Consider the following 57,671-nt stretch of genomic DNA (forward strand, 5'->3'; position numbering starts at 1 on the left):
CTAAAACAAATGGTCCGGCAAGAGGGTTTCTAAACAGGGTTTGCATTAATAATCCAGATACGCCCAATCCAGAACCAACCAATATTGCTGTTATAGCTTTAGGTAGTCTAAAATCCTGTATTATAATCTGCCAAGTTTTATTCTCTGCAGAACCGTACAAACCACTTACAATTTCATTTATGGGTATACGTATTGAACCTAAGCTTATATTAAGTAAAAAGCAAACTAACAAGGCTGCAGTTAGTAAAGCAAGTTGCTTATTATAGGACTTATTGCTTCTCAATTAATCAAGTTGTTTAAAGAAATACGGTTCGTAGTCTGGTAACAAGTTAGGGTGACAAATTTTTATTAAGTCCTGTAGTACTAAATCCGGCCTTGCCGTACCTAATTCATAGTATAATACACCACCTGTTGCACCAGTTGTATTGGAGAAAGTATAAACCCTCTTAGTTTGGAAAGCCTTAAATTTAGTATAAAGTGAATTTGCTTCCTCCAACTGCGCAAAACTTGAAAAATAGGAAGGGCTCAGCCATATATCAGCGTCCTTGGCTTGTTCGAAAACAGCTTCAAAACTTAAAGCCAAACTGCCATCACCAACAGTATCGCCCCATAAATAATTAACGTTAGCATCCTTTAGAAATTGACCTTCTGGGCTAGATCCGTTTGGTAAATACCACACATCTTTGTGCATAGCACCGCTTAATACTGATGGTAAGTCACCAGCTTGTGTCGCGAGTATTTTGGCTTCGTTATATCGTTTCTCAATTTGGTTGAAGATTGAGTCAGCTTCTCTTTCTTTCTTAAATAAAACGCCAAATAGTTTTATCCATTCGGCTTTGGCAAGGGCAGAGGATTCAACCCAGTCACCATTATAAATTACAGGAATCCCAGCTTTTTTTATGGTTTCAAATGTTTTATTAACGCCAGCAACTCCAAAACCAATCACTATATCAGGATCGATTTCTAAAAGAACTTCTGTATTTATTCCTTCGTTTTTACCCAATTCTCTTATTTCCCCGTTGTCAATTCGCATTCTCACTTTTTCAGAAGAAATATAGTCAGTACCTGGGAACCCAACCAGGGCATTCTCTACACTAAGTAATTCCAATGCAGGTATGTGGGTTGTTGAGGTTACCACTAGTTTTTCGATGTTCGTGTCAATAACAGCATCAAAAGTGTTTAAGTTAAAATCTATTTTTGCTTTATCATCAATGATACAATAACTATATTCCTTTTCGGCATTTGGCCATGGCGTTTTTATGGATATTATTTTGTAACCATCATAATAATTTGCACTAAAACCGCTGGCATATTTTAATTTTATTTCCTTACTGACTTTTGGGAATTTAACTGCAACATCATTATTGCATGATATTATGCAAACTAAAGATATCAGTAAGAAAATAGGTTTGATGTGTAACTTAAGTGGCATTGAATTACTTGTGCATTTTTTAAGTTTGAAAAAATTATAATCTAACAACCATGAGAGATGATTCAAATTTAACACTATATATTGTTGCAGGTGTAATCATTCTTCATTTTTTGATAGGATTTATATATCTCATTTATAAATTGAACAAAAAAAAGTAATACCCAATTCTTCCAATGGGTTAAAAATGCTATTTTCGCCATGAAATCTGGTTCGGCTTTAATTTTAAAGTCGATTAAAAGGGAATCTGGTGAAAATCCGGAACTGTTCCCGCAACTGTAAGCTACAAAGCTTGTTATTATACTTCATTGTCACTGGAATTATTTTCTGGGAAGACCAATAACAAGACGCAAGTCAGGAGACCTGCCAATTTCAGCATCGAAGCCAAACTTTCGGGATAAAAGTTTACTCGATATTCGAGTTTTTTACTTATAGACTTGTTAGTGACATAACTAATAGTTATTGGTCAAGTTCTGAATTAAAGTATTCGATATCGCTGTATGTTCTCTCGAACAATAAAATCTATAATGAACAAAACAAAGATGTTTTGTAGTGCGCTCTTTATTATGGGTATGCTATCAATTGGATCTGCACAAATTGAGCAAGATTCAATTAAAGTTGAACAGCTGAATGAAGTAGTTCTATCAGACACACGTTTTCCTATTCGGCGTGAAAATTCTGGTAAGGTAATTACAAAAATCACATCAAAAGATTTAGACAAGTTACAAGGACAATCTATTGCAGAAATTATTGGTAGAACGGTAGGAGTAGAAGTAAATGGTGTACGAAGTAATGCTGGACAAAACCTTCTTTATTTTGTCCGTGGTGGGCGTAATCGTCAGGTGCTTATTATGATTGATGGCGTACAGGTAACAGATCCCTCGCAAATTGCTAATGACTATGATTTACGCTTATTAAACGCTGATCAGGTTGAGTCGATTGAAATTCTTAAAGGCGCATCAAGTACCTTGTACGGTACAGGTGCAGCGAGCGCTGTAATTAATATTAAATTGAAAGAAGCTTCAAAAAAGGCATTTAATTTGAATTTAAGAAGCATAATAGGAACGAATCAATCTTCAGATGAAAATAACTATGCTTTAGAGGACTTCAGAAATAGTATTTCAATTAATGGGACAATAGGTAAGTTTAATTATTTAGCAAGCTTTGGACAGCAATTCACGGATGGATTATCTGCAATTCAAGGCGGTCAAGAATCAGATGCATTTAATAGTTACAACGCAAACGTAAAACTTGGTTATAGGTTTAGCAATAAATTTAAGATTAACACTTATGTTAGTTTAGATAATTACAAAGCTGATTTTGATGAGGGTTTTGCTTTGATGGATGCAGATAATGTAGCTATTTCAAAACAACACAGAATAGGATTGTCACCCGAACTTAAATACAAAAATGGAAGCTTTACAGTTAATGCAGCATATAATCAGGTAGAACGCCAATTTGAATCTAGTTTTCCTTCGCGTTTTAATGCACAAAGTGTCATTGTAGACGCTTTTAATCGTTATAACATTACTGATAAGTTTTATGCTGTTTTAGGACTTAATTATCAGGATAATAAGATGGAAAGTTTTTCTATACCCTATGGACAAAGTGAATTAAGTCAATCAATCGATCCTGAATTAGCCCAATTTACCATTACTGATCCTTATGTTAATGCCGTTTATATTTCTGATTTTGGATTAAACATCAATGCAGGTTTACGCTTAAATAACCACAGTGAATACGGGAGTCATCTGGTATATAGCGTGAATCCTTCTTATGCATTCGATTTAGACTTTGGTTATATTAAAGGGTTAGCAAGTTACAGTACGGCTTTTATTACACCATCTTTATTTCAACTATTTGAACCAAGTTTTGGAAATGCGTCATTAGAGCCAGAAGAAAACCAAACAATAGAATTTGGAACGGAAGTCGCAATAAATGACAAAGCTATTTTTAGCCTTGTATATTTTAGTAGGAATGAAAATAATTTTATCGATTTTGTAGATACAGGTGGTTTTGTATTTAGATATCAAAACATTGAAGAGTCCTTTACAGCGAGTGGTTTGGAATTTGTGGCGCAAGCCTCGTTGACTAAAAACCTAGATTTAAACTTAAATGTAACTTATACATCATTAAATGAAGATTTAAGTTTGAGAATACCAGAAATAAAACTTAATACTAGGTTAGACTATACTTTAGATGAAAAAACCCAATTAAGTCTGGCTTATCAGTATAATGATGATAGGGAGGATGCCGTATTTAACAACACAACTTTTGAAACTGAGTCAGTTAATTTAGATGCGTTTGGTTTGTTAGATTTCTATGTAAGTCATAAAATTTTAGACAATAGAATGACTCTTTTCGCGAACATCTCTAATATTTTCAATGTTTATTATCAAGAATTATTTGGTTTTACAACTAGAGGGCGTAATTTAAATTTGGGTATTAATGTAAATCTTTAATAAAAAAGCCACTTTTTGAAGTGGCTTTTTTATTATTCTATATACATCTCCTGTTCTAATGGGTGTATTAATTTACTCATATCTACTTCACGAGGTGTCTCATAGGACAAACTGAACTGTTCTAAACTTCGGCCCATGGTTCCTGTAATTTGGAATATAGCTTCCGCTAGAAGCGGTTCATCAGTATTACCCAATACACCTAAATTACCAGGAAATTCTGATACCAAGAAGTCAGGAGCTATACCATTTGAAGGCACTAATTGGTCATTCACATTTGACGAATTAGCAACTAATGGTTGAATTGCAAAGGTATGGTTGGGATTAATCCCTTCAGTAGAAAATAAGGTTGGAGAATCATAAACCGTTACTGAAGCTTGTGTTTTGCCTGCCGTATTTTCACCTATAACAACTACATCTATATAAGGTCTTAAACTATTGATTAATAGCTCGCTTGCAGAGGCAGTTCTTCTATTAGTTGTTAACACATAAACCTTAGATAGATTTAAATTGTTTAATAACCCACCTCCCTCAAATGCGTTGGTGAATAAATAATCTCTATTAAGACTAGAGAGATTGTCGTTATACTTTAGTTGAGAATAAACGGCACCATTAAATTGTCCAGTTATCATACTACCCAAATAAGTAGCGGTTTGTACGGATCCACCACCATTGTAGCGTAAATCAATAACTAATTCGTCGATATTTGCATTTTGCAACGTACCAAAGGCATCATTTAACTCTTCATTGAAGTTGCTATTGAAACCGTTATAAACAAGATAACCAATAGTTGTATTATCAACTTCAAGTATTTCTGTTAAGTGCACTGGATTTTCAACATAATTTACCTTGGTTAATGTTGTGCTAGAGCCATTAGGTATAATTGTATCGTCAGCTGCCTCAGCAGTACCATTATCATCATAGTCTGCAAAGTTTAAGGTATAAGAGGTTTGTCCTAATAAGGTATTTATGTTGTTGGTATTTAAATCTTGTCCATCAATAGACCTAAAAATCATGCCGCGTCGTAACCCCTCGCTATCGGCAGTACTATTATTTAAAACCAAGGTGATAGCCCCAAATACTTCAGTGGAACTTCCTGGCACAAAATAAAGATTGAATTCTAAACCGTTGGTAATTGTATTTCCTTGAAGCAAATTCTGCAGATCGAAGTAGTTAGCAAACAGTCTACTAAACTTATCGACATTTACAGGATCAAATAATAACGAAAAGAAAATATCGTCGGGCGATTCAAAATCGTTTAGATAGTCTACATACTCTTCATCGGAGGCAAATCTATCATCTGCTAAATCGGGTATTTCGGACTTGTAAAGGTATGTGGCATTCATACCTTTCCAAATAAAATCTGTTATTTCAGACGCATTAATTGCATTATCATCTAAGTCTTCAAAGCAAGCTGTGACCGTGAATAATGCAAAACAGCCCAACAGTAGGATTTTAATTTTTTTAATCACAATACGTTTACTCAACAGGTAATTGTGAAAATTCATTGAATTTTTCATCATTTTTCTTTTAGGGGTAGCAAAATTTTACTTCTGTTTGTAAAACTATAAATTTACTCACATTATTATTAAAAAAAAAACTTTGTAACAAAATGTAATGTCTATCGTCGTAAATATGAAGACGCAAAAGTTAAGTCTTTACAACCAATCAAATTAGTAATGAAACAAGCAGATTTTGTGAGTTTAGTCATGCCTTTTAAAGACAAAGTATTTCGTTTGGCAAAACGATTACTGGTGTCTAAAGAAGAAGCAGAAGATGCTACACAAGAGATTTTGCTGAAACTGTGGGGAAATAAGGAAAAGATTGGTGAGTATAAGAATGTAGAGGCTTTTTCTATGACAATGACAAAGAATTTTTGTTTGGATAGATTGAAATCCAAACAAGCGCAAAATTTAAAGATAGTTCACAGTAACTATACTGACAAAGGGTCCTCTTTACAAAAACAGGTTGAAGCAAAAGACAGTATAAATTGGGTGTCTAGGATAATGGAAGAGTTACCAGAACAACAAAAAATAATAGTGCAATTAAGAGACATAGAGCAATATGATTTTGCAGAAATTTCGAAGATGTTAGATATGAATGAAACAGCCATAAGAGTCGCTTTATCTCGAGCACGAAAAACAATACGAGAAAGATTAACTAATACACATAGTTATGGTATTAAATAATATAGATAAACTCATAGAAAAGTATAACAACGCGGAAACATCCCTAAAGGAAGAAGCACAATTAAGAGCTTATTTTAATAGTGATGATGTAGCACCACATTTGGAGCATTACAAGCCGTTGTTCCAGTACTTTTCTCAAGCACAAAAAGAGCAATACACTAAAGACGTTCCATTAAAACCTAAGAACAGAACAGTATTTTATCAGTGGATTTCTGTCGCAGCAATTGCAATTTTAATGCTAGGGATCTTTATTCCAAATTGGTTTGGAGGACCAAAAACGCTTGCAGATTATTCGCAAGAAGAACAAGAAATGTATCTGGAGGCTAAGGAAGCTTTGGCAATGCTTTCAGAAAATTTCAATCAAGGGACATCAAGTTTGAACGCACTAAACTTGGCATCCGAAAACTTTAATGTAGGCTTGAAAAAAGCTAGCCACATCACAGAGTTAAACGAAACAACAAATAAATTATTAAAGAATTAAAATTAAAAAACAAGAAATCATGAAAAAAGTTGTAGTAATAGTAGTAGCTATGATGTTTACATCAATCACCGCTTTTAGTCAAAGCGTATTTGATAAGTTTGAAGACTTAGAAGGTGTAACATCTGTTATCTTAAATCAGAAAATGTTTAAAATGTTAGCAACAATGGGTGTAGATATCGATGATCCTGAAACCAAAGAATATGCAGAAATGGCAAATAACATTACCGGGTTTAAGGTATTTACCACTGGAGACGAGAAAATTTCTGCGGATATGAAAACCACAGTAGATAGATATTTAAAATCTGCGGATCTCGAGGAATTAATGCGCATTAAAGATGGAGAACAAACGGTTAAGTTTTATGTCAAAGAGGGTAAAGATGATAATCATGTAAAAGAATTGTTAATGTTTATCACGGGTCTTAAAGAAATGACTAAAGATTCTAATATTGAAATTAACGGTGAGAAGCGTGAGTTTGAAACTGTAGTAATGACCTTAACTGGAGATATAGATTTACGACAAGTGTCAAAAATCACTAATCAAATGGATATTCCTGGTGGTGAGCAGTTAAAGAAAGCTGAAAAGAAAAACTAAATTATAATGACGCAATCAATCAAAAAATTAGTAGTAATGTTGCTTTTGGTTACAGCTTTTACAGGTTGTAACCAAGGGCCCACTTTACAAACGTATTACGTAGACAATGAATTGCAGCCTGGCTTTTCCTCATTTGATGTACCTGCAAGTGTAATAAACGTTGAGAAAGTTGAAATGACAGATGCCCAACAAGTAGCATACAACTCTGTAGATAAGCTTAATGTTTTAACCTTTGTGTTGAATGAAACCAATTCAGATGCATATAAAATTGAACTTGAAAAGGTTAATTCGATTCTCAAAAACCCGAAGTATGAAGAGTTGATGAGAGGATCAACAGCAGAGGGCAGATTTATTGTAAAATTTCTTGGAGAGTCTGAAGCGAGTATTGACGAATTGATACTTTTTGGAAGCGCAAGCGATAAAGGATTTGCAATTGCAAGAATCTTGGGTGATAATATGAATGCTGGGCAGCTTATGCAATTGGGTGATGTACTCCAAAAAGCAAATATAGAAGACTCCCAACTAGATGGGCTAACAGATTTTTTTAAATAAACTGACAAATATTTAAAATGTTATTTGGAATCGTCTTGAAATTTATTTTCAAGGCGATTTTTTCTATTTCTCAAGGCAAAATAAAGTGCTACAACAAGAAGTGCAATGGTGCCAGATATAAGTAAAAATTTTATGATTAAATAGTCAAGGACATCAAAAAGACCTGCAATAAAAAAGCCAATTGTAATTAAGGATACAAATATTAAAACTATCGTATTCTTATCTGTCGGAAACCAATTCATTATATTCCTGTGTAATTGCTTGGTGATATTGCCTTTAATTCCTCTTTAATGGATTTAGAAACATCTAGGGCATCAATGAAACCAGAAATAGATTCTTGTGTTATAGCTTCATTCGTTCTGGTCAATCCTTTCAAAGCTTCATAAGGATTAGGGTAGTTCTCTCGTCTTAATATGGTCTGAATTGCCTCTGCAACAACGGCCCAATTACTCTCAAGATCCTGTTCAAACTTGGTGCTATTTAGAAGTAGCTTATCAAGCCCTTTCAATGTAGATTTAAAACCAATTAATGTATGTCCAAACGGAACACCGACATTACGTAAAACAGTGCTATCTGTTAAGTCACGTTGTAATCTTGAGATTGGCAGTTTTGAAGATAGATGTTCAAAAATGGCATTTGCAATACCTAAATTACCCTCACTATTTTCAAAATCAATCGGATTTACTTTGTGTGGCATAGCAGAACTGCCAACTTCCCCCTTTTTGATTTTTTGTTTAAAGTAGTCCATAGAAACATAGGTCCAGATATCTCTGTCTAAATCTATTATAATGGTATTAATACGTTTTAAAGCATCAAAAAGAGCAGCCATATGGTCGTAGTGTTCAATCTGGGTAGTAGGGAAGGAATGCTGTAAACCCAACTTTTCTTGGACAAACTTAGTACCAAAAGCTTTCCAATTTATATCTGGATACGCAACCTTGTGCGCATTAAAATTACCAGTAGCGCCGCCAAATTTTGCCGCACTTGGGACATCATTAAGCAGATTGAATTGCTCTTTTAATCTAACGACAAATACCATTAGTTCTTTACCCAAACGTGTTGGGGAGGCTGGTTGGCCATGCGTTCTGGCTAACATTGGTACATTTTTCCATTCATCTGCAAGACTTTCAATTTTTTCAAGTAGTTTAAAGTATTCAGGAACATACACCTCATTCATGGCATCTTTGATGCTCAATGGAATAGCTGTGTTATTAATATCTTGAGAGGTTAATCCAAAATGGATAAATTCTTTAAAATCAGATAATCCTAAATTATCAAACTTCTCTTTTATAAAATATTCGACAGCCTTAACATCATGATTGGTGACCTTCTCAATTTCTTTAATGGCAGAAGCATCCAATGGTGTAAAACTCTTGTATATAGCACGTAAATCCTCAAAAATATCAGGTGAAATGGATTTTAGTTGAGGTAGTGGAACTTCGCAAAGTGCAATAAAGTATTCTATTTCTACTAAAACTCTATATTTTATTAGTGCTTCTTCAGAAAAATATTTACCAAGATTATCTACTTTAGATCTGTATCTTCCGTCAATTGGTGAAATTGCATTAAGCGATGTAATAGCCATTAGTTAGATTTAAAGCCTCAAAGATAAGGAAGTAAGTTAGAAGATTAAATAGACTTCATCGGATTTTGGACTTACATCTTGGAACGTTTACACCGAAATCTTGCAATATATATTTTGCTCTCGCTTTAAATGCTGCACTCTCTGAACTGTAATTTCTTTGTAAATTAAGTTTCAACTCGTTCTGGATCCAATCGAATTCGGTGCCCAATAAATACAGCGAACTCATACTATATGCTTTAACAGCTACTTTTTGATCAGTTATTAACCAATCAAAACAAATTTCAACCAGTGCTGCACGGTTGGATATGCTTAGGGCTTCAGTAATTACAGGTGCTTTTTTCTTGTAAAATAATTGAATAAGAATTTCAACTATTTTGGCACACGGCCTTATTGCCGAATCGAAACGTAGTCTTGATAGATTTGAAATAAAAAAGCCTATATGAGGAAGTATAAGGGCAATATTTTGCTTGCACACAAACTCCAAAATCCAAGCTGCTCTTATTGAGATCTTATTATTAACCGTAAACAAAATTTCAAGAAGTGGTTGAAGCAATTTGGGATTTTCCAGTATTAAATTTGCATACTTTGTTCTAGATTCGCGTGTAGCATTAACGTAATTTAATTCTCTATAAAGTTGGTCTTTTGTCAAACCGTTTCTTAATTTTGGCTCTTCTAAATTAGTTAAAAAATCATGATAAAAACACTTCTCAAAAAATTAGGATTAGCTATTTTTCTTGTATTTGTGGTTGCCCAGTTATTTGGTCCACAAAAAAATGATGGAGATATTGCTTCAATTGAACCATTTTTGGCGGATACCAACCCACCTGAGGACGTAAAAATGATTCTAAAAACAGCTTGTTTTGATTGTCATAGTGATTACACACGCTACCCATGGTATAATACCATCACTCCTGTAAACTATTGGTTAGCAGACCATATAAGACATGGGAAAGGAGATTTTAATGTGTCTAAATGGAATGAATACTCAGACAAGAAAAAAGATCATAAGCTTGAGGAACTAGCTGAAGAGGTAGAGGAAAAGCATATGCCATTACCGAGTTATACTTGGACACATAGGGATGCCGATTTATCACAAGAACAAATCAATGCTATAGTAGAATGGGTAAAAGTTGCAAGAATTAAGTATGCGTTTCAAAAAGAAGCACAGTGACCAATAAACTTCTTATAATTGGTTTTGTTTGGCCAGAACCAAAAAGTTCTGCTGCGGGAAGCAGAATGTTACAATTAATTGAACATTTTAAGGATCTGAATTACGAAATCACATTTTGTTCTATTGCTAATAGAACAAGTAAGAGTTTCAATTTAGAGACTCTCGGAATTGCAATAAACCAAATTGAGCTAAATAATTCGTCATTTGATGTTTTTATCAAAAGATTAAATCCAGATGTAGTTCTTTTTGACCGCTTCATGACTGAGGAACAATTTGGTTGGCGTGTTTTAGACCAATGCCCTAATGCAATAAGAATTTTGGACACTGAGGATCTTCATGGTTTACGAAAGGGCAGAGGCTTAGCTATAAAAGCTAACGAAGATTTTGATTTAAGACATCTATTCAATGATTTTACAAAACGTGAAATAGCTAGTATTTATAAATGTGATTTAAGTTTGATAATTTCAACTTTTGAAATGGAAATCCTAACGGAACGTTTTAAAATAGATCCAAGCATCCTTTATTATATTCCATTTTTAGTAAATCAGGTTGATGATCAACAAAAAGCCAGATTACCTGAATATGAAGACCGGCTAAACTTTTTAATCATTGGTAATTTTTTACACCAACCCAATTTAGATAGTGTACGACACTTAAAAACCACAATTTGGCCACTCATCAGGAAACAATTACCAGACACCCAATTGCATGTTTATGGTGCCTATGACTCTGCTAAAGTCACTCAAATGCATAGTGAAAAAGAAGGTTTTTTAATAAAGGGATTTGCTGATGATGTCCATGGAGTTATGCAGAAGATAAGAGTTAGCTTGGCACCATTACGTTATGGCGCTGGTTTAAAGGGTAAGGTGTTTGATGCTTTTAAGAATGGTACGCCTTGTATGATGTCTACAATAGCATCTGAAGGTATATTAGAAACTGATGAAGCTCCTTTATTAATTGATGACGACCCAAATCTATTTGCTAAAAAGGCAATAGACCTCTATATGAATTCGAAATTATGGTACAAGGCTCAACAATTGGGTTTTGATACCCTTAAGTCCAAATTTACGAGGGAAGATTTTGAACAAGGATTCTTAGAAAAATTGAATGCTATTAGAACTGGGCTAAAACAACACCGAGAAAAAAATTTTATTGGACAAATGCTTTTACATCAATCCATGCAGAGTACCAAATATATGAGCAAATGGATTGAGGAAAAGAATAAATGATTCTAGTCTTTTGAAAAAAGGATACTCAATTGTTTTCCAAGTATACCAGAAATCCCTGCTGCTAAACCACCTACAATTCCCGTTACGACAATCAGCATGGTCGTATTCCCGTTTAAATCGAGTAAGGTGGCAACCTTTTTGGCCAAGATAAAATCATTATTTGAGGCAAGGCTGTAACTATAAATTGCCCATAAAATAAATATGGCAATAAAGGGTATAAAAAAGACTGCAAAGCGTTTTAAAGGTATTAAAAGCCCTGTTAATGCCGATGCAATCATAACCGAATACCAATTCATAAACAATGATAGAACGTATGCAAGTACTATGGTGGCAATGAAGTTAATTAGAGTTTTATTCATTGTTCGTTGGTATTAAGGTTTGTGTACCAATAATTTGATCATTGGCTTGATTATTTTGTAAAAAATTAAGCTCATGATATTTACCACTAGCCCAATCGTCAATAAAATTATCATAGTACTTGCTTCCAGGATTGCCTGATTGGCCACCAGGATAAATGCCTAACGCTGTCGGAGGAGAAGACATTTCGACTATCATTCGCCATGAAGGGCCATGATTTTCAGAAGTGGCATTTACAATATTACGGTCTCCACCAATTGGAATGTTAAACCTGGAAAATGCAGGTAAGCCCTGTAACAAGTGACCAGCATAGGTAGCTTTATAACTTTTCCAAACGTAATCGCCATTATCTTTCTTCCATTCATTTAATGCAACTACAGCTTCTTTAAAACTAATTTGAAATAAATCCTGAGCCGTTTCTTTTTCTGGTGTATCTACTATATCCATAAATTCATTATTACCACCATTAGTTAACAAATAAATGGTTTGGTAGGCAAACGGTGTTTTCATAACAGAATCTTCAACTTCAAATTCATCCCAAGTAAGATTATAGACAGCTTTCCACCACTCACGCCAAATACTTGGTCCTATTTCATCAATATCATTATTAAATTTCCACGCCTTAGCTTGGTTATAAACTTTCATTTCCGCATCATTAAAACCAGAAGTATCAAGACTACTTAACATATGTGGCATAAGTTCTGAAGCCTTAAGATTATAATTGTTATTGTGTAAATCTTGTATGTCTTTAATACTGAATTTCTCTTTGGATTCGAAAAAATCGTTAATTACCCTATTTCGGTAGGTTTCGTACCTGTCGTTAAAAACAAAATAAGGATAGTTCTCATCCACGGGATGCTGATTTGCTGAACTTACATAACCTCGTTTAGGATTTTTTGTATGTGCATTAAACTCTTGTGGAATGAACCCTTGCCAATCGTTTTCAGGTATGCTACCATCCATTACAAATTTACCTTGACCTTCCCATTTGTTAGGTAGTTTTCCTTGTATCCAAAGCGCAATATCACCCTCTACAGATGCAAATACAAAATTCTGGGCTGGTGCGTTCCAATAACTAAGTGCATTGGCATAACCGTCGTAATTTTTTGCTTTGTTAAGCTCAATAAACGTACGTTGGTTGTTGCCTCCCATATGACCAATCCATTTCATGGCATAACCAGCAAGTTCCATGTCTGATTTAAAGTTTTTATCATAAACCACTGGACCATGGTGCGTATAAAGTACAGTATCTTTATAACTATCTTTTCCCTTTATTTTGATATCTTCAATGCGCATGGAAACAGCTCTCCAATTTCCATCGTATTTATATTTGGTCCTATCATCATTAAATTCAATCTTATACCAATCAATCACATCCCTTGTTGCATTGGTTTCTCCCCAAGCAATATGCTCATTAAATCCAGAAATAACGCCTAAGGCACCTGGTATGGTTGCGCCAAATGCATTTTGATTTGGAGTGCTAAGCTGCATCACATACCAAATGGAAGGTAGGTTTAGTCCTAAATGAGGATCATTAGCTAAAATTGGGTTTCCTGTTGCTGATTTTTCTGCAGAAATAGCCCAGTTGTTACTACCATTATCAGGATTTGGCTGATCAATAATTTCTGTAATTGTATCTAAAGCTATTTTTTGAGTTTCAGGAAGTGGGGTTTGTGGAACATCAATAAAACTCCAATCCGTATCTTTTGGGATTACAGGGTCGGTAATATCAAAAAAATCCGGGAAAAGCATATCAAATCTATCCTTTCCAAATAATCGTAAGGCATTGGTATATTGCATGTCGGAGTCTGCACCAGCCAACATTTTTGTCATGTACATTAATAAAAGTGCTGTTTTTTCTACAGTCCATGATTCTGGCTCGTAGTCTAATAACTTGTATTCTACAGGGTAAGTTGCTGGTGTAAGTTCGTTTATGTAGTTATTGACGCCTTTCGCATAAGCATCAACTAATTTATAGGTTTCTGGATTCTGTTTCATGACAGCAACGGCTTGTTCCGCACCGTAACCCATACCTCTTCGACGTTCTTGTCTATCGTAATTTAAAGCACTTTCACCAACAATTTCAGATAATCGACCAGCGGCAACATAAGTCTGAAACTCCATTTGCCACAGTCTGTGTTTAGCAGTTAAATAACCTTGGGTTAGATAAAGATCTTCTTCGTTCTGTGCAAACACATGCGGAATTAATAAATTGTCGTAGTGGACTGAGACTTCTTCTTTGAGTCCCTCAATGTTTACCTCTCCATTTACAGATTCATCGATTTCATTTTGCCAAATTCCAGTATAAGGATTTAAAAATTTACCAATTGGAGGGATTGTACCAAACTTTGTATTTAAGGCATAAAAAATTCCTATAGTAAAGACCAAGGAAATAATAATTTTGAGGTGTTTCATTAGCTAAAAGTAATAACAGTCAGAAAGATACCAAATAAATATTATTCAATGGTAATTGAATCTATTATCAACTTAAACTGTTCCGCTTTCTTATTTGCAATCAAAAACGCGATTTCTTGCATTTGTTTACCATTAAAATTTGGGATATCTAATTGATAACCTCTAAACGATGGATACATAATGCTGAAAGGTATTTCGATAGTTTGCCATTCTCCGGAAGTATTAAATTCAGAAATATAAGAATAACGATTGTAGCGTTTATCTTTAACCCTAAACTGATAGGCTTTGCCATCACCTCTTAATTTAATCACAAACTTTGACTGATTTGCAGATTGTATTGTATTAAAATTATATCTTAAGGATGAAAATCCACCATTGTTTTCAAGAGAAACTTCACCAGAAAACACTCCATGACCTTCTTTATTAAGTCGAAAGTCGCCTGCTGATCTTCCGCCCATTACAACATCATCGACAATGTTCCAACTTGTGAGATCACAATTTAAATTGAAATCAAAGACTGTAATTTGTTGCATAAATATTGCACTAATTAATAAGAAAAATCCTCTCATAGCAATCCTTTTTATAAAGATACACTGACGATACAGATAAAGGTTTTATTTTTTGAAAACTTTATAAATTGGTTTGAGGAAGCCAAAACATTTTCTGTAAAAGTGAATGGACTTATAATATGTGATTTTGAAGAGTTTTTCCTGATATTGTGAAACTTTTAGAGGCTTAATTCTTTTTTCAGGCATTAATTTGATATAACCAAATCCGCCCCACATTTCCCTGTACAATCCATCGTGATTAAAGGCTCCAGTGACATAATCTAATTCTACGTTGTGGACATAAGGATTTTTGCTGTAGTCATATGATAAAATGCCTTTTCTGCAGTTTGGGTTGAAGCTATCATGTAGGAAAATTGTAATAGGGAGGTATGGAATTATTTTTAATACATTGGTTATATCTGCTAGTACTCCTTTGGTAGTATGGTCACCATCAATTAAGATAAACTCAACTTTTTCTTTGGAAGCATTTATTTTTTCAATGAGTTTTGGCACTACCTTTTTTGAATCACCAATTAAAAAATCCACGTTTTTAAGTTCTTTGCAACGTGCATCTCTATATTCTGGTGTTATATCTATGGCATAGACCTTCTTGGAATAATGACTAAGGACCTGTAAACTACCTCCATTAAAAGTTCCAATCTCAATTGAAATTTCGGGATTTATTTCTTTTACTAATTGAATTAGAGTAGATTTTTCTGCCCTAGTCATTGACCAAGGAATGGGAAATTTATTTACAAAGAGATTGTCCATTAACTAACGAAGGACTAATTTTTTGACAATTTCTTTACCTAAAGATTCATTAAGCATTGTGATAATTTTTTCAGTACCATAACTAAGTTCTTCCCTGAGGACACTAGAGCTTAGTTGTACATAAAGTGTGTCTCGTTTTAGCTCTATAGCGGTAGTATAATTGTTTACACCATTTCCCATTAAATTAACCCATGCCTCGCGCACATTGACTTTATCCAATCCTGATTGTAAATTGTTTGACTTAACAAACTCTTTTAAGATGTCCTGAATAGGTTGGTTATCGTTATTACGCTTTGCCATAAGCATAAGATTTTATTATTCTAGATTTAGGTTTATAGGACTATATCGTTTGTATAAATATACAACCTTCTCTTCATTCACTACTTTTAGTCGTTCTTTGTTTGCTTCTAATACTACTTCTTCCCAAATCGAATATGGCGTTGAATATTGTAAAATCAATTTGTTGTTTTCAATTCTTGCAACAATCGCTTCTGCGTCGTCAGAAGTATAATAGGTATCATTAAGGCCTGGTTTCATTTTTTTCCTGAATCCCTTAAGGCTATCATTAATCTTTAAGTAATCAATAGTTTCATTTATACGATACTCGCGTTTTGTGCCATCAGGCAAAACTACTTCTTCAATTTCCCAATACCCATTTATGTGTTCTAAATAGTTTTCTGGATTATTGGTGCAGGAAGACAATAAGATAAAAAGTAGTAACAGGAATCGTTTCATAACTTGAAGATTTTATAAGACTGATGTATCTGTTTAATTATTTTCTCAGTACGTTCGGCATGGGTATCGCTAATAAATATTTGTCCAAAGTGCTCATCGTCTACCAAATTAATAATTTGAGCAACACGGTTTTCATCAAGCTTGTCAAAAATATCATCTAACAATAAAATTGGAGAAACACCACTTTGTTGTTTGATGAAATCGAACTGCGCTAATTTAAGTGCGATTAAAAACGACTTTTGTTGCCCTTGGCTTCCAAATTTCTTTATAGGAAATCCATCAATTAAAAAGACAAGATCGTCTTTGTGAATACCTACACTGGTAAATTGTAAAGCTTTGTCTTTGCTTAGATTTTCAGAAAGAAGTTCATAAAGAGTTGTCTCAAACAAATCGCTCTTGTAGGTCAAATTAATTGATTCTTTGCCTAAGCTTATGGCATTGTACCGTTGTAAAAAAATGGGAATAAAGGTTTTTAAGAAGTCTGCTCTCTTTTTAAAAATCTCGGTTCCAAAAGTTGTAAGTTGCTCATTGTAAACCTCTAATGTATCTGCATTGAAAGTGTTATTTAGGGCAAAATATTTTAATAGTGCATTACGCTGCGCAAGGACTTTATTGTAAGAGATCAGTGCGGTTAAGTAGGCCTTATCACTTTGGGAAATCACACTATCTATAAACTTTCGTCGTGTCTCACTACCTTCAATAATCAAATCCCTATCTGCAGGTGAAATAATTACCAACGGAATAAAACCAATGTGCTCACTGAATTTCTCATAAGCCTTTCCATTACGTTTGATTACTTTTTTTTGTCCACGTTTAAGTGAAACTATTATTTTTTCGTTTCTTTGGTTTTTGGTAAAATTTCCTTCAACAACAAAAAACTCCTCACCATGTTTTATGTTTTGAAGTGCAATGGGGTTGAAATAGCTTTTTCCAAAGGCTAAATGATAGATAGCATCTAATGCATTTGTTTTACCAATACCGTTTGAGCCAACAAAGCAATTGATTTTAGTATCAAAATCGAAAACCTGACTTTCAAAGTTTTTATAGTTAACTAAGGATAGAGTGTTTAGATTCATATAAAACGAAACCTACGCTGATTTTTCTCGTATTTCGGGGATTTTTGAGATAAAAATTATTCAAAAATAACAAATAAATAGGCTTTTAAATCCCAATAAAAATTTTATTTTTGCGCACGCATAAAACCAGAATATATGGCAACGTACAAGAAAAGAGGCTATAAACCAAAAACCAAAAAAGAGAAGGTTGAAGTTGCAGAAGAAAACTCAACAACAGCTGAGGTATTTAAGTCTTTAGATGAAGGTGCATCAAAAACGGAAGAATGGGTTGTTAGAAACCAGAATTACATTTTTGGTGTTATTGGCGCCATTGCAGTGGTTGTATTAGGTTATTTAGGTTATAATCGATTCATTGCTGAACCAGCACAAAAAGAAGCAATGAACGAAATGTATCAAGCGAAAAAATATTTTGAAGATGCGGTTAATGGAATTGAATCGGATTCACTGTATAACATGGCTTTGAATGGAGGTGAAGGTAAGTATGGTATGCTCGATATTATTAGCGAATACAGTGGTACACCAGCAGCCAATTTAGCCAATTACTATGCTGGGATGGCTTATTTAAATTTGAAAGATTATCAAAATGCGATAACTTATTTAGGCGATTTCTCCAGTAATGATAAGATGTTGAGCCCAATAGCGAAAGGCGGTATTGGTGATGCCTTTGTTCAATTAGAACAATTGCCAGAAGGGCTTGAGTATTATGAAAAAGCAATAAATGCAAATACTAACAATTTTACCACACCATTATATTTGCTTAAGGCTGCAAGAGTGGCAATTGATCTAGAAGATTTTCGGAAGGCACAGGATTTTTTAAATAGAATTAAAACAGAGTTTCCTAGTTCTACAGAGGCATCGCAGGCAGATGTGTTAATTGGTAAAGTAGAAGCGAGTTTATAAAACATGGCTACGGCAAATCAAAATTTATCTAATTACGATAAATCTACAGTCCCAAACGCGAAAGAATTTCGGTTTGGGATTGTTGTTTCAGAATGGAATGCTAAGATAACCGAAGGATTATGGAAAGGAGCATTTGATGCGCTTGTAGACTGCGGTGCACAAAAAGAAAATATTGTAAGATGGAATGTTCCAGGTACATTTGAGCTCACTTATGGTGCATCAAGAATGTCCAAAAGTATATATGCAACATCTAGTATGCTAGACGCAATTATCGTGATTGGTTGTGTTATTCAGGGTGAAACCAAGCATTTTGACTTTGTTTGCGAAGGTGTTACCCATGGAATTAAAGATTTAAATCTAAAAGGAGATATCCCTGTAATTTTCTGCGTATTAACAGACAATAATTTACAACAGTCTATAGAACGCTCTGGTGGTAAGCATGGAAATAAAGGAACTGAAGCAGCAATTACTGCTATTAAAATGGCACAACTTAGAAAAGACACAAATTAGCAAGCCTTGTCTTTTCATTACATCCAAACTTGCGTTTTGTTTGATGATTTTAATATAAAATCTTTTAAGACTTTTCGATAACCACCTAATTTAAAAACATCTATGGCATCTTTTTTGTTGATAATTTTAAGGAATCATTAAGCAAAAATTCTTAGTATTTTAAGTACTTTTGAGTCATAACAGGTTAAGAATCCCTTTTGTTTAAGCAACGAAAAAATAAACGATTTAGCTACAAGCCTAGGTTTAGTGAAACTGAAGAAGAAAAATCAAAGACCAATTTTGAAGCTAAATGGAATGAAGCAAGAAGAGAAACACAACGTAGAGGAAGTTTTTTAACTTCATTGCCTGCTCTTATTATTATGCTTATTGCAATTATAGTATTAATGTATGTCCTAGACGGATATATGAACTAAATGAGATTATGGGACCAATAAAATTCACATTAATTAAAAGACTCCCTCGCAACAAGAGGTTCAATTATACACCCAGATATTATAAGGGTAAGGACGAAACAGATGTTTCTAAATACACATCTAAGTTTGATGCCTATGCCGATAACTACAACAAAAATGATTTTGCAGGTCAATGGCATGAAAGTAGAATAAGAAATAGAAATAGAAATAACTCAGGCTTCAATAGTACCATTTTAATTTTAATTGCCATATTCATTCTTATATTCTTATACATTATTGATTTTGACTTATCCATATTCTCTATAAGACAATAATGGCAGATATTATTCAACTTTTACCAGACCATGTTGCAAATCAAATCGCAGCTGGGGAAGTGGTACAACGTCCAGCATCCGTAGTAAAAGAACTTCTTGAAAATGCAATAGACGCACACGCAACAGAAATAAAGCTTATCATTAAAGATGCTGGTAAAACACTTGTTCAGGTGATTGACAATGGTCAAGGAATGAGTGTTACAGATGCACGACTAAGTTTTGAACGTCATGCAACTTCAAAAATTAAAAATGCTGAAGATTTATTTCAACTAAATACTAAAGGTTTCAGAGGTGAAGCCCTAGCGAGTATTGCAGCTATTGCTCATGTAGAGCTCAAAACAAAAACAGAAATTGATGAATTAGGTACAGCTATTGAAATTGAAGGTAGTAAGGTAAAATCGCAAGAGGTTTCCGTAACTCCAAAAGGAACATCGGTTGCTGTAAAAAATCTATTTTTTAATATTCCAGCTCGAAGAAATTTCTTAAAATCGGATACAGTAGAATTACGTCATATTACAGATGAATTTCACCGAGTCGCACTGGCACATCCTGATTTAAGTTTTGTTTTTTATCATAATGGCGGTGAACTTTTTAACTTACCCGTTGAAAATTATAGACAGCGCATAGTCCATGTTTTTGGAGCCAAAACCAATGAAAAATTGGTTCCAGTCAATGAATCTACAGAAGTATTAAAAATAAGTGGTTTTGTGGGTAAACCTGAATTTTCCAAGAAGACTCGGTCCGAACAATTTTTCTTTGTAAATAATAGATTTATAAAAAGCCCTTATTTAAATCATGCTGTGAGTGCTGCTTACGATGGGTTGTTAAAAGAAGGCTATCATCCAAGTTATTTTCTTAACCTTTCGGTAGATCCAAAGACAATTGACATAAACATTCACCCAACAAAAACTGAAATTAAGTTCGATGACGAGCATACTTTATATGCCATACTTAGATCTGCGATAAAACATAGTTTAGGTCAGTTTAATATAGCACCAGTTTTAGATTTTGAACATCAAGAACAGTTTAACACACCGTACAGCTATAAAGATAAAATGGCAAAAACACCTTCAATAGGCGTAGATAGAGCGTACAATCCTTTTAAAGATCAGTCTAATCACAAAACATCTGTAAAACAAAATATATCTTATACTAAAAAGCACAATGAATCTTGGGAAAGTTTGTATGTTGGTCTAGATTCAGGTGGGATTTCATCTGAAAAGCCGTTTAGAGAACTCTCTTTTGAAAGTGATACTAAAACGCCATCGATCTTTGATAATGAGGCAAGAATAGATGCGCAAAAACCAACATTTCAGCTTCATAACAAATACATTATAAGCACAATCAAATCCGGTATGCTAGTAATTGATCAAAATAGAGCGCATCAACGAATTTTATATGAAACTTTTCTAAAGCATATTACAGTTAAAGAAGCAACTAGCCAACAATTACTTTTCCCAATTGTATTGGATTTTACGCCAAGTGAATTAGAAATCATCAACCAATTGAAAGAAGATCTTGAGCACACAGGCTTTGTGTTTAAAGCAATAGAAGAAAATAGCGCAACTATTTCTGGTGTACCTATTGGAGTTCCTGAAAGTGAAGTATCAATAATTTTGGAACAACTTATTAGCGATATTGAAAATGAAGTACCAGATACCAATTTTAGTGCTGTAGATTTGCTTGCAAAGTCCTTGGCGAAAAGTCTTGCCATAAAAAATGGTCAGAGTTTAAATAGTTCCGAACAAGAACATGTTGTCAATAGTTTGTTTGCTTGTAAGGAACCAAATTTATCACCAACCAATAAACTAACATTCATAACTTGGAGTGTTGAAGAAATTGAAAAAAAATTCTAGAAAATTGTTATGAGACCATCAATCACAGAAGGTGTAAAACACTTGTTGATTATTAATATTATTATGTATGCTGGTATGATGCTACTAGGCAATAATGGCGAACTTTTTATGAGGTGGTTTGCACTCTATTTCCCTAAAAATGAACTATTTCAGCCTTGGCAAGTAATAACGCACATGTTTATGCATAGTAATGCAACTTTTGCCCATATTCTCTTTAATATGTTTGCACTATGGATGTTTGGAACTGCTGTTGAACAGATTTTTGGTATGCGCAAGTTTATAATATTTTATTTATTGTCTGGTTTGGGTGCTGCCACTATACAAATTGCTTTTTTATATTTTCAATTTAATAGCGGAATGTCCACTTTAATAGATGCTGGCTTTGCACAATCAGAGGTCTTATCCACCCTTTCAAATGCTGAATATAATACAAGGTGGGTAACTGTTTTAGGTAAAGATTTGAATAGTTTTGTTGGATCCTATATAGCTCCCATGGTTGGTGCCTCAGGAGCCATAATGGGTGTTCTTGTTGCTTTTGGTATGCTATTTCCTGAGTCTAAGCTCATGCTTATTTTCTTGCCAATTCCCATTAAAGCAAAGTATTTTATTCCTGCTATTATAGGGCTGGATTTATTCTCTGCCTTAACTGGAAGCTCAATATTTAGTCCGAGTAATACAGCTTATATGGCACATGTTGGCGGGGCGTTAACAGGATTCTTGCTGATGTATTTTTGGAAAAAAAATGAAACTGATAAATACCGTTGGAATTAAATATGAGTTCTTTTCAAGATTTAAAGTTTAAATATAGGAGATTAGATATTTTCGGAAAGATTATTGTCATAAATGCAATCATTTTTATTCTGAGCTTTGTTTTATCAGCCTTGTTAAAATGGAATATAGCCAAATACTTTGTCCTACCCTCAGATTTTATGGATGTATTAATGCAACCATGGTCATTAATTACTTACGGTTTTTTCCATAGTGGTTTTTGGCATATCGTATTCAATATGTTATTGCTATTTTACTTAGCAAGAGTAGCTACAAATATTTTTAGACCCAAAATGGTTCTTAATGTTTATTTCATGGGAATACTATTTGGTGGCCTATCATACCTCATTGTTGCCAATGTAATTCCAACTGACTTTTTTAGGGCACGAGGAGTTTTGTTAGGTTCATCGGCCGGAGTATCAGCCTTATTAATGTTTGTTGCAGTGTATATGCCAGATACGCAAATAAGGTTATTTAACGCATTTAATGTAAAATGGAAGCATATTGCTGTTGTCTTTGTTACCTATGATATCTTTAGACTTTTATTAGGTCTCAATCAAGGTGGTTATATTGCTCATCTTGGTGGTTACCTGTTAGGTTATTTGTATGCTTCGAACCTTTTGAAAGGTAAAGACATAGGTGCTGGCTTTGAGCGCCTAATGGATACTTTTGTGGGTTGGTTTAAACCAAAGTCTAAACTTAAAACTGTTCATCGTAGAAAGGGGAAAAGCGGTTATACAGGCAAAACAAAAAAAGAATTTGAAACGTTTAATAAACAGAAAAAAATAGACATGATCCTCGATAAGATTAGTAAGAGTGGTTATGATAGTCTTACAACTGAGGAAAAAGAGTTTTTGTTTAAAGCAGGACAGGATTGAATTAAGTGAAGGGATTAAATTTTTTGGATAAGATAATTTTTGCCTTCAATTCGTTGGCTGCCTTTTTATTACTTATATCTTACCTTTTACCGTTTGTACCTCCAAAGAGTTTTGCTACTGTGTCAGCATTAAGTTTAAGTGTACCAATCTTAATTATCCTTAATATATTTTTCTTTATCTATTGGTTATTAAGGATTAAAAAACAATTGCTTATATCACTCTTAGTACTGGTTTTAGGTTGGAGTCATGTAACAGCACTTTACAAATTTTCATCTTCATTAGATAATGCAGATCAAGAAAACATCTCCATTATGTCCTTTAATGTACGACTCTTTAACCATTATAATTGGATTCCTGATAAATCTGTTAGAGAAGAAATTGTAAAATTCTTCGAAAATGAAAGTCCAGACATAATTTGTTTACAAGAATATACTAGAGGGCTTCCAATAAGGCTTGAGGGTTATAATGAATTTAATGCGCGGTATATGAAAAATGTTAGACCTGGCATGGCAATGTTTTCTAAATTTCCCATAATTAACGGTGGTTCTCTGGATTTTCCAGATTCTAACAATAATGCTCTATTTATGGATGTCGTGAAAGGAAATGATACAATAAGGGTTTATAATATACATCTGCAATCATCGGGTATAAATACCAATGTTGAATCGTTGAAAACGGAATCATCTGATGGAATCTTTTCCAGATTAAAAAATGTATTTCAAAAACAACAAGAACAAGCTGAACTCATCAACAGACATCGTTCCAATACCCATTATAAAACTATTATTACAGGAGACTTCAACAACACTACACACTCTTATGTTTATAAGGAGATTAAGAATGATTTAAAAGATACGTTTGAAGAAGCTGGAAATGGTTTTGGGCGTACCTTTGATTTTAAATTTTTTCCTTTTCGTATTGATTTTATTTTTGTAGATAAGGCTTTTACTGTTAATGGATTTAAAAATTATGACGTAAAGTTGTCCGACCATTATCCTATAAAGGCTATAGTAAAACTAGATCAATAGACAATCCGCACTATCTGCTATAATGTGGGCAGCAAGTCCTAGTGCAATCAATCTCGTTTTGTTCGGTATAAGCATAACCAAATAAACTGTTATAGCATAATAGGAATGAAGTGGATGATAATTTATGCTACATCTATTAGGATTAAATATTGGAGAAGCTAATAAATGATCTAAGTCGATTAAGAAGGCAAACAGCATAATTAGATATGCTTTGCCCCAAATTTTTTTATAGAACAATAATGCAAAAGCCAAGGGCAGTAAAAAATGTATGCCATAATGCACTAGTGGTTTAATCATTATATAGGGCTCTGTTCATTAAGATACAATTCGGTTTTTGGTCCTTCATTAAAAAGAAGATCTAAAATGCTCAGGTTTGCAATAAATCCGTGTTTTTCAGTAAAAACTTGTGTGTATGGCTGGAATTTGAATACTCCAGAATTACGATTTATTAGATGTCTAAAATCCTTTAGTTTGGTTGGAATTTTTTCAAAACATTCTGTAAATTGGATAGATAGATCTAATTGAAGACAACTGCTCAAAATTTCAAAACATTTCAGGTTAAGATCAAGAATATATTCAAATCTATCCTTAAATAGTGGCATCAAGTCATCGATATAAAATTCAAAAAAGGGAGACATGCGATAAGCAGATTGCAACGACTTTAAATGAGCCTGTTGCCAATTTCCATCATTTGCAATTTTCACATCCTTGTAAAGTTGCCTATTTTTTTGCGAATAAATAACAGGTACGGTAAGTGTTAATTTACCATTGGCTCCATAGATTTCAGCACGATTCCTATAGGTCTGTTTTTGATAATTGTCATAGACTTCAAAAACTACATTTTCCGTATTTAAAATAATGGAAAATTGAGCTAAATTCGGAAAGTAAGATGGATGTATTAAACAGCCCATTTCAGATTGGTTAAGTCTTTAATTTAACTTTCCTCTTCTTTCGCCATTTATTAAAAAATGTAAGACCAAGAACAACAACAATAAACGGAATTAAATAAGATACCCTTTTACCTTTCCCACTAACAGTTGTAAAAATTCGATCCCATCGGAAACTCCAATTTTTTAAACCGTCCATTAAACCATCAATGCTCATCCAAATAAATACGGGTTTACCGAACACATGGTCATAGGGCACAAAGCCCCAAAAACGGCTATCAATAGAGTTATGCCTATTATCACCCATCATCCAATAGTAGTCTTGTTTAAAAGTATAGGAGTTTGCAGGCTTATCATCAATAAATATTTGATTGCCTCGTGTGACCACTTTGTGTCCCTCATACTCTGAAATAGCACGCTTGTATATTGAGATATTTTCGGTAGTAAGGTTTACTGTTGCACCTGCCTTTGGGATGTAAATAGGTCCAAAATTATCGATGTTCCAATTATAATTAAGGTCTCTAGGGAAAATATCTTCTCTTTGGTCTCTAGCCTGTTTAATAGGTATAATTTCCGCAACTTCAGGGTGTGCTTTTAATCGTGCAATAGCCCTGTCTGTTGCTGCAGGAATGCGATAAAATCCTTCCTGAGTTCCAAAGCCAAGTCCATCTGTAATATCGTGCTTCTTTAGGATATCGTAAATCCTTGATGGTTGTAGATTTCTTTTAAATCTTATATCATAGCTAAATTGTAAATGAGATCTAGGAGGTAGTTGATTTTGTTCCCCGTCTATAAATACAAAACCGTCCCTAATTTCTAGAGTGTCACCAGCAATACCAACACAACGTTTAACGAGATTTGTTTTCTTATCTATCGGTTTATAATAATTACGATCTGGCTTAAACTTATTCATATCCAGAAGTGTATCTGCAGGCTGGTTAAATACTACAATATCGTTACGCTCTATAGTTTCAAAACCAGGTAGTCTAAAGTAGGGTAGTTGCAGTTTGTTTAATATACTGGAGTTTCTTTTTTCGTAACGATCACTAAAGAGGTATGATTTTTTCTTTAACACAGGAATGGTGTCATGTACCATCGGAAGTGCAACTGTAGTCATCGGACCTCTCGCACCATAGTGTATCTTGCTCACAATCAAGAAATCACCAACTAATAAGGATTTTTCCAAAGACGAGGAAGGAATTACAAATGGCTGAAAGAAATAGGTGTGTACTATGGTTGCAGCCACAACAGCAAATAGTATTGATGTAATCCATTCGCCAGAGGATGTTTTTGGTTTTAATCTGCGATTTTCAATGTACAACACATCTTCAATGTAGTTTAGATAGTATAAGTAAAAACCTAATGTAATTAGACATAGCAAGGCATCTTTTTTTGAGTCCTTTCCAAAGCTTCTTGCAGTTTCAACCCAAACTGCAGGAATCATGATTAAATTTACAATTGGTAAGAACATGAGAATAATCCACCACCATGGTCTGTTTATAATTTTCATTAAAACGAATGCATTATAAATCGGAACGAAAGCCTCCCATGTTTTACGACCAGCTTTGGCGTAAAGCTTCCATGTTCCAAGACCGTGAATTATTTGAACTATAATAACGAAGACGAACCATTCTGTCCAATTCATAGTGTAATCTTATTTAGTCTAGTAGGTTGAAAATTATTTTAATTTGTTTCAAATGTAGGTGCAATTAACCAATGTTTAACACATCTTTCATGGTGAATATCCCTTTTTTGTCCTTTATCCACTCTGCTGCAATAACCGCACCTAGAGCAAATCCTTTTCGGCTATGAGCCGTATGTTTAATTTGTATGGAATCGATTTCCGAGTCATAAGAAATTTCATGGGTGCCTGGAACGCCCTCAATTCTAATTGCTTCAATAGTTATTTTGTCCTTTGTAGCATTTTGTAAAACCCATCCATCATAATCGGTGTTCTCGATTATTTGTTCGGCCAGTGAAATGGCGGTTCCACTTGGTGCATCAAGTTTTTGAGTATGATGTATCTCTTCTATCGAGACAGAGTAGTCTTTATGTCCGCTCATGAGTTTGCTCAACTGCTTATTGATTTCAAAAAAAATATTTACACCTAAGCTGAAATTAGATGCATAAAGAAATGTTCCGTTCTTCACATTGCAGTAATTCACGATAGAACTATAGTTGTCCAGCCAACCAGTAGTTCCAGAAATTACAGGAATATTAGCATCCAAAGCCTTTTTTATATTAGTCTCGGCTGCAGAAGGAACACTAAAGTCAATCGCAACATCACATTCAGAAAAGTTAAATTCATCATCAGGTTCAGAAACCTTTAGACAAATGATGTGGTTTCGTTTTAGTGCAATCTCTTCAATACTCTTACCCATTTTGCCGTAACCCAATAATGCAATATTCATGTTCTAAAAATTAAAGTTGAGTGTGAGCCCAAGATCGGTTGTGTTTTCTAACTGATTAAATTTGTAGTGTGGTCTTAACGACAAATTTTCGTCTACATTAAACTGCAGTAGATGCGCATCTACGTTAGCGTCGATTATATTTAAAGCATACAATCCTATGGTAACTAAAAGTGCAACCTCTTTATTTCGTCTAAACTGCTGTTGCGCTCTAATTAAGCCGTCATCAGAAATTTGTGGTGTGAGGCCATCGCCATAAAATTCGTCATCTGTAAAACCAGCTAAACGCCTTTTATAGGCATCTCTGAATCTATCAAATTGATTGTCGTTTCTTATATAAAAATAGACTCCAGTGCCAATAGCGCCCCAAACGATTGGTATTTTCCAATATCTTTTATTGTACGCTTGTCCTAGACCAGGAAGTACAGCAGAATAAAAGGCAGCTTTTGATGGCCTAAGAGGATCGATAGGCTTTTTTTCTATAACACTTTGATTAATTTGAACGATTTCTTTATCTATTCCTAAACTGGTGCTGTCTTTTTCTTTCTGAGAAAATAAAAGGCAGACTGAAAATAAGCACAGGACAAATGTATATAGATGCCTATTTAGCACGTTGCACTAATTTTTTAATACGGTTGAAATCTTCTTCAGAGTGAAATGGGATCGTGATTTTCCCACTACCGTTTTTAGCGAGTTTCACATCTATTTTATGACCAAAATATTCAGAAAAATCCTTTATTCCTTTTTTGATGTATTTAGGCACTTCAATTGGGGAGTCTTCATTTGTTGGGGATTTTGGGCTATTTAAATTCTTAACCAACTGCTCGGTTGCTCTGACAGATAGCTTATTTGATATTACTTTTTCGTAAACTTCTAGTTGATCAATTTGACTTTCTATATTCACCATTGCACGTCCGTGTCCCATGGAAATAAATCCATCTCGCATACCGGTCTGAATGATTGGGTCTAGCTTTAAAAGTCTTAGGTAGTTGGCAATTGTTGAACGTTTTTTACCAACACGATCGCTCAATTGCTCTTGTGTTAGGTTTATTTCGTCAATTAAACGTTGGTATGAAAGTGCAATTTCGATAGGATCAAGATCTTGGCGTTGAATGTTTTCTACTAAGGCCATCTCTAACGATTCCTGATCATTTGCAATTCTTATATACGAGGGTATCGTTTCTAACCCAATAAGTTTTGAGGCCCTAAATCTACGTTCACCAGAAACAAGCTGATATTTATTGAATGCTAGCTTACGAACAGTAATAGGTTGAATAACGCCAAGTTCTCTAATTGAGGAGGCAAGTTCTCTCAAGGACTCTTCATTGAAGTTGGTTCGTGGTTGGAATGGATTTACTTCAATACTATCAATGTCTAGTTCTACTATATTACCTACTACTTTATCGGCATTCTTATCTTGAGCGGTATTTATATCGTTATCAGGATCTTTCAATAGCGCTGAAAGTCCTCTGCCCAATGCTTGTTTTTTAGTTGCCTTTGCCATTACAATTCATTTTTTTTGATTAGCTCCTTGGCCAAACTTAAATAATTTGAGGCACCCTTACTACTAACATCATAATTGATGATACTTTCACCATAACTAGGTGCTTCACCTAATCTAACATTTCGCTGAATAATAGTTTCAAAAACCATATCGCTAAAATGTTTTTGTACCTCTTCTACAACCTGATTTGAAAGCCTCAGACGAGAATCGTACATTGTAAGGAGCATACCTTCAATATCTAACGCTTCATTATGTATTTTCTGTACACTTTTAATAGTATTTAACAATTTGCCTAGGCCTTCTAGGGCAAAATATTCACATTGAATTGGAATTATGACCGAATCAGAAGCCGTCAGTGCATTTAAGGTCAACAAACCCAAAGATGGCGCACAATCTATAAGAATATAATCGTATTGCTCTTTTAAATCTATTATGGCACTTTTTAGCATATATTCACGTTCATCCTTGTCCACCAATTCAATCTCTATGGCAACTAAGTCAATATGAGCGGGAATAATATCTACGTTTGGCGCGTTGGATTTAACAATAGCCTCAATGGCAGTTTTTGTATGTTCTAAAACTTGATAGGACCCAACTTGGACCTCGTCTACATCAACCCCAAGTCCCGAACTCGCGTTGGCTTGAGGATCTGCATCTATAAGTAGGACTTTCTTCTCTAAAACACCTAGAGAAGCTGCTAAATTAACCGATGTTGTTGTTTTACCTACACCGCCTTTTTGGTTAGCAATTGCAATGATTTTACCCATTAAATGATTTGGTTTTAATAGGGACTAAAAATACAACTAATTATGGGTTCTAAAAACGGAAGTTGTTAACATAGAGTAAACAAAACCTATTGATTTTTACAGTGAAAAAGGAAATTGAAACGCTTGTTATTCACAACTTGGGTTGCTGTCGCAATCGGGATCATCACAATCTACCAGACCATCACCATCGTTATCAACGCCATCAATACAGCGTTCAATCAGACAATCTTGAAATTCTTCGCAATTTGCATCTTCGCAATCTATGAAACCATCACCGTCGTTATCGATACCATCGTTGCATATTTCCTCACATAACGTACTAGAGTTGCAGGATTGATCTTCACAATCTACGAAACCATCACCATCGTTGTCAATTCCGTCGTTGCATATCTCTACGGCACTATTTGAGTAGTTGTCTTCAGATTCATTACTTGAGCAAGCAATTAAACCAAATGAAGCAAACACGATAACTAAAGCAACATATCTAAATTGCTTTGAATGGGGAAAGTAATTACGTAATAACATCTTTTTCTAGCGTTTACACAAAGGTAACAACGGCAAGTTTAGAAAGTTGTTAAACTTAAATTAAAATGAGGAATGTCATTTTTGATGGAATTATTTGTTCTTTTTTGCCCTAATTAATTTTTCGAGTTCATCCCATAACGATTCAGGGATTTCCGATAGCATATTGAATTCTCCCGCACCCTTAAGCCATTCGCCACCATCGATTGTAATGACTTCACCGTTTATGTAAGCAGAAAAATCAGAAACGAGATATGCGGCCAAATTTGCCAGCTCTTGATGTTGGCCAACTCTTTTGAGCGGTACTTTCTTAGCCATGTCAAATTTCTCTTGAAGATTACCAGGCATCAATCGATCCCAAGCACCCTTTGTTGGGAAGGGTCCTGGAGCAATTGCGTTGAAGCGCATACCGTATTTTGCCCATTCTACAGCCAAACTTCTTGTCATTGCCAATACGCCAGCTTTAGCTGCTGCACTTGGCACGACATAACCAGAACCTGTCCAAGAATAAGTTGTTACAATATTTAGGACATTAGTATTGGTTTGTTTTGTATCGATCCAGTGCTTTCCGAAGGCAAGGATACAGTTTTTGGTTCCTTTTAAAACGATATCAATTATGACATCAAAAGCGCGAGGAGAAAGTCTCTCGGTAGGTGATATAAAATTACCAGCTGCATTGTTTAATAATACATCAACTTTGCCGAAGCGTTCAATTACTATTTCTTTCATTGCATCTACCTGATGATATTCCCTAACATCGCACTGTACGGGAAGGCATTTGCCTTTTGTCTCGGCTTCAAGTTCCTTTGCGGTATTCTCGAGCTTTTCAAAATTTCTAGATGTAATAGCAACGTTTGCGCCCAGTTCTAGAAAATATCGTGTCATGGCTTTTCCTAGTCCGCTTCCACCACCAGTAACTACAATAGTTTTACCTTTCAAGGCACCATCTTTAAGCATCTTCTCTTTAAAATTCATCTAGAATATATTATGCGTTTAATCCAATAAGATTTCTAAAATTTGAATAGCAGCCTCACTAATCTTGGTGCCAGGTCCAAACACTGCAACTGCACCAGCATCAAATAAATACTGGTAATCTTGTTTTGGGATAACACCGCCTACGATTACCATTATATCATCCCTGCCATAGGTTTTAAGTTCTTCAATGACCTGAGGTACCAATGTTTTATGACCAGCGGCCAGTGAAGAAACACCTAGAATATGAACATCATTTTCTACGGCTTGTTTGGCTGCTTCTTTCGGTGTCTGGAAGAGTGGGCCAATATCTACATCAAACCCAACATCTGCATAACCTGTTGCGACGACCTTGGCACCACGATCGTGACCATCTTGTCCCATTTTTGCAATCATTATTCGCGGTCTACGACCATCTTGTTCTGCAAACTTATCGGCAAGCTCCCTTGCTTTTTTAAAGCTTTTATCGTCTTTTATTTCTTTACTATACACACCTGAGAATGATTTGATTTGTGCTTTGTAGCGTCCAAACTCTGCCTCTAATGCATCACTAATTTCACCAAGAGTGGCTCGTTTTCTTGCGGCATCTACTGCCAAAGCTAGTAAATTTTCATTTCCTGTCCTGGCGGCCTTAGTCAACTTATCTAGGGCTTCGTTAACTTCAGCAGTATTTCGTTTAGATTTTAAGTTTAATAATCGTTCAATTTGTTCATTTCTAACGGTTTGATTATCAACCTCTAAAATATGTAAAGGGTCTTCTTGGTCTAACTGGTAGGCATTTACACCAACAATAGTGTCTTGTCCTGAATCTATTCTTGCTTGTTTTCTGGCAGCGGCTTCTTCAATTCTGAGTTTAGGTATGCCAGCTTCAATTGCTTTTGTCATACCGCCCAATTCTTCGACCTCTTGAATATGTTGCCATGCCTTATGTGCAATTTCATTTGTCAGGCATTCAACATAATAGCTACCACCCCAAGGATCTACCGTTTTGGTGATGTATGTTTCTTCTTGGAGATATATTTGAGTATTTCTTGCAATCCTTGCTGAAAAATCTGTTGGTAAAGCGATAGCTTCATCCAATGCATTGGTATGTAGACTTTGTGTACCACCAAATGCCGCTGCGGCAGCTTCGATACATGTTCTGGCAACGTTGTTAAAAGGATCTTGTTCTGTTAAACTCCAACCCGATGTTTGGCTATGCGTACGTAATGCTAAAGATTTAGGGTTTTTTGGGTTAAATTGTTTAACAAGTTTTGCCCATAGCATTCGTGCAGCACGCATTTTCGCGATTTCCATAAAATGGTTCATGCCAATTGCCCAGAAAAAAGATAATCTTGGCGCAAAGGTATCTATATCCATTCCAGCTTCAAGCCCTTTTCTTATATATTCTAAGCCATCCGCTAAAGTGTAAGCCAATTCTATATCGCACGTAGCACCGGCTTCTTGCATGTGATAACCAGAGATACTGATACTGTTGAAGCGTGGCATATTTTGGCTTGTATACTCAAAAATATCTGAGATAATTTTCATTGAAGGTGTTGGAGGATAAATGTAGGTGTTCCGCACCATGAATTCCTTTAGAATATCATTTTGTATTGTTCCTGAAAGTTGGTCTGGTTTAACACCTTGTTCTTCTGCGGCAACTATATAAAAGGCCATAATAGGTAAGACAGCGCCGTTCATGGTCATTGATACTGACATTTTATCTAGAGGTATCTGATCGAAAAGAACCTTCATGTCCTCGACGGAATCTATAGCTACACCAGCTTTACCGACATCTCCAACTACACGCTCGTGATCGGAGTCATAACCTCTATGCGTTGCTAAATCAAATGCTACCGAAAGCCCTTTTTGTCCTGCCGCTAAATTGCGTCTATAAAAGGCATTACTTTCTTCTGCGGTAGAAAAACCTGCATATTGTCTAATGGTCCATGGTCGTCGCACATACATAGTAGAATATGGACCTCTGAGGTTTGGTGCAATACCTGAAACGAAATCCAAGTGGTCAAAGTTTTTGATATCTTCTTTGGAATACGTCTGCTTAACGTCAATCCCTTCAGCTGTTTGGAATTTGGCTTCGTTTGAGGTTTGTATAGATCCTATTTTTGAATCTAGTTTAATATGTTGAATATCTTTTCTCATAATATCATTTTTTCAATAAACGGATCAAAATAAACCTCAAATGGAGCCATTAGATTTATTAGAACCGTCTTGTTGTTTGACGATATAAAATACGCGTGTTGAAAGGCTTGCTGTTCTAATTTCTTATTTTCAATCTTAAAGATGGCTTTAAACACCTGCACTTTTCCATTATCATTGTGTTTAGCCGTTATTTTTGAATAGTCTAAATCAGTAAATTCCGAAAGTTGTTCATGGTTTTGTCTTATGAGGCCCAATAGGTACTTGGCATCTTGTCTAGAAATAGGTGTAAAGGGAACCGTATTTAACGTGTAGGTTGCATTTACAGAATCATCAAAATAGATGTAATGGTTACCTTCCATTTCACGCATATGCTTTAATCTTGTGCGCTCAATTTCTAATTCATGGTTATCTGTCGCTAGTGAATCTAAAAGCGCCAGATATTTGATAGATGAATAACGTTTAAAGCTTGTTGGTAGAAACAGTTTAATGCCATCGTCACCAAGGTAATGGGTCTTACCCTCAATAGACTCTATATCTTCGATTTGAGTCCAGTCTGAAATACCACGTGCCACCTCTAAACAAGATGTAAGAAATAAACATAAAACGACTAAACTAGTTACTATAGATTTTCTCAATACCATGAATTACTCTTCATTTAATCTTCTGATTTCCAATTGTTCTGATAGTCTTTTTTCAATAATTGGTTCAATTAATGTTTTACGTGACTCTTTCTTTAAAAAAGGATTCTTCTCAATATTGGATTTCATTTTATCTTCAGGATTTGGATGCTTATTTGTACCTAACAATACAAGTTTGCCACTCTCGAAATCGTCTTGTTCCTTTGATGCGCTTTCTTTAATTTTTCTTTGAATTGTTCCTTCCTTCAACTGAGATAAGAATCCGCCATTTTTTTCAATATCCTTGAACAGGTCAAGAGCTTTTTTACTTAATTGATCAGTAAGAGTCTCAATATAGTAAGCACCATCTGCAGGATTATTTACTTTGTCTAAATAACTTTCATTTTTTAAGACCAACAGCTGATTTCGAGCTATACGATTCCCAAATTCATTCGATTCATGGTAAAGATTATCGTAGGGTAAATTATAAATAACATTCGCGCCTCCTATTATAGCACTCATACACTCTGTTGTAGTACGAAGCATGTTAACGTTATAATCGTAAATAGTTTTGTTTCGTCTGCTAGGTGAAGCAATTATCGTGCATTCTTCATTAATGCCGTATTCCCTAGCGAGAATAGACCATAGATTTCTTAAAGCTCTTAGCTTGGCTATTTCAAAGAAGTAATTGTTGCCAATACTGACTAAGAATGTCACCTCGAAAGCTTTTTTAGCACTAGTATCAAGTATGCCCTCAAAATGATTGAGATACTCATTTGCATGAGCTAGGGCATAGGCCAGTTGTTGTATTATTTTAGCTCCAGAATTTTGGTAAAGATCTAAATCTACAGTAAGTTGATTGGTTGATTTTATAATACCCTCTAATTCTTTATGATCCTCAGTTAGGGATTTAAACCAATTGCCTGATTTGGATAGATTAGCTATAATATCTGTTAGGATTGTGATATTGCCAGAAGCGAATTCAAACGTTTTTTTTATAACACTATCCGATAGAAAACCACATTTAAGAAATACTCGAATCTTCTTTAGATCAATACCATCTAGTAAATCCTCGATAACGATGGTATCGTTTGCAATTTGGAAAATAAGACTCTCTGCGCCACGATAAATGGCATCTTTTGCAAGTTTATTTCCTTTTGTTGCATCCTTTACCTCAAAAAATTGACAAACTTTCCATCCGGTTGCGCTTGTTTGTGATATCTCTGGTAGTGTTTCAAATTCATCAGAATGATAAAAGGGCTTTACATCAATACCTTCGTTTGTTCTCCAAATAAGAGTTTCATTATAATCCGCTCCTTTTAAATCAACCTGTATTTTTTGTTTCCAAGCTTTTGAAGTAACAGCTTCAAATTCATCAAATAAATTTTTACTCATCTTGGTTTTCTTTTGCAATACTATCTTCGTATTCAATTATATAAATTTCTTCGTTTGGCTTTTTCATGTAGTAGGTTTCCCTAGCCATGCGTTCAACACCTTCTTCTGTGCTCAATTCCTTTATAGCCTTATTGTCCTTAGCCATCTCGTTTTTGTAATGTTGCTTCTGGTATTCTAACTCATTAATTTCGGTATTTAGTTCATGATGAAACAACCAGGAATGGGCATCAAAAAACAACATCCAAATAGCAAAGCCCAGCAATACAATTACATAGATATTTTTGAACGGTTTGAGGTATTTAGATTTAGGTTTTGGCATTATAATCTTTCGTTAATTATTGTTTTAACGATATCTACTGCTACAGTGTTGTATTTGTTGTTAGGAATAATTATATCTGCATATTCTTTCATAGGTTCAATAAACTGTTGATGCATTGGTTTTAATGTATTCTGATAGCGTGTAAGTACTTCATCGAGGTCACGACCGCGCTCAGAAATATCACGTTTTAATCTTCTTATAAGGCGTTCGTCAGAATCTGCATGAACAAATATTTTAATATCAAATAACTTTCTAATCTCAGGATTTGTAAGAATTAGAATACCTTCTACTATAATTACCTTTCTCGGTAAAGTTTTGATGGTATCTCCCGTACGATTATGTTTAACAAAGGAATAAACAGGTTGTTCAATAGTCTTACCTTCTTTGAGTTGCTTAAGATGCTCGACAAGTAAATCGAAATCTATTGATCTAGGGTGATCAAAATTAATCTGTACACGCTCATCAAAACTCAAGTGAGAGGTGTCTTTATAATAAGAATCTTGAGAAATAACGCCAACTTCTCCTTCAGGTAATTCATTTAAAATAGTATCGACAACTGTGGTCTTGCCGCAACCAGTTCCACCAGCTATTCCAATTATCAGCATTCGTATTATTTGATTAGTTTAGTTAGTTGCAAAGTTATGTATTTAAGGTATGTTTTTGATGACATTTGTCATTTCTAATAAAAAGAATTGCATAGTATTTACTTTCTTAAGAGCTTAACGATTCCAAGATTTTCAATACCCACATATACATATCCATCAGGACCTTGCTCAACACTTCTCACTCTTCCCAAACCACTTAACAATTGCTCTTCTTTTACAACTTTGCGATCTCTTAGAGTGCAAAGATTTAGATATTGAAATTTTAGCGAACCAACGAGGAGTTTACCATTCCAATCACCATATTTGTTGCTATTAATAAAAGCCATTCCACTTGGTGCAATAGAAGGATCCCAATAATGGAGTGGTTGCTCCATTCCTTCCTTTTCAGTTAAATCTGTGAATTTAGTGCCACTATAGTTGACACCATAGCTTATAACGGGCCAACCATAATTTTTTCCTTTTTTAATAACGTTAATCTCATCACCTCCTTTTGGACCATGTTCATGAGTCCAAATATCTTTTGATACGGGGTGAAGCGTCATACCTTGAGGATTTCTATGTCCATAAGAATAAATTGCTTTTTTGGCATTTGGAATATTAAAAAAGGGATTGTCTTTTGGAATGGTACCGTCATCATTTATACGATAAACTTTACCACAATCTCTGGTAATATCTTGAGGGTTTATATCCCTATCCCCACGATCACCAATTGTAAAATACAAATAATCATTATCATCAAATACTAATCTGGAACCAAAATGCTGACCTCTGGTTGAGTTTGGAGAAGCCTTATAGAGTACTTGCCAATTTATTATTGTATTGTTTTTTAATTTGGCTCTTGCTATTGTTGTGTTGCCGCCATTTCCTTCTCCTTCAGAAGAAGCATAGGAAAAATAAATCCACCCATTATAAGTGTAGTTAGGATGCAAAGTAATGTCCATAAGACCGCCTTGTCCACGAACATAGATATTGGGTAATCCTGTAATATTGTTTTTTTTACCGTTTACAAAATGAATTACTTCCCCTTTTTTTTCTGTTATTAGCATGGATCCGTCAGGAAGAAATGCAAATCCCCAAGGGATTGTTAAGTCTGGCACAACTAGTTCATAGGTATTTTCCTTGTTTTTAGGATTTTTATCTTGAGCGCATGTTATAGTACTTAATAAAATAAGAACTAATAAAAAAGGTCTAAAATTCATGTATTACCTATAGCGATTAATGAGAACTTAAAGTTATTAAATTGTTGTCGGTTTCTAAAGAAAAATAATATATTTGCAGTCCAATTTAGATAACTAGTTTTCGGGGTGTAGCGTAGCCCGGTTATCGCGCCGCGTTTGGGACGCGGAGGTCGCAGGTTCGAATCCTGCCACCCCGACAAAAAAAGCTCAGATATTTCTGAGCTTTTTTTATTTTTAAATTATTAAACATACGTAACTAGAGTTTATTTAAAGCTACATTTTATTAGCATCCAAATCATTTAATTCATCCAGTTCCTTTAAAATTTCGAAGGTTTTTTTTGCCTCTTTTTCATCAATTATGCTTATGGCTGCACCAGCATGTACTAAAACATAATTACCTATCACTACCTCAGGCACTAAAGCTAAACTTACCTCTTTAATAACCCCATCAAAGGAAACTTTCCCAGTTCTAAATATTTCATCTTGGTGTGAGTATATTTCCTCTAATTTTCCGGGTATTGAAAGACACATTTCTTTTTAAGGGTTTAAATTAGATTTCAGCCAATCATACCATAAATTCATTCCTTCGCCTGTTGTAGCAGATATCTCGAAGAAAATAAGATTTGGATTTACTTGCAAAGCGTACTCTTTAATTCTTTCAACATTTATATTTAAATAGGGTAAGAGGTCTATTTTGTTAATCAGACAAATATCCGAAGTGTGAAACATATCAGGATATTTAATTGGCTTGTCTTCGCCTTCAGTAGGACTTATAATAACTACCCTTTTAGATTCACCTAGATTAAACATAGATGGACAAACCAGATTGCCAACATTTTCTATCATTAAAATAGAATTATCCTTCATATTTAATTTTTGGATAGCTTCGTATACCATATCACTTTCTAAATGGCATCCTTTCCCTGTATTTATTTGAACAACAGGAATGTCTAGCGCATCAATTCTATTGGCATCATTCATTGTTTTTTGATCACCTTCGATAACATAAAACGGCAATTCAGATTTTAAATCTAAAAGTGTCCTTTCAAGAATTGAGGTTTTTCCAGAACCAGGTGAACTTACCAAATTGAGAGCAAAAATATTCTTGGCATCGAGGTAGCCTCTGTTTCTTGAAGCCATAATTTCATTATGGTGAAGAATATCTTGCTCCACCTCAATAACTGTTCTTTTATGATCATGATCATGGTGGTGATGTCCATGACTATGCACATGCCCATCGTGATGGTGATCATGACTATGAGAATGCTCATCGTGATGACGATGCTCTAAAGATTTTAACTCTTTTGGATTCTGAATAGCAATGCCGTTTTCATTTGTACCACAGCCGCAAGTTCCACACATATCTAGTAATTTTTGTTTAAGATAAAATTTTTAGACAAAATTTCGTCCTTAAAGTATTCATAAGCTTTTACTAAGTTACCTTCTCCTATATTACTCAAACCTATTTTTAAATCCCAATTTTCGCCTTGAATGGCCAAAATTTGAGCATTAGGTTCATGGTTATATAACTTTTTGGTAATATACAAAATTGTCTCTGGTGCAAGTGCATGTGTACTAAAACTGTAATTGTCTTCTGGTACACATGGGTACAATTTAAAACCTCCTTCAATTTTGGTTTTGCATGCATCCACAAATATGACATTTTCATATTTAGAGATAAGTTCTGCATCTTCTATTTGCAATTGATATCTATACTCAAGATCAAATGGTGGGCTCTCAGTTTCAACAAGCGCTAAAAATGACCAACCTAATCCATCATCTTGCCGACCGTTGTTTCCAATCCCAAAAATAATTGTATTATGATCTAACTTTTTCATCTAATAAATTTCCTTTAAAATCTTCTAATTGAACAATTAATGGCATTTGACCTAAAGCATGCGTAGCACAACTCAAACAAGGATCATATGCCCTAATAGCTATTTCTATTTGATTTAGCATTGGTTCTGTAATCTCTGGTTTCTCATTCAGCACGTCTTTTGCTACGGCTCTAACTCCTCTGTTCATCGCCTCATTATTGTGGGTTGTTGAAACAATTAAGTTACATTTTGTAATCAATCCTTTATCGTCTGTGTGATACTCGTGGATTAATGTACCCCGAGGTGCTTCGATAATACCAATGCCCTTATTTCTAGTCGTGCCTTTTCGTACCAAATCATTACCCATAATATCATCATCAAGGAGTAACTCCTTCATTAATTCTGCACAATGCAACATTTCAATTAATCTTGCCCAATGCGTATGCATGGTCATATTATTTGGAAAGTCTTTGGTATATGCTTTAAATATTTTTCGTTCTGCTTCGGCCAATGGTGTACTGATATGAGTACATGTATTGATTCGAGCTAGCGGTCCAACACGATTCCAACCATTTTCTCTTCCGTACTCCTTCATATAAGGGAATTTTAAATACGACCAAGGCTCCACAGCTTCTTTAAAATGGTAACTATATTCAATATCTGCAATGTTCATTAATTCTTTACCTCTTGCATCTATTGAGCGAAGACGGCCATCATATAACTCTAGAGCGCCTGTTTCTTTGTGGACTAAGCTTAAATGGTTTGAAGGATATCGTGCAAAACTATCTATCCATTTAGCATTTTCAGCGTGATACGATTTCATGAAGTCTACTATTTCTTTACTCCACTCAATCATTGTATCAATGTTTGGAATTTGCTTACCATCAAGGAAATAATCCCTTTCATCCGGCATAAATGTTTTATGTACACCTCCTGGGACAGCCAAAATGCCATGAATCTTCTTACCAGCCAGTGCCTTAATCATTTCTTGACCAAATTTTCGCATTAAGATTCCTTTTTTGGCCAATTCTTTATTCTCAGTCGCTACAGCAACAACATTTCTTTTTTCGGCAGGCGCATCAACTCCAAATAGTAAATCCGGAGATGCTAGATAGAAGAAGTGTAATGCATGCGATTGGAATACCTGACCATAATGTAGCAATCTTCTTAATTTTGTTGCAATAGGTGATAGGCTATCTGGATCAATACCTACTAATTGGTCTATGGCTTTTGCAGCTGCTAAATGGTGGCTAACGGGGCAAATACCACACAAGCGTTGCACAAGAACTGGTGCTTCCCAATAAGGGTGTCCTTGTATAAATTTCTCGAATCCTCTAAATTCTACTATATGTAAAAAGGCATCATCGACTTTGCCATTTTCATCTAATTTAATTGTAACCTTACCATGTCCCTCTACACGGGTTACGGGTTCTATAACTATTTTTCTACTGTTCATGTCAATTTGTTTTTCTAGTCATATTTAAATTCTGGGTAGGTAATAGAATAATCTTCTTCGAAAAGAATATTCTTAACAACATTCCATATATGGTTGGCATTTGGAGGACAACCAGGTATATGGTAATCAATTTTTACAACATCATGATTACAATATACTTTATCTAATATTTTGGGTATATCCTCATGATTTGGTATAACTGTTTCATTTTCTTCGCTAGTTAGAGAGTCTATATAAGCTTCTTTTAGACAATCTTCTAAAGGTAAAGTATTTCTAATTGCTGGAACACCTCCCCAAATTGCACATTCTCCAACTGAAATCAATATATCACAGTTCTTCCTAAATTTTCTTAGTACTTCGATATTATCAGTATTACAACAACCTCCTTCAATTAAGCCTATATCACAGCGTTCATTAAACTTCTTATAATCAGTTAATGGCGACTTATCAAATTCTACAATATCCACTAGGTCTAGTATTCCTAAATCGATATCAAGCATGGACATATGGCAACCAAAGCAACCTGCAAGTGACGCCGTTGCTACGCGTTTTTTCTTTTTATTTTTATTCACATGTTTTTTGAGATCTGTTAATGGAATATTGGTATTTGCCTTGGCGTAGTCAAACTGTCTATCGCCAAATGGTTTCCCAAAAGTTTTTCCTTTCACTAATATGGAACCTGTTGGACAAATGTGCATTGCATGCTCGGCTTGTTGCTCAGAGAGTTTGGCTTCTTGTTCGTAATCTACAGATACCATTGTTCTGTTTCCTCTTTGTGTAAGGTGGAATACCTTATGGCCATCGTTGGTTTTAATCTCTTCTATACAGCGCTTACATTTAATGCATCGATTTTGATTAACAACAATACGCTCTGGTCTTGCATCTACAACTCTATCTACAAATAAGTGAGGAAAACGGGCATACCTTATTCCTGTCTCGTAACCAAGGTTTTGCATCTCGCAGTCACCACTTTTTTCACAAGAAGGGCAGAAGTGGTTTCCTTCTACAAACATCATTTCCAAAATAGCCTTACGCAAGTCAAGTAGTTCTGCAGAGTTTACCTCAATGTCCATGCCTTCATCGACGTTTAAAGTGCATCCTGCAATTGGTCTACCATTATTTTTAACCGTACAAATTCTACAACTTCCAAGAGGGTTTAGGTGTTTGAAGTAGCAAAGTGTTGGAATAAAGATGCCATTGGCTTTAGCTGCTTCTATTAGGTTTTGTCCTTTCTCTGCGGTACAAACCCTGCCATCTATTTTAAACTTTACTGGTTTCATATAATTACTTGTCTAGCTCTGGTTGTGTATCTTTTATAAAACTGTCAAATTCCTGAACAGCGTCTTGCATGTCAAATTCAACATTAAGAAATTCATTTGTTGGTGGAATTTTGAGATTGAAATAATCTTTGAATTTTTCCACTGCGTAGATTAAACTATTTGGAGATGATTTTCCTAATCCGCAACGACTGGATAGTTTAATAATATTTCCCCATTGTTTTATCTCTTTTATATCTTCTTGGCTAGCTAAACCGCGTTGCATTTTCTTTACTTTTTCATTCAAAATATAATTACCAGCTCGGCAAGGCGTGCAAACACCACAAGACTCCTCCTTAAAAAATTCCATGAAGTTTCTTAGGATATTAAGTAAATCTCTAGTTCGGTTGAAAACCATAAAGGAGCCACCGCACATAATATCTTCTTTACAGATTCTTCTATTGAATTCGGTATTATTTATACATTCTCCGGATGGGCCACTAACTTGAATAAAATATGGAGATGTAGCCTGGCTCATTTCAATACCTAACATGTCAATAATTGGTGTGCCATATTCTATTTCATAAATACCTGGTTTTGCCACATCGCCAGATATGCTAATTAATTTAGTACCTGGAGATTCTTCCGTACCAAGACTTAAAAAATGGTCTTCTCCTAATTCAATTATTCGTGATGCATAAGCTAATGTCTCTACATTATTTACTACGGTTGGTTTGTGTCTAAAACCATGTTTGGTTGCAGACCAAGTTCTTACAGGAGGTTCGCCTCTACGGCCTTCCAAAGATTCTATTAATGCAGAAGCTGCGCCACAGACATAAGATCCTGCGCCAAGTTGAATGCGTATATCAAAATCAAAATCCTTTACACCTAAGATGTCTTTTCCTAGTAGTTTGGTCTTTCTAAATTCTTCAAGAAGCCCTTCTAATCTCTTTTTAAAATATTGGTATTCCGCTCTTAGATAAATGATACCTTCTTTGGCTCCTGTTGCATAACCTGCTAAAACCATTCCCTCAATTACTAATCCTGGTAAATATTGTAGCAATGCACGATCTTTAAAAGTTCCAGGTTCGCCCTCGTCTGCATTACAAATAATATATTTTGTATCTGCTTCATTGTTTTTGCAAGAATTCCATTTGTACCCTACTGGGAAAAATGCTCCTCCAAGCCCTAATAATTTTGCTTTTGAAATTTTATCTACAATTTCATCAGGAGAATACTTTATGCCTTCCCGAATGCTTTTACCCATTTCATAGGATCTGAAAATAATAGCTTTATCGCCTTCCGGATGGTATTGTATTTTGCTTTTCGTTTTACTGGCAATATCCTTTACGTTTTCATCATTTTTTAGACTATCTATTATTCCTTTTACTTTTTTAGGCGTAAGATCTGTAAAGGGTTGAAAATTTATTAAAGCTGCAGGTTCTTGATCGCTCATACCGATACACGAGGTATCAAAAAGTGAAAATTCATTATCGCCGTATTCATTAAAAGTGCTCCCTGTTTCTTTTTCAAAGGCAGCTTTCACAGCCTCATGTCCCTTTATGTCCGAGATAATACTATTGTTGAGGTAAACGATAAATTTACCTGTAGGTTTTTGATGAAAAAAATGATAAAATGTCGTAACACTCTCAACCTCTACAATAGAGACCTTAAGTTTTTTTGAGATTCTAGAAATAGCCTTCTCAGAAATATATCCAAATTTTAGCTGATATTCCCAAAGTTCATTTAAAAGATGTGTTCTGTCCATAATTAATGCGTTTAAGGCCTTGCTATTTAATTAAAGAACGTTTTGCAAATCTCATTGGAGTAGATTTACTAAATAAAATAAATGATAATCTTTTAAAAAAGATATGATTTCTGTCATGTATTTTATCAATATGATAAAAATCTCATTTAAAAATTACATAGTCTTAAATATATTATCTTTTGGACGGTCATGTTTCTCAATATTTCTATAGTCTATTCTTATTCTTCGGTAATTATATGAAGCTAGTCATATTTAAACTCTTCATGAGTAATGGAATATTCTTCTCCCAGTAATATATTCTTTACAACTTTCCATATATGATTTGCATTTGGTGGGCAACCAGGAATAAAATAATCAACCTTAACAATTTCGTTGCACGGATAAACCTGATCTAACATTTTAGGGATATCCTCGTGATTAGGGATGATATTGGCACCAAGTTCTGTTGTTATTCCATTTATGTATGCTTCTTCTAGACACTCCTTTAGTGAAAAAAAATTACGCATGGCTGGTATACCTCCCATTATCGCACATTCACCGAAAACAACTAGGATGTCGCATTTTTTTCTAAATTCTTTTAGAACTTCTATATTTTCTGAATTAGCACAACCGCCTTCTACAAGACCGATGTCGCATTGTTTACTAAACTTCTTAATATCGGTCAATGGCGATTTATTAAATTCAACAATTTCTAAAACATCTAGGAGTTCTGTATTGATATCTAACAAGGACATGTGGCACCCAAAACAACCTGCTAAAGAAGTAGTAGCCACAACAAATTTTTGATCTTTTGATTTTTGTTTTAATTTATCGTTTAATTGTATTTGCTTTGAACTGCCGGACTTGTCGTATTTACGTTTGCCAAAGGGTTTTTCATAGGCGACACCTTTAACCAATATTGCTCCTACAGGACAAATGGACATGGCATAAAGTGCCTCTTCATCAGATAATTTTGCTTCTTCTTCATAATCAATTTGAACTCTTGTACCAACACCTCTTTTAACGAAGGAGAAAACATCCTTTCCATCTTTTGTTTTAATTTCTTCGACACAGCGTTTACATAAAATACATCTGTTAGATTCCATAATCATCCTATCAGAAGTAAAGTCTACTGCTTTTTTGCTATAAACGTGAGGAAAACGAGATACAGTAATCCCCATATCATAACCTAGATTTTGCATATCACAGTTACCGCTCTTTTCGCATGACGGACAGAAATGATTGCCTTCGGCATAAAGCATTTCTATAATTGCTTTTCTTGTATTCAGAAGTTCAGGAGTATTTATCTGCACATTCATGCCCTCATAGACCTTAGTAGTACAGCCCGCGGTTGTTTTTCCATCTACTTCAACAGTACAAATGCGGCAGGTGCCTAGTGGCGGATCCACTTCCCTGAAATGGCATAAGGTAGGAATATATAATCCATTCGCTTTGGCAACGTTAACAAGGTTTTTTCCTTTTTGCGCCTTGTACCTTTTGCCATCAATTGTTATGTTAACACTATTAGTCATATGTACTTTCTATTTCTTGAATTATGTTATCATAGTTTTGAGTAGCTCTATCAATATTGAATGCGTCATTAAAATCACTTTCGTCTTTTGTTAGTTTTTCAAATTCTTCTGGGAATTTGAGCATGGCGGTCAATAAGCAATTTGTAGAGGTTTTTCCAAGTCCACAGCGACTAGATTGTTTTATGATATGGCTCCATTCTTGAATTTCTTCCATATCTGATTTGCTACCATGGCCTAGTTTAATTTTATCAATTTTACGAGATAACAAGAAATTACCAGTTCTACATGGAACACAAATACCACAAGATTCGGCAACAAAGAAGTCAGTAATATTCTTCAAAACGGAAATCAAACTTCTTGATTGATTGAAAACCATAAACGAACCACCACTTCTTAGACCGACACCACTCATCTTGTGCGCATATTCTATGGGATCTTTGAATGTAAATTGAATCTGGTCAGCTAGTAGGTTTTCACCAGAAATTTCTCGTTCAAAATCGACTGACGATAAGCACTCTCCCGCAAATCCATTAAAAAGAATCATATAAGGATCATTAGCACCAATAAGTACTAGGAAATCTTTCAATTTCATTCCCCATTCAATTTCATAAACTCCAGGTTTTGTGCAGTCACCTGACACACTTAAAAGTTTTGTCCCAGGGGTGGATTTTGTACCTATGGCTAAGTAGTTTTTAAGTCCCATTTCCAATAGTCGTGGCACAGCACACAACGTCTCTACGTTATTTACCACAGTTGGTTTGCCTAAATAACCTTTTTCTACAGGAAAATATTCTTTGGTCGTTGGTTCACCCCTTTTACCTTCCATGGATGCGATAAGAGCAGTTTCTTCACCGCAAACATAGGCTCCTGCTCCTATAAAAATTTGAACATTGAAATCAAAATTTTCTATACCTAGAATTACCTTTCCAAGTAATTTGGCCTGATTGAAATTTTCTATGGCTTTTTCAATACCTTCTTTTAGGTATTTATATTCAGCCCTTAGATAAATAAAACCTTCTGTAGCACCGACAGCATAACCTGCAATTGCCATGCCTTCAATCAATAATTCAGGATATGAATTTAAGAGTACACGATCTTTAAAGGTTCCTGGCTCGCCTTCATCGGCATTACAAATAATATATTTTTGATCTGAGACGTTGTTTCGACAATATTTCCATTTAGTACCAGTTGGAAAAAAAGCACCACCTCGCCCTGATAGTTTGGAATCTTCTACCATTTTTATAACATCTTCAGGACTTAGTTTTTTTAATTTTTTAAGTCCATCTCCTATTTCAAAAGGTTTGAAAAAAATGGTTTTATTTTCGTCTTCAGGTTTGTATTGGATATTATCCTTTGGGAAATTGCATAATTCTTGCAATGAATGGCCAGCCCTAATTTTTGCAATTAGAGTTCTGGCTTTTTCTGCCGTTAAATTTGTGAATGGATAATAGTTTATTAATGCAGAGGTTTCTTGGTCACTAAGCCCTATACAAGACGTTTGGAATAAACCGAACATTTTATCCTTGGTGGTATTTCCCATCTTTATTCCAAGTTCATCCTCAAAGGCTTTCTTGACCTCGTGGTAGTTATAAAGCTTCGAAATTGTTGAACAATTCAAGTAAATAGTATACTTGCCTGCATCTTTAAAATGAAAAAAATGATAAAATGAGATAATCCCTTCAAGCTCAGTTTTAGAGATGTTGAATTCATTTGCGATTTTGGCGATATCATCTTTGCTTATGTAACGCCGTTTTTTTTGAATATCCCAAAGAACATTTACTAAATTGAAACGCTGGGGAATGTGTTTGTCTGGTATCATAATAGAGGTCTTATGATTAATTGCGTAATATAGCTATGGCAAATAGATCAATAAATGACCTACATCATTTATTAAAAAAAAGTACACCAACTTTGTGAGACGTACTAAAGCTATGCTTAACCATTATTAAGACACCTCTAGTGACTTCACTAGTAGTTCTTTTCCTTTGATAATTGTCTTTGAAAAACTCCCACATTTAGGACAATTATCAATAATGTCGTCTATCGGAAAAACGGTATGGCAATCATTACATTTTGCCTCACCGTTTATCTTGTTTATTTTTTTCTCGGCATGTTCTAATTTAGTATCCTTTACCGCAGATGGCCATACGAAATCAAGAGCTTCAAATTCAATTCCTGCTAATGTGCCAATTTCGAGCTCAATAAGATCTACTTTAGATGCATTAGCCTTTGTTGCCTCATTTTCAGCGATACGAACAATGCTCATTGCAATTGACAATTCATGCATGTCTATTTGCGTTTTATGCTTCAATTTTAGTTCTTTTTTACAACAAAGCGTATGACAAAAATCATATGATGCCAGCTTTTGCTAATGTTTCTTTACATTGCTTATTATACCTAAAAATTTAATGGCTCTTCAAACGGTGAAAATTATACTATCAGGTCAGGTTCAGGGAGTCGGTTTTCGGCCTTTTGTCTTTAATCTAGCTGAGGAATTTAAGGTAAAGGGTACGGTTTCTAACAATGAAGAAGGGCTAATTATTTTTGCTGAAGCGTCACAAAAAATAATAGCGTCCTTCTATAACGCTATTATTGATAGGGCGCCCAAAGTCTCAAAGATAAATAGTCATAATATATCTGAAATTGTTTGCCATAACTTCAATGATTTTAAGATTATTCCGTCGAAGAGTGATAGTAGACTGAATCTGCAACTTACTCCCGATTTTGGTATTTGTAATGCGTGTAAGCAAGAAATAATTGACCCTAATAATATTCGATATAAATACCCATTCACCACTTGCGTGCATTGTGGTCCTCGTTGGGCAATCACAAAGACTTTTCCATTTGAACGACATCATACGAGTATGGATGAGTTTGAAATGTGCCAAAGGTGTAAGACCGAATATAACAACCCAAGGAACAGACGTTTTCATTCTCAGACAAATTCATGCGATACATGTGGCATTCAACTTAAATTAATCGATAAGAATTCAAAACTGATATCAAAAGACAATAGCTCTATTTTTAAATCAATAAGAGAGTTATTTCTTGAAGGCCAAATTATTTCCGTCAAAAATACAAGCGGGTATTTATTGTGCTGTGATGCGAGAAATGAATCTGTTGTGCAAAAGTTGAGGAACAAAAAAAATCGTCCTGAAAAACCCTTTGCATTGCTATATCCTACTTTAGAAAAACTTAAAGACCACTATGATATTAAACATGATATAGAAAAAGAAATTACTTCAGTAGAACGACCAATTGTGATAATTCCAAACTCAAAAAGTAATAATGGTCATATTGCAAAAAGCGTAGCTCCTGGATTAAATCAATTAGGAGTTATGTTACCTAATTCAGCACTTTTACAATTGATGGCTAATGAAATTGACTTTCCCATAGTTGCAACAAGTGGTAATGTAAGTGGTTCGCCAATTTTGAGTCATAATTCCGAAGCATTAGAACGCTTGAGTCCAATAGCCGACTATTTTTTACAACATAATCTGGACATTGAGCATCCTCAAGACGATTCAGTAATAAAATTCAGTTCTAATTTTAACCTAAGGGTTTTGTTTAGACGCTCTAGAGGTTTTGCACCTAACTACTATTCACAAAAAACCGTAAACAAGGCGAAGGTTATGGCCATGGGAGCACATTTAAAAAGTTCAATTGGGTTTATGCCCAATGATTATATTTACATAAGCCAGTATTTAGGTCACTTGGAAAATTATGGTGTTTATGAACGGTTTGTAAATGAAGTTTCTGGTTTCATCAGTATTTTTCAGCAACAACCTAATGTGGTTCTGGTTGATAAGCATCCATCATATCAAAGTACTATATATGGAAAGGAGCTTGCGAAATCATTGGGTGTAGAGCTTTATGAAATTCAACATCATAGAGCGCATTTTTCTTCATTACTTTCAGAACATTCATTGTTCAATACTTCTAGCGAAATTTTGGGAGTAGTTTGGGATGGAACTGGTTATGGTGATGACAAGCAGATTTGGGGTGGTGAATTTTTTAAGTATTATCAAGGTAAGATGCAACGCATTAATTATTTTGACTATTTTGATTGGTTAGCAGGCGATAAAATGGCAAAGGAACCAAGATTGTCTCTGTTTTCATTGATTGAAGATGAAAAGACTCCTTGCATCTCCAGGAAATTCACTCCAGACGAGATTGTGATCTATGAGCAACTCAAGAAAAAAAATAGACTGAAAACGTCTTCTGTTGGTAGGCTTTTTGATGCGGTAGCTTCATTGTTGGATATATGTGATATCAATACTTACGAAGGAGAAGCTGCAATAAAACTAGAAAATACAATAGGAGATTATGATATGTCGAAGTGCAAACGGTATGTTTCAGTTTCAAGTAACGCACATGTTCCTACTAAGGCTATAATTAAAGGCGTGCAATCAGATTTAGAAAAAGGGGTCAAAAAATCCCAGATTATCTGTAATTTTTTATTCACATTGGCCAATATAGTTTTAGGCGTTGCTAATCACTATGAAATTAAAAGAATTGCCTGTACTGGTGGCGTCTTTCAGAATACTGTGCTTTTGGATATGCTTAAAGAATTGGCTGGAACCGATTATGAATTGTTTTTTAATTGTAACTTAAGTCCAAATGATGAGAATATTTCCTTAGGGCAAATGATGTATTATTTGAATGGGTTAGATTAATGAAGTATTTAAATGAGTATAGAAACTTAGAGGCTACCAAACGCTTTTTGAAAAAGATTGAAAAATGCGTCACTATGCGGTGGAATATTATGGAAATCTGTGGAGGCCAAACGCATAGTTTGGTTAAAAATGGAATTTTAGACCTGCTCCCTCAAAATGTACGAATGATTCATGGTCCGGGATGTCCTGTTTGTGTAACACCATTACATCTCATAGATAAAGCTATTGAGCTATTAGAAAATAATGTCATTGTCTGTTCTTTTGGGGATATGGTGAGAGTTCCAGGAAGTAAAAGAAGTCTTTTGGAAGCCAAAGCAGATGGTGGTGATTTGAGAATTTTGTATTCTCCAATGGAGGCGGTTACCATTGCAAAGCATAACCCTGACAGGGAAGTCGTATTTTTTGCTGTTGGTTTTGAGACAACAGCACCTGCAAATGCCTTATCCGTTTTGCACGCCCAGAAATTAGGTTTAAATAATTATTCTATTTTGGTATCTCATGTCCTTGTGCCACCTGCTATGGAGGCGATTCTAGACGATGAGTTTTGCAATGTAAATGCGTTTTTGGCAGCAGGCCATGTTTGCACAATAATGGGATATCAGGAGTATCATTCACTGGCCGAAAAATACAAAATACCAATAGTGGTAACTGGTTTTGAACCTGTGGATTTGGTAGAAGGGATCTATATGGCTGTTAAACAGTTGGAAAGTGGAGTTCATATAGTAGAGAACCAGTATTCGAGAGCTGTTAAAGAAGTAGGTAATATCGCAGCAAAAGCAGTAATTGACACGGTATTCGAAATTGGTAATCGAGAATGGCGTGGCATTGGTAATATTCCTAATAGTGGTTATGTTTTAACTAAACCCTTTAAGAGTTTTGATGCGGAGCAAAAATTTGGTATTGAAAACATTAAAGTTTCTGAAAATTCAGACTGTATAGCAAGTGATATTCTAAAAGGAATAAAAAAACCAAATGAGTGCAAACAATTCGGTATTACTTGTAATCCTTCGAATCCTCTCGGTGCACCTATGGTTTCTTCCGAAGGTGCTTGTGCGGCATATTATCATTTTTCAAATCACCTTATTAATTAAGAATGGAAAAGAAACGATTTCGTTTTGATAAGATAAACTTAGGGCATGGTAGTGGTGGTATTATGACTAGGGAACTGTTGGATGAATTAATTTTTAAAACGTTTAACAATCCCTATCTAGATCAAAAGCATGATGGCTCTATTGTTAATATTGAAGGTAAAATTGCAATCTCAACAGATAGCTTTGTTGTATCTCCAATATTTTTTAAAGGGGGAAATATTGGCGAATTGGCCGTAAATGGAACTGTGAACGATGTAGCCATGTGTGGTGCAATACCAAAGTATTTGTCATTAGCATTTATTGTAGAAGAAGGGCTAAAAGCAGATGCTTTTTCCGAAATTGTTGAAACCATTAAAGCAACAGCAGATAGATGTGGTGTAGTGGTGATAACTGGTGATACAAAGGTTGTTGAAAGGGGCAAAGGCGATAAAATCTTTATAAATACTACAGGTTTTGGTGCAGTACATCCCGAAGCCGAAATTTCTGCTAAGCGAATTACAATCGGAGATAAAATTATCGTTAGTGGGAATATTGCCCAGCATGGTATGGCTATTATGTCCCAGCGTGAGGGATTAAAATTTGAATCTGATATTGAAAGCGATACAACTAACTTAAACTTTTTAATAGAAGACCTTCTCAATAGTTTTGGAGCTAAAATCAAGCTGTTTAGGGATCCTACGAGAGGAGGATTGGCTAGTACGCTGTCAGAAATAGCCACAGATACGAATATTGGTATTCTCATAGAAGAAGATAAAATACCCTTGGAGAGGCAGGTAGCTGCTGCATGTGAAATCTTGGGATTGGATCCAATGTATGTGGCTAATGAGGGTGTTTTTGTGGCAATTGTTGATAGTGAAATAGCCTCAAACGTGGTTGCAATGATGAAACAGGATTCAAAAGGATTAAATGCTGTTTGTATTGGTGAAATAACCAATGATCATAAGGGTAAAGTAGTAATGCAAAGTGCCATTGGAGGTAAACGCATAGTTACACCTTTAATAGGAGAGCATTTACCCAGGATATGTTAATTCATGAACACCCAATAAGTGCCAATAATAATTGCACACAGGCCAACGGCTAATCGAGCACCTTTGAAGAAATTAGGATTATGCTCATTTTTAGATAGGGTAGCAACTTTTCCAATTACAAATGCAAATGCCGTCATAGCTAAGATAATCCCGATACATGACCCTACAACATAAAGAATAGAGTCGAGTTGATTATCAAAGCCTAAAACAGGTATGAAAAGAATAAAATGTGCAACACCAGCGAAACCATGGAGTAAACCGATTGAGAAGGACGCAAAATAACTTTGTTTCATATCTTTGGTATGCCTGTGATCGTGATTTTTCTCGCTTTTATGTATGTGCTTATGGCTGTGTATAATCGGCACATTTTCAGTATGTATGTGTAAGTGTTTGTGATTGGTATTCTTCCAAAAAATTTTGTAAAGCGCCCAGACACCAATCCCAACAAGTACAAGTCCTACAAGCTGTTCACTGTAATTTGATATTTTTTCAATGGGAATTAGGTTTTTAAACAAAAAAAACAACAAGCCTATTGAAACCATTCCAACAATATGGCCTATACTCCAAGAAAGACCTATTTTCCAGGCTTTTTTTTTAGACTCAATTACAAAAGGGGCTACAGCTGCTAAATGATCAGGGCCCGTAATAACATGTAATGCTGATGCGAGTATTCCCGCAACTAATGAAAATTCAGATATCATACATTAATTTGGCACAAGTTAGAATAACCATTTTTCTGCTATTCGATTTTATAAATCTTCAGTGAAGGCTAAATTGCCAAATTATTTATTACTAGATCATGATAGAAGTCATGTAATACTTAATTATTCTATCCTGACATAATTTTCCGAGTAGATCCGGTTTCCGTCCTCATCGATTTCGATTTGCTCAAAGCGATCTGGTCCAAGTTCAAACTGAAATACAAACTCTTGTTGTTCTTCAATCACATCATTCATAAAAGCTGAGCCAAATTCTAATACTTCAGTTAGTAGGCCATCGTCATAGGTGTAAGAGCCATATCCGAAAAATTCAATGGAATCTGTTTTTAACAGTTTGCACCACATGACTTTGGTGTCTGTATACATCTTAATTTGTCTAGATAAGGTATTATTTTCAAAAGAATCTACAACTTTGTTGTCTTGATAATTATAGAATCCCTTTAGTTCCCACGCACCCTTTAGTCCATTTTTCTTTGAAGTAATTGCTTCTACTTCTTCTGATGATTCACTTTTGTCTGTGTTGCTGTCTGCACAGGACGATATAAACACAAAAATGAGGCAAATAATAAAAAACTTGATTTTCATGATTTAGTTGATTTAGCTGTTTGACCCTTTTAAATTACAAAATTTAAAGCAGAAATTGAGTGTATTAACCAAATTTATAATGCTATAATAAGTGTTGATAACTTATCTGTAAGGATTAGGTCAAAAATCCTACTTTTGCTACATAGTAAAAACATATTTATGTCAGATACGATTGAAAAAGTTAAATGCTTAATTATAGGCTCAGGACCAGCAGGCTATACAGCAGCCATTTATGCTTCAAGAGCTAATATGGAACCTGTTTTATATCAAGGTGAACAACCTGGTGGTCAGTTAACTACTACTAATGATGTTGAGAATTTTCCTGGTTATCCTGATGGGATAACAGGTCCTGAAATGATGATTCAATTACAAAAACAAGCGGAACGGTTTGGAACTGATGTTCGTCATGGATGGGTTACTAAAGTAGACTTTTCAGGAGACCTTCATAAAGTATGGGTTAATGATGAAAAAGAAATCCACGCCTCTACAGTAATTATATCTACTGGTGCCTCGGCGAAGTACTTAGGATTGCCGTCTGAGCAAAAATACCTACAGCTTGGAGGTGGTGTATCTGCTTGTGCCGTGTGTGATGGATTCTTTTATAGAAATCAAGAAGTTGTTATTGTTGGCGCTGGAGATTCAGCCTGCGAAGAAGCTCATTATTTATCAAAGCTATGTAAAAAAGTAACCATGCTTGTTAGGCGAGATGAGTTCAGAGCTTCTAAAATCATGGAGGCAAGGGTGCGCAATACAAAGAATATTGAGATATTACATAATACTGAAACTGTCGAGGTATTAGGTGATGGACAGGTAGTAACAGGTGTTAGGGCAAAGAATAACATATCTGGTGAAGAATTTGACATACCAGCTACAGGTTTCTTTGTTGCTATAGGTCACAAGCCAAATACGGATATCTTTAAAGATTATTTGGATTTAGACGAAACCGGTTATATCATTAATGCACAGCCTGGAACAAGCAAGACAAATGTAGAAGGTGTATTTGTGAGCGGAGACGCGGCAGATCATGTTTACAGACAAGCTATTACAGCCGCAGGAACAGGTTGTATGGCCGCTTTGGATGCCGAACGCTATTTGGCGGCAAAAGAGGCAGATTTTGAAGTTTCTACATCTACTTACAATTAATTCCATTAATTAATCAATATAAAAGCCGAAGTTTTTACTTTGGCTTTTTTGTTGTATTATCAGAAAAACTTCTATTTAATTGCCATATTACTAAAATAATTTATTTATATGACAATTATCATAAATTATAATTGAATTTGTAAGAATCTTTGTATTCGAAAAATCAATTATTATGTTACAATTACCCCCTTTAAAACGTCTATTGAGATTCATTATTTATTCTATTCTTTTTTCTTTCCAGTTCTTATTAAGTCAAACATACAACTTAAATAATGATACTTCCTTTTTAGAAGTTCATGGCACTTCATCACTTCACGATTGGCATGTTGATGCTCAAAGTCAATATGGTGATGCAAATATATCATTTGAGAATGTTCTAGAAATTAAGACACTGAATTTTTCAGTTATCTCTGAAAGTCTTAAAAGTGGTAAGTCTGGCATGGATAAAAATACATATAAGGCTTTAAAAACTGACTCATATAACAAAATTGACTTTAATCTAAAAAGCGTAGAGGCAACAAAAAGAATTAATGAAAACCATTACAAAATTTACGCTTTAGGTGATTTAACAATTTGTGGAGTGACTAAAAGTGTACCGATTGAGTTTAGTATGAGAGTGGAGGATAATCAATTATTGATAGAAGGAGAAAAACCGCTTTTAATGACTGACTATGGTATTGAGCCTCCAAAGGCTTTGTTCGGAACAATTAAAACAGGTAATGAAATTAATGTTGTATTCAAAGCCGTTTATGAAACAAAAAAATAAAAAGAATTTTAACTAAATAAACCTTAATATGAAATCAATTAAAAAATTTTTAAGCTTTATAATTATTTTGACTATAGGGCTTAATGTAAGTGCACAAAACAAAAGAGATTTAGACAACTTCAGGCCTCGGGACCAAAGAGGGATTAATGTATTTGAAGAGCCTAAAGACTCAGTAACATCCTTTGAAAATTTAAAAGTAAGAATTGGTGGAGCTTCTACGCTGCAGTATCAGTCTGTAAACCACGAAAATTCTGGAGCAGTACCTTTAGTGTCACTAGGTGACAACTTTAATCTTGCTACTGCTAATTTGGATGTTGATGTTCAACTTTATGATGGTGTAAGAATGCACTTGAGAACCTATTTGTCTGCACGCCACCATCCTGAAGCATGGGTTAAAGGCGGCTATATTTTAATCGATAAGCTTGACTTTGTTAGTGAAGGCTTTATGGAAGATTGGATGAAATATTTGACATTCAAGTTTGGGCATATGGAAATTAATTATGGCGATGCACACTTTAGAAGAACTGATAATGCTCAGGCCATTTATAATCCTTTTGTGGGTAATTATTTAATGGATGCATTTAATACTGAGGTCGGATTTGAAGTTTATTATCGTAGAAACGGCTGGATAGCAATGTTGGGGATGACCAATGGCAGATTAAATCAATCGCCAGTGGAAACTAATACAAAAGCCTCATTCCTTGCAAAGTTGGGTTATGATAAACAGTTTAATGATGATTTTAGATTTAGATTGACTGGATCTTTATACTCTACAGGAGAGTCTTCTAAAAACTTTTTGTATGATGGTGATAGAGCAGGTTCGAGATATTATCTTGTTTTAGAGGAGGAAGGATCTTCTGCAGTAAGTCAATTCAGATCTGGACGAGTTGATCCTGGTCTTGATACTGAACTTACTTCCATTATGATTAACCCTTTTATTAGATATAAAGGATTAGAATTCTTTGGAATTTATGAAAATGCTAAAGGCAAAGGTTTTGGGCCTAATCCTCCAAGCAGAACTTATAATCATTATGCTGCTGACGTTATATATAGATTTGGCGAAACTGAAGACTTTTATGTTGGTGGTAGATATAGCTATGTAGATGGTGAGCTTACTGGAACACAAGACATAAGTGTAGATCGTCTTCAATTAGGTGCAGGCTGGTTCATGACAAAAAATATTTTAGCCAAATTAGAGTATGTAAATCAAACGTATTCAGATTTTCCAACTGGAGATATCTTAAATGGCGGTGAATTTAAAGGTCTAATGATGGAGGCTGTAATAAGCTTCTAAAATCTAAAATAAAATAAAGGGGGTCTCGTTATTTGGTGACCTCCTTTTTTTTTATAAATTTAAAAATGCATTATTTGTTAAAGTACTCTGGGCTTTTAATATTAAAGCTTGTTATGGTGATGCTAATTCTGCATCCCGAAGAGAAATCATTGACCGTTGCCGTATCTCCCGATAGTTCTCTTATAATAAATGGAAAATCAAACGTTAATAGGTTTCAATGTGCTTATGATATTTCCCAATTTTCAGATTCACTTGAAATAGGCTTTACCTCGGAAAAACCCCTTATTTATTTTTCAAACGCCCAGCTGACTTTAAAGAATATGTCTTTTAATTGTGGGCACAAGGCTATTAATAGGGACTTTCATGAACTTTTGAAAACAGAACAATTCCCTAGTATTAATTTGGAATTGATTAGTGCTGAAGGTGAACCAGAAAGCAACATGATAAACACCAAATTAAATATAACCATAAGCGGTATCTCTAAGATTTATGATTTAATGGTAGAAGTAGATAATACAGCGAAGGGTATATTGATCTGTGGATCCCTACATATAGATATTAATGATTTTAATTTAGATCCTCCCAAAAAGCTTTTGGGGATGATAAAGGTTTCAAACTATATAAATATAGATTTTAATCTAGGGGTTAAGACATCCTTGTAAAAATAGACTACCTTTTTTTCTTTTGAAGTTTAGATGTGTCTTCAAATTTCTTTATCGTTATTACAGGATTTCCGTAAAGATAAATCTCACTATTTCCCGAAGATTCTATGGATACAGAATCTTCGACTGAAACAGTAATGTCGCTGTTGTCTTCCAAGATAGCCTCAACATCCTTTACATTGAATTTGGCACCTGTGAAGTTAGATGAATTATCCACTCTTATCATTGAAAATTCTGAAACACCTTCAATAGATGCGTCGGACCGTTGATATAAATTAAAATTGGCTATTCGGCTTTTAATCAATGCATCTAGTTTACTTGTATCGC

General features: G+C 34.7%; 62 protein-coding genes, 1 tRNA gene and 1 riboswitch (2 of these 64 only partly in view). Of the genes, 23 read left to right on the forward strand and 40 right to left on the reverse strand.

Going from position 1 to position 57,671, the window contains the following annotated elements:
* Both LBU54_RS06510 and LBU54_RS06515 read right to left on the reverse strand, forming a co-directional pair.
* On the reverse strand, positions 1-283 hold the 5' portion of the coding sequence (locus LBU54_RS06510) for a FecCD family ABC transporter permease (protein ID WP_224527480.1). 746 nt of this gene lie to the left of the window's left edge; 283 of the gene's 1,029 nt are visible here — the first part of the coding sequence; the start codon lies at positions 281-283; its stop codon lies beyond the left edge, outside the window.
* Positions 284-1,432 (reverse strand): ABC transporter substrate-binding protein, encoded by a 1,149-nt coding sequence (locus LBU54_RS06515; protein ID WP_224527483.1) that lies wholly within the window; start codon positions 1,430-1,432, stop codon positions 284-286.
* A gap of 189 nt (positions 1,433-1,621) precedes the next feature.
* Positions 1,622-1,814: riboswitch (cobalamin riboswitch) on the forward strand.
* 142 nt (positions 1,815-1,956) lie between these two features.
* Here LBU54_RS06515 and LBU54_RS06520 point away from each other — a divergent pair.
* Positions 1,957-3,891, forward strand: a complete 1,935-nt coding sequence (locus LBU54_RS06520; RefSeq protein ID WP_224527486.1) for a TonB-dependent receptor plug domain-containing protein — start codon at positions 1,957-1,959, stop codon at positions 3,889-3,891.
* A 32-nt stretch (positions 3,892-3,923) separates the two neighbouring features.
* Here LBU54_RS06520 and LBU54_RS06525 read toward each other — a convergent pair whose 3' ends face one another.
* A complete protein-coding gene (locus LBU54_RS06525; protein WP_224527490.1) occupies positions 3,924-5,411 on the reverse strand; it encodes a S41 family peptidase in 1,488 nt (495 codons plus the stop codon).
* Between the two features lie 156 nt (positions 5,412-5,567).
* Between LBU54_RS06525 and LBU54_RS06530 the strand changes: the two genes are divergently transcribed.
* Genes LBU54_RS06530 through LBU54_RS06545 form a run of 4 tightly spaced genes read left to right on the forward strand, consistent with a single transcriptional unit; the run spans position 5,568 to position 7,702 of the window.
* Complete coding sequence (locus LBU54_RS06530; protein WP_224527492.1) at positions 5,568-6,077, forward strand: RNA polymerase sigma factor; 510 nt, start codon at positions 5,568-5,570, stop codon at positions 6,075-6,077.
* Positions 6,064-6,558 (forward strand): hypothetical protein, encoded by a 495-nt coding sequence (locus LBU54_RS06535; RefSeq protein ID WP_224527494.1) that lies wholly within the window; start codon positions 6,064-6,066, stop codon positions 6,556-6,558. Before LBU54_RS06530 ends, LBU54_RS06535 begins: the two co-directional genes overlap by 14 nt.
* A 19-nt stretch (positions 6,559-6,577) precedes the next feature.
* Positions 6,578-7,150, forward strand: coding sequence for a DUF4252 domain-containing protein (locus tag LBU54_RS06540; protein WP_224527496.1), 573 nt, complete (start codon positions 6,578-6,580; stop codon positions 7,148-7,150).
* 6 nt (positions 7,151-7,156) lie between these two features.
* Positions 7,157-7,702 (forward strand): DUF4252 domain-containing protein, encoded by a 546-nt coding sequence (locus LBU54_RS06545; protein WP_224527498.1) that lies wholly within the window; start codon positions 7,157-7,159, stop codon positions 7,700-7,702.
* A 20-nt stretch (positions 7,703-7,722) separates the two neighbouring features.
* Here the strand turns inward: LBU54_RS06545 and LBU54_RS06550 are convergent, their stop codons facing one another.
* Genes LBU54_RS06550 through LBU54_RS06560 form a run of 3 tightly spaced genes read right to left on the reverse strand, consistent with a single transcriptional unit; the run spans position 7,723 to position 9,936 of the window.
* A complete protein-coding gene (locus tag LBU54_RS06550; RefSeq protein ID WP_224527500.1) occupies positions 7,723-7,944 on the reverse strand; it encodes a hypothetical protein in 222 nt (73 codons plus the stop codon).
* Positions 7,944-9,287, reverse strand: coding sequence for an adenylosuccinate lyase (gene purB / locus LBU54_RS06555; protein ID WP_224527502.1), 1,344 nt, complete (start codon positions 9,285-9,287; stop codon positions 7,944-7,946). The genes LBU54_RS06550 and purB overlap by 1 nt, the downstream gene beginning before the upstream one ends.
* Positions 9,288-9,342: 55 nt before the next feature.
* A complete protein-coding gene (locus LBU54_RS06560) occupies positions 9,343-9,936 on the reverse strand; it encodes an adenylosuccinate lyase (protein ID WP_224527504.1) in 594 nt (197 codons plus the stop codon).
* 42 nt (positions 9,937-9,978) lie between these two features.
* Between LBU54_RS06560 and LBU54_RS06565 the strand changes: the two genes are divergently transcribed.
* Together LBU54_RS06565 and LBU54_RS06570 are read left to right on the forward strand one after the other, a co-directional pair.
* Entirely contained in the window at positions 9,979-10,458 is a 480-nt protein-coding gene (locus LBU54_RS06565; RefSeq protein WP_224527507.1) for a heme-binding domain-containing protein, read from the forward strand.
* On the forward strand, positions 10,455-11,687 hold the full coding sequence (locus tag LBU54_RS06570) for a glycosyltransferase (protein ID WP_224527510.1): 1,233 nt from the start codon (positions 10,455-10,457) through the stop codon (positions 11,685-11,687). The genes LBU54_RS06565 and LBU54_RS06570 overlap by 4 nt, the downstream gene beginning before the upstream one ends.
* A 2-nt stretch (positions 11,688-11,689) precedes the next feature.
* Here the strand turns inward: LBU54_RS06570 and LBU54_RS06575 are convergent, their stop codons facing one another.
* From LBU54_RS06575 to recF, 7 genes are read right to left on the reverse strand one after another with little or no spacing between them, the layout of a single operon-like run.
* Positions 11,690-12,046 (reverse strand): hypothetical protein, encoded by a 357-nt coding sequence (locus LBU54_RS06575; RefSeq protein WP_224527513.1) that lies wholly within the window; start codon positions 12,044-12,046, stop codon positions 11,690-11,692.
* Positions 12,039-14,459, reverse strand: a complete 2,421-nt coding sequence (locus tag LBU54_RS06580; protein ID WP_224527514.1) for a penicillin acylase family protein — start codon at positions 14,457-14,459, stop codon at positions 12,039-12,041. Before LBU54_RS06580 ends, LBU54_RS06575 begins: the two co-directional genes overlap by 8 nt.
* A 41-nt stretch (positions 14,460-14,500) precedes the next feature.
* Complete coding sequence (locus LBU54_RS06585) at positions 14,501-15,028, reverse strand: CIA30 family protein (RefSeq protein WP_224527515.1); 528 nt, start codon at positions 15,026-15,028, stop codon at positions 14,501-14,503.
* A 45-nt stretch (positions 15,029-15,073) separates the two neighbouring features.
* Positions 15,074-15,778 (reverse strand): class I SAM-dependent methyltransferase, encoded by a 705-nt coding sequence (locus tag LBU54_RS06590; RefSeq protein WP_224527516.1) that lies wholly within the window; start codon positions 15,776-15,778, stop codon positions 15,074-15,076.
* Between the two features lie 3 nt (positions 15,779-15,781).
* Positions 15,782-16,078, reverse strand: coding sequence for a DUF721 domain-containing protein (locus LBU54_RS06595; protein ID WP_224527517.1), 297 nt, complete (start codon positions 16,076-16,078; stop codon positions 15,782-15,784).
* A gap of 15 nt (positions 16,079-16,093) precedes the next feature.
* Positions 16,094-16,513: a lipocalin family protein gene (locus LBU54_RS06600; RefSeq protein ID WP_224527519.1), complete on the reverse strand. Its 420-nt coding sequence runs from the start codon at positions 16,511-16,513 to the stop codon at positions 16,094-16,096.
* Positions 16,510-17,589: a DNA replication/repair protein RecF gene (gene recF / locus LBU54_RS06605; RefSeq protein ID WP_224527521.1), complete on the reverse strand. Its 1,080-nt coding sequence runs from the start codon at positions 17,587-17,589 to the stop codon at positions 16,510-16,512. Before recF ends, LBU54_RS06600 begins: the two co-directional genes overlap by 4 nt.
* A 135-nt stretch (positions 17,590-17,724) precedes the next feature.
* Here recF and LBU54_RS06610 point away from each other — a divergent pair, with 135 nt between their 5' ends.
* From LBU54_RS06610 to LBU54_RS06645, 8 genes are all read left to right on the forward strand, one after another.
* Positions 17,725-18,489 carry a tetratricopeptide repeat protein gene (locus tag LBU54_RS06610; RefSeq protein WP_224527523.1) on the forward strand — a complete coding sequence of 255 codons (765 nt, stop codon included), beginning with the start codon at positions 17,725-17,727 and terminating at the stop codon, positions 18,487-18,489.
* Between the two features lie 3 nt (positions 18,490-18,492).
* On the forward strand, positions 18,493-18,999 hold the full coding sequence (ribH, locus tag LBU54_RS06615; RefSeq protein WP_224527524.1) for a 6,7-dimethyl-8-ribityllumazine synthase: 507 nt from the start codon (positions 18,493-18,495) through the stop codon (positions 18,997-18,999).
* 197 nt (positions 19,000-19,196) lie between these two features.
* Positions 19,197-19,412 (forward strand): hypothetical protein, encoded by a 216-nt coding sequence (locus tag LBU54_RS06620; RefSeq protein WP_224527526.1) that lies wholly within the window; start codon positions 19,197-19,199, stop codon positions 19,410-19,412.
* An 8-nt stretch (positions 19,413-19,420) separates the two neighbouring features.
* Positions 19,421-19,726, forward strand: coding sequence for a hypothetical protein (locus tag LBU54_RS06625; RefSeq protein ID WP_224527529.1), 306 nt, complete (start codon positions 19,421-19,423; stop codon positions 19,724-19,726).
* Positions 19,726-21,582 (forward strand): DNA mismatch repair endonuclease MutL, encoded by a 1,857-nt coding sequence (gene mutL, locus LBU54_RS06630; protein WP_224527530.1) that lies wholly within the window; start codon positions 19,726-19,728, stop codon positions 21,580-21,582. The genes LBU54_RS06625 and mutL overlap by 1 nt, the downstream gene beginning before the upstream one ends.
* Before the next feature lie 9 nt (positions 21,583-21,591).
* The gene (locus LBU54_RS06635; RefSeq protein ID WP_224527532.1) at positions 21,592-22,353 is read left to right on the forward strand and encodes a rhomboid family intramembrane serine protease; all 762 of its coding nucleotides are present in this window, start codon (positions 21,592-21,594) and stop codon (positions 22,351-22,353) included.
* Between the two features lie 2 nt (positions 22,354-22,355).
* Positions 22,356-23,228: a rhomboid family intramembrane serine protease gene (locus LBU54_RS06640; RefSeq protein WP_224527534.1), complete on the forward strand. Its 873-nt coding sequence runs from the start codon at positions 22,356-22,358 to the stop codon at positions 23,226-23,228.
* A gap of 23 nt (positions 23,229-23,251) precedes the next feature.
* Entirely contained in the window at positions 23,252-24,256 is a 1,005-nt protein-coding gene (locus tag LBU54_RS06645; protein ID WP_224527536.1) for an endonuclease/exonuclease/phosphatase family protein, read from the forward strand.
* On the opposite strand, the gene LBU54_RS06650 is transcribed toward LBU54_RS06645, so the two are convergent.
* The 15 genes from LBU54_RS06650 to LBU54_RS06720 all read right to left on the reverse strand — a co-directional run bounded on the left by LBU54_RS06650 (position 24,245) and on the right by LBU54_RS06720 (position 37,593).
* Positions 24,245-24,553: a DUF6122 family protein gene (locus LBU54_RS06650; RefSeq protein ID WP_224527538.1), complete on the reverse strand. Its 309-nt coding sequence runs from the start codon at positions 24,551-24,553 to the stop codon at positions 24,245-24,247. The genes LBU54_RS06645 and LBU54_RS06650 overlap by 12 nt on opposite strands.
* Positions 24,553-25,167 (reverse strand): WbqC family protein, encoded by a 615-nt coding sequence (locus LBU54_RS06655; RefSeq protein ID WP_224527542.1) that lies wholly within the window; start codon positions 25,165-25,167, stop codon positions 24,553-24,555. The genes LBU54_RS06650 and LBU54_RS06655 overlap by 1 nt, the downstream gene beginning before the upstream one ends.
* Before the next feature lie 10 nt (positions 25,168-25,177).
* Positions 25,178-26,788 (reverse strand): signal peptidase I, encoded by a 1,611-nt coding sequence (lepB, locus tag LBU54_RS06660; protein ID WP_224527545.1) that lies wholly within the window; start codon positions 26,786-26,788, stop codon positions 25,178-25,180.
* 64 nt (positions 26,789-26,852) lie between these two features.
* Positions 26,853-27,554 carry a 4-hydroxy-tetrahydrodipicolinate reductase gene (gene dapB, locus LBU54_RS06665; RefSeq protein WP_224527550.1) on the reverse strand — a complete coding sequence of 234 codons (702 nt, stop codon included), beginning with the start codon at positions 27,552-27,554 and terminating at the stop codon, positions 26,853-26,855.
* 3 nt (positions 27,555-27,557) lie between these two features.
* Complete coding sequence (locus LBU54_RS06670) at positions 27,558-28,163, reverse strand: DUF5683 domain-containing protein (RefSeq protein ID WP_224527553.1); 606 nt, start codon at positions 28,161-28,163, stop codon at positions 27,558-27,560.
* On the reverse strand, positions 28,153-29,055 hold the full coding sequence (locus LBU54_RS06675) for a ParB/RepB/Spo0J family partition protein (protein ID WP_224527556.1): 903 nt from the start codon (positions 29,053-29,055) through the stop codon (positions 28,153-28,155). Before LBU54_RS06675 ends, LBU54_RS06670 begins: the two co-directional genes overlap by 11 nt.
* A complete protein-coding gene (locus LBU54_RS06680; RefSeq protein WP_224527558.1) occupies positions 29,055-29,822 on the reverse strand; it encodes a ParA family protein in 768 nt (255 codons plus the stop codon). The genes LBU54_RS06675 and LBU54_RS06680 overlap by 1 nt, the downstream gene beginning before the upstream one ends.
* Before the next feature lie 126 nt (positions 29,823-29,948).
* Positions 29,949-30,347, reverse strand: coding sequence for a S8/S53 family peptidase (locus tag LBU54_RS06685; RefSeq protein WP_224527560.1), 399 nt, complete (start codon positions 30,345-30,347; stop codon positions 29,949-29,951).
* Positions 30,348-30,437: 90 nt separating this feature from the next.
* Positions 30,438-31,319, reverse strand: coding sequence for an SDR family oxidoreductase (locus tag LBU54_RS06690; RefSeq protein ID WP_224527562.1), 882 nt, complete (start codon positions 31,317-31,319; stop codon positions 30,438-30,440).
* 18 nt (positions 31,320-31,337) lie between these two features.
* On the reverse strand, positions 31,338-33,461 hold the full coding sequence (scpA, locus tag LBU54_RS06695; RefSeq protein ID WP_224527856.1) for a methylmalonyl-CoA mutase: 2,124 nt from the start codon (positions 33,459-33,461) through the stop codon (positions 31,338-31,340).
* Positions 33,455-34,099, reverse strand: coding sequence for a hypothetical protein (locus LBU54_RS06700; protein WP_224527564.1), 645 nt, complete (start codon positions 34,097-34,099; stop codon positions 33,455-33,457). Before LBU54_RS06700 ends, scpA begins: the two co-directional genes overlap by 7 nt.
* A gap of 3 nt (positions 34,100-34,102) precedes the next feature.
* Positions 34,103-35,470, reverse strand: coding sequence for a methylmalonyl-CoA mutase subunit beta (locus LBU54_RS06705; RefSeq protein ID WP_224527566.1), 1,368 nt, complete (start codon positions 35,468-35,470; stop codon positions 34,103-34,105).
* Complete coding sequence (locus LBU54_RS06710) at positions 35,463-35,789, reverse strand: FtsB family cell division protein (RefSeq protein WP_224527570.1); 327 nt, start codon at positions 35,787-35,789, stop codon at positions 35,463-35,465. The genes LBU54_RS06705 and LBU54_RS06710 overlap by 8 nt, the downstream gene beginning before the upstream one ends.
* Complete coding sequence (udk, locus tag LBU54_RS06715; RefSeq protein WP_224527572.1) at positions 35,789-36,394, reverse strand: uridine kinase; 606 nt, start codon at positions 36,392-36,394, stop codon at positions 35,789-35,791. The genes LBU54_RS06710 and udk overlap by 1 nt, the downstream gene beginning before the upstream one ends.
* 98 nt (positions 36,395-36,492) lie before the next feature.
* Positions 36,493-37,593 carry a PQQ-dependent sugar dehydrogenase gene (locus LBU54_RS06720; protein WP_224527574.1) on the reverse strand — a complete coding sequence of 367 codons (1,101 nt, stop codon included), beginning with the start codon at positions 37,591-37,593 and terminating at the stop codon, positions 36,493-36,495.
* Positions 37,594-37,694: 101 nt separating this feature from the next.
* Between LBU54_RS06720 and LBU54_RS06725 the strand changes: the two genes are divergently transcribed.
* Positions 37,695-37,769, forward strand: a tRNA-Pro gene (locus LBU54_RS06725).
* 76 nt (positions 37,770-37,845) lie between these two features.
* Here LBU54_RS06725 and LBU54_RS06730 read toward each other — a convergent pair.
* The 9 genes from LBU54_RS06730 to hypA form a co-directional block, all read right to left on the reverse strand.
* Complete coding sequence (locus LBU54_RS06730; RefSeq protein WP_224527575.1) at positions 37,846-38,103, reverse strand: HypC/HybG/HupF family hydrogenase formation chaperone; 258 nt, start codon at positions 38,101-38,103, stop codon at positions 37,846-37,848.
* A 6-nt stretch (positions 38,104-38,109) separates the two neighbouring features.
* Entirely contained in the window at positions 38,110-38,934 is an 825-nt protein-coding gene (hypB, locus tag LBU54_RS06735) for a hydrogenase nickel incorporation protein HypB (protein WP_224527578.1), read from the reverse strand.
* Between the two features lie 2 nt (positions 38,935-38,936).
* Complete coding sequence (locus LBU54_RS06740; RefSeq protein ID WP_224527580.1) at positions 38,937-39,410, reverse strand: hydrogenase maturation protease; 474 nt, start codon at positions 39,408-39,410, stop codon at positions 38,937-38,939.
* Positions 39,391-40,845 carry a Ni/Fe hydrogenase subunit alpha gene (locus LBU54_RS06745; RefSeq protein ID WP_224527582.1) on the reverse strand — a complete coding sequence of 485 codons (1,455 nt, stop codon included), beginning with the start codon at positions 40,843-40,845 and terminating at the stop codon, positions 39,391-39,393. The genes LBU54_RS06740 and LBU54_RS06745 overlap by 20 nt, the downstream gene beginning before the upstream one ends.
* Before the next feature lie 14 nt (positions 40,846-40,859).
* Positions 40,860-42,125, reverse strand: a complete 1,266-nt coding sequence (locus tag LBU54_RS06750; RefSeq protein ID WP_224527585.1) for an NADH-quinone oxidoreductase subunit B family protein — start codon at positions 42,123-42,125, stop codon at positions 40,860-40,862.
* A 4-nt stretch (positions 42,126-42,129) separates the two neighbouring features.
* Positions 42,130-43,869, reverse strand: coding sequence for an NAD(P)H-dependent oxidoreductase subunit E (locus tag LBU54_RS06755; protein WP_224527588.1), 1,740 nt, complete (start codon positions 43,867-43,869; stop codon positions 42,130-42,132).
* Positions 43,870-44,111: 242 nt separating this feature from the next.
* Positions 44,112-45,380: an NADH-quinone oxidoreductase subunit B family protein gene (locus LBU54_RS06760; RefSeq protein ID WP_224527591.1), complete on the reverse strand. Its 1,269-nt coding sequence runs from the start codon at positions 45,378-45,380 to the stop codon at positions 44,112-44,114.
* The gene (locus tag LBU54_RS06765) at positions 45,373-47,199 is read right to left on the reverse strand and encodes an NAD(P)H-dependent oxidoreductase subunit E (RefSeq protein WP_224527594.1); all 1,827 of its coding nucleotides are present in this window, start codon (positions 47,197-47,199) and stop codon (positions 45,373-45,375) included. Before LBU54_RS06765 ends, LBU54_RS06760 begins: the two co-directional genes overlap by 8 nt.
* 126 nt (positions 47,200-47,325) lie before the next feature.
* Positions 47,326-47,691, reverse strand: coding sequence for a hydrogenase maturation nickel metallochaperone HypA (gene hypA / locus LBU54_RS06770; RefSeq protein WP_224527598.1), 366 nt, complete (start codon positions 47,689-47,691; stop codon positions 47,326-47,328).
* 97 nt (positions 47,692-47,788) lie between these two features.
* Here hypA and hypF point away from each other — a divergent pair, with 97 nt between their 5' ends.
* Genes hypF through hypE form a run of 3 tightly spaced genes read left to right on the forward strand, consistent with a single transcriptional unit; the run spans position 47,789 to position 52,175 of the window.
* Positions 47,789-50,056, forward strand: a complete 2,268-nt coding sequence (gene hypF / locus LBU54_RS06775) for a carbamoyltransferase HypF (protein WP_224527600.1) — start codon at positions 47,789-47,791, stop codon at positions 50,054-50,056.
* Positions 50,056-51,147, forward strand: a complete 1,092-nt coding sequence (gene hypD, locus LBU54_RS06780; RefSeq protein WP_224527602.1) for a hydrogenase formation protein HypD — start codon at positions 50,056-50,058, stop codon at positions 51,145-51,147. Before hypF ends, hypD begins: the two co-directional genes overlap by 1 nt.
* Positions 51,148-51,149: 2 nt before the next feature.
* The gene (gene hypE / locus LBU54_RS06785) at positions 51,150-52,175 is read left to right on the forward strand and encodes a hydrogenase expression/formation protein HypE (protein WP_224527604.1); all 1,026 of its coding nucleotides are present in this window, start codon (positions 51,150-51,152) and stop codon (positions 52,173-52,175) included.
* On the opposite strand, the gene LBU54_RS06790 is transcribed toward hypE, so the two are convergent.
* Entirely contained in the window at positions 52,172-52,876 is a 705-nt protein-coding gene (locus LBU54_RS06790) for an urease accessory protein UreH domain-containing protein (RefSeq protein WP_224527606.1), read from the reverse strand. The two genes, hypE and LBU54_RS06790, sit on opposite strands and share 4 nt — an antisense overlap.
* Before the next feature lie 123 nt (positions 52,877-52,999).
* Positions 53,000-53,479 carry a hypothetical protein gene (locus LBU54_RS06795; protein ID WP_224527608.1) on the reverse strand — a complete coding sequence of 160 codons (480 nt, stop codon included), beginning with the start codon at positions 53,477-53,479 and terminating at the stop codon, positions 53,000-53,002.
* Positions 53,480-53,638: 159 nt separating this feature from the next.
* Here LBU54_RS06795 and trxB point away from each other — a divergent pair, with 159 nt between their 5' ends.
* The 4 genes from trxB to LBU54_RS06815 all read left to right on the forward strand — a co-directional run bounded on the left by trxB (position 53,639) and on the right by LBU54_RS06815 (position 57,344).
* The gene (gene trxB / locus LBU54_RS06800) at positions 53,639-54,622 is read left to right on the forward strand and encodes a thioredoxin-disulfide reductase (protein ID WP_224527610.1); all 984 of its coding nucleotides are present in this window, start codon (positions 53,639-53,641) and stop codon (positions 54,620-54,622) included.
* A gap of 172 nt (positions 54,623-54,794) precedes the next feature.
* On the forward strand, positions 54,795-55,388 hold the full coding sequence (locus tag LBU54_RS06805; RefSeq protein WP_224527612.1) for a YceI family protein: 594 nt from the start codon (positions 54,795-54,797) through the stop codon (positions 55,386-55,388).
* A 28-nt stretch (positions 55,389-55,416) separates the two neighbouring features.
* Positions 55,417-56,682, forward strand: coding sequence for a hypothetical protein (locus tag LBU54_RS06810; protein ID WP_224527614.1), 1,266 nt, complete (start codon positions 55,417-55,419; stop codon positions 56,680-56,682).
* A gap of 65 nt (positions 56,683-56,747) precedes the next feature.
* Positions 56,748-57,344 carry a YceI family protein gene (locus LBU54_RS06815; RefSeq protein ID WP_224527617.1) on the forward strand — a complete coding sequence of 199 codons (597 nt, stop codon included), beginning with the start codon at positions 56,748-56,750 and terminating at the stop codon, positions 57,342-57,344.
* Between the two features lie 7 nt (positions 57,345-57,351).
* On the opposite strand, the gene LBU54_RS06820 is transcribed toward LBU54_RS06815, so the two are convergent.
* Positions 57,352-57,671 carry the 3' end of a GIN domain-containing protein gene (locus LBU54_RS06820; RefSeq protein ID WP_224527620.1) on the reverse strand. 517 nt of this gene lie beyond the right edge of the window, so 320 of the gene's 837 nt are visible here — the last part of the coding sequence; its start codon lies beyond the right edge, outside the window; it ends in the stop codon at positions 57,352-57,354.

This window comes from Winogradskyella alexanderae (assembly GCF_020166335.1).
GTDB classification, from domain to species: Bacteria; Bacteroidota; Bacteroidia; order Flavobacteriales; family Flavobacteriaceae; genus Winogradskyella; species Winogradskyella alexanderae.

Coding starts and splice junctions, on each gene's coding strand:
- LBU54_RS06515 (WP_224527483.1), bottom strand. CDS start 1,432: ATGCCACTTAAGTTACACATCAAACCTATTTTCTTACTGATATCTTTA.
- LBU54_RS06520 (WP_224527486.1), top strand. CDS start 1,957: ATGAACAAAACAAAGATGTTTTGTAGTGCGCTCTTTATTATGGGTATG.
- LBU54_RS06525 (WP_224527490.1), bottom strand. CDS start 5,411: ATGATGAAAAATTCAATGAATTTTCACAATTACCTGTTGAGTAAACGT.
- LBU54_RS06530 (WP_224527492.1), top strand. CDS start 5,568: ATGAAACAAGCAGATTTTGTGAGTTTAGTCATGCCTTTTAAAGACAAA.
- LBU54_RS06535 (WP_224527494.1), top strand. CDS start 6,064: ATGGTATTAAATAATATAGATAAACTCATAGAAAAGTATAACAACGCG.
- LBU54_RS06540 (WP_224527496.1), top strand. CDS start 6,578: ATGAAAAAAGTTGTAGTAATAGTAGTAGCTATGATGTTTACATCAATC.
- LBU54_RS06545 (WP_224527498.1), top strand. CDS start 7,157: ATGACGCAATCAATCAAAAAATTAGTAGTAATGTTGCTTTTGGTTACA.
- LBU54_RS06550 (WP_224527500.1), bottom strand. CDS start 7,944: ATGAATTGGTTTCCGACAGATAAGAATACGATAGTTTTAATATTTGTA.
- purB (WP_224527502.1), bottom strand. CDS start 9,287: ATGGCTATTACATCGCTTAATGCAATTTCACCAATTGACGGAAGATAC.
- LBU54_RS06565 (WP_224527507.1), top strand. CDS start 9,979: ATGATAAAAACACTTCTCAAAAAATTAGGATTAGCTATTTTTCTTGTA.
- LBU54_RS06575 (WP_224527513.1), bottom strand. CDS start 12,046: ATGAATAAAACTCTAATTAACTTCATTGCCACCATAGTACTTGCATAC.
- LBU54_RS06580 (WP_224527514.1), bottom strand. CDS start 14,459: ATGAAACACCTCAAAATTATTATTTCCTTGGTCTTTACTATAGGAATT.
- LBU54_RS06585 (WP_224527515.1), bottom strand. CDS start 15,028: ATGAGAGGATTTTTCTTATTAATTAGTGCAATATTTATGCAACAAATT.
- LBU54_RS06590 (WP_224527516.1), bottom strand. CDS start 15,778: ATGGACAATCTCTTTGTAAATAAATTTCCCATTCCTTGGTCAATGACT.
- LBU54_RS06595 (WP_224527517.1), bottom strand. CDS start 16,078: ATGGCAAAGCGTAATAACGATAACCAACCTATTCAGGACATCTTAAAA.
- LBU54_RS06600 (WP_224527519.1), bottom strand. CDS start 16,513: ATGAAACGATTCCTGTTACTACTTTTTATCTTATTGTCTTCCTGCACC.
- recF (WP_224527521.1), bottom strand. CDS start 17,589: ATGAATCTAAACACTCTATCCTTAGTTAACTATAAAAACTTTGAAAGT.
- LBU54_RS06610 (WP_224527523.1), top strand. CDS start 17,725: ATGGCAACGTACAAGAAAAGAGGCTATAAACCAAAAACCAAAAAAGAG.
- ribH (WP_224527524.1), top strand. CDS start 18,493: ATGGCTACGGCAAATCAAAATTTATCTAATTACGATAAATCTACAGTC.
- LBU54_RS06625 (WP_224527529.1), top strand. CDS start 19,421: ATGGGACCAATAAAATTCACATTAATTAAAAGACTCCCTCGCAACAAG.
- mutL (WP_224527530.1), top strand. CDS start 19,726: ATGGCAGATATTATTCAACTTTTACCAGACCATGTTGCAAATCAAATC.
- LBU54_RS06635 (WP_224527532.1), top strand. CDS start 21,592: ATGAGACCATCAATCACAGAAGGTGTAAAACACTTGTTGATTATTAAT.
- LBU54_RS06640 (WP_224527534.1), top strand. CDS start 22,356: ATGAGTTCTTTTCAAGATTTAAAGTTTAAATATAGGAGATTAGATATT.
- LBU54_RS06650 (WP_224527538.1), bottom strand. CDS start 24,553: ATGATTAAACCACTAGTGCATTATGGCATACATTTTTTACTGCCCTTG.
- LBU54_RS06655 (WP_224527542.1), bottom strand. CDS start 25,167: ATGGGCTGTTTAATACATCCATCTTACTTTCCGAATTTAGCTCAATTT.
- lepB (WP_224527545.1), bottom strand. CDS start 26,788: ATGAATTGGACAGAATGGTTCGTCTTCGTTATTATAGTTCAAATAATT.
- dapB (WP_224527550.1), bottom strand. CDS start 27,554: ATGAATATTGCATTATTGGGTTACGGCAAAATGGGTAAGAGTATTGAA.
- LBU54_RS06675 (WP_224527556.1), bottom strand. CDS start 29,055: ATGGCAAAGGCAACTAAAAAACAAGCATTGGGCAGAGGACTTTCAGCG.
- LBU54_RS06680 (WP_224527558.1), bottom strand. CDS start 29,822: ATGGGTAAAATCATTGCAATTGCTAACCAAAAAGGCGGTGTAGGTAAA.
- LBU54_RS06685 (WP_224527560.1), bottom strand. CDS start 30,347: ATGTTATTACGTAATTACTTTCCCCATTCAAAGCAATTTAGATATGTT.
- LBU54_RS06690 (WP_224527562.1), bottom strand. CDS start 31,319: ATGAATTTTAAAGAGAAGATGCTTAAAGATGGTGCCTTGAAAGGTAAA.
- LBU54_RS06700 (WP_224527564.1), bottom strand. CDS start 34,099: ATGGTATTGAGAAAATCTATAGTAACTAGTTTAGTCGTTTTATGTTTA.
- LBU54_RS06705 (WP_224527566.1), bottom strand. CDS start 35,470: ATGAGTAAAAATTTATTTGATGAATTTGAAGCTGTTACTTCAAAAGCT.
- LBU54_RS06710 (WP_224527570.1), bottom strand. CDS start 35,789: ATGCCAAAACCTAAATCTAAATACCTCAAACCGTTCAAAAATATCTAT.
- udk (WP_224527572.1), bottom strand. CDS start 36,394: ATGCTGATAATTGGAATAGCTGGTGGAACTGGTTGCGGCAAGACCACA.
- LBU54_RS06720 (WP_224527574.1), bottom strand. CDS start 37,593: ATGAATTTTAGACCTTTTTTATTAGTTCTTATTTTATTAAGTACTATA.
- LBU54_RS06730 (WP_224527575.1), bottom strand. CDS start 38,103: ATGTGTCTTTCAATACCCGGAAAATTAGAGGAAATATACTCACACCAA.
- hypB (WP_224527578.1), bottom strand. CDS start 38,934: ATGTGTGGAACTTGCGGCTGTGGTACAAATGAAAACGGCATTGCTATT.
- LBU54_RS06740 (WP_224527580.1), bottom strand. CDS start 39,410: ATGAAAAAGTTAGATCATAATACAATTATTTTTGGGATTGGAAACAAC.
- LBU54_RS06745 (WP_224527582.1), bottom strand. CDS start 40,845: ATGAACAGTAGAAAAATAGTTATAGAACCCGTAACCCGTGTAGAGGGA.
- LBU54_RS06750 (WP_224527585.1), bottom strand. CDS start 42,125: ATGAAACCAGTAAAGTTTAAAATAGATGGCAGGGTTTGTACCGCAGAG.
- LBU54_RS06755 (WP_224527588.1), bottom strand. CDS start 43,869: ATGGACAGAACACATCTTTTAAATGAACTTTGGGAATATCAGCTAAAA.
- LBU54_RS06760 (WP_224527591.1), bottom strand. CDS start 45,380: ATGACTAATAGTGTTAACATAACAATTGATGGCAAAAGGTACAAGGCG.
- LBU54_RS06765 (WP_224527594.1), bottom strand. CDS start 47,199: ATGATACCAGACAAACACATTCCCCAGCGTTTCAATTTAGTAAATGTT.
- hypF (WP_224527600.1), top strand. CDS start 47,789: ATGGCTCTTCAAACGGTGAAAATTATACTATCAGGTCAGGTTCAGGGA.
- hypD (WP_224527602.1), top strand. CDS start 50,056: ATGAAGTATTTAAATGAGTATAGAAACTTAGAGGCTACCAAACGCTTT.
- hypE (WP_224527604.1), top strand. CDS start 51,150: ATGGAAAAGAAACGATTTCGTTTTGATAAGATAAACTTAGGGCATGGT.
- LBU54_RS06790 (WP_224527606.1), bottom strand. CDS start 52,876: ATGATATCTGAATTTTCATTAGTTGCGGGAATACTCGCATCAGCATTA.
- LBU54_RS06795 (WP_224527608.1), bottom strand. CDS start 53,479: ATGAAAATCAAGTTTTTTATTATTTGCCTCATTTTTGTGTTTATATCG.
- trxB (WP_224527610.1), top strand. CDS start 53,639: ATGTCAGATACGATTGAAAAAGTTAAATGCTTAATTATAGGCTCAGGA.
- LBU54_RS06805 (WP_224527612.1), top strand. CDS start 54,795: ATGTTACAATTACCCCCTTTAAAACGTCTATTGAGATTCATTATTTAT.
- LBU54_RS06810 (WP_224527614.1), top strand. CDS start 55,417: ATGAAATCAATTAAAAAATTTTTAAGCTTTATAATTATTTTGACTATA.
- LBU54_RS06815 (WP_224527617.1), top strand. CDS start 56,748: ATGCATTATTTGTTAAAGTACTCTGGGCTTTTAATATTAAAGCTTGTT.